The sequence below is a fragment of the Micromonospora chokoriensis genome (assembly GCF_900091505.1).
GTDB lineage: Bacteria > Actinomycetota > Actinomycetes > Mycobacteriales > Micromonosporaceae > Micromonospora > Micromonospora chokoriensis.
On the sequence record NZ_LT607409.1, the window covers coordinates 1,877,923 to 1,934,767 of the forward strand.

At 71.4% G+C, this 56,845-nt stretch carries 50 protein-coding genes (2 of these 50 running past the window's edge); 29 read left to right on the forward strand and 21 right to left on the reverse strand.

The window, feature by feature from the left end:
- The 3 genes from GA0070612_RS08845 to GA0070612_RS08855 form a co-directional block, all read left to right on the forward strand.
- Window positions 1-112, forward strand: partial view of a bifunctional uroporphyrinogen-III C-methyltransferase/uroporphyrinogen-III synthase gene (locus tag GA0070612_RS08845; protein WP_088987472.1) — the final stretch only. The gene continues 1,469 nt to the left of window position 1, outside the view; the window shows 112 of its 1,581 coding nt (coding positions 1,470-1,581); its start codon lies off the left edge, out of view; the stop codon is at window positions 110-112.
- 20 nt (window positions 113-132) lie between these two features.
- Window positions 133-1,116 (forward strand): porphobilinogen synthase, encoded by a 984-nt coding sequence (hemB, locus tag GA0070612_RS08850; RefSeq protein WP_088987473.1) that lies wholly within the window; start codon window positions 133-135, stop codon window positions 1,114-1,116.
- 710 nt (window positions 1,117-1,826) lie between these two features.
- Entirely contained in the window at window positions 1,827-2,336 is a 510-nt protein-coding gene (locus GA0070612_RS08855; protein ID WP_231924512.1) for a helix-turn-helix transcriptional regulator, read from the forward strand.
- A gap of 80 nt (window positions 2,337-2,416) precedes the next feature.
- On the opposite strand, the gene GA0070612_RS08860 is transcribed toward GA0070612_RS08855, so the two are convergent.
- The 3 genes from GA0070612_RS08860 to GA0070612_RS08870 all read right to left on the reverse strand — a co-directional run bounded on the left by GA0070612_RS08860 (window position 2,417) and on the right by GA0070612_RS08870 (window position 8,224).
- Window positions 2,417-5,719, reverse strand: coding sequence for a lamin tail domain-containing protein (locus GA0070612_RS08860; RefSeq protein WP_088987475.1), 3,303 nt, complete (start codon window positions 5,717-5,719; stop codon window positions 2,417-2,419).
- A gap of 93 nt (window positions 5,720-5,812) precedes the next feature.
- Window positions 5,813-6,829, reverse strand: a complete 1,017-nt coding sequence (locus GA0070612_RS08865) for a GNAT family N-acetyltransferase (protein WP_088987476.1) — start codon at window positions 6,827-6,829, stop codon at window positions 5,813-5,815.
- Between the two features lie 75 nt (window positions 6,830-6,904).
- Window positions 6,905-8,224 carry a lytic transglycosylase domain-containing protein gene (locus GA0070612_RS08870; protein WP_088987477.1) on the reverse strand — a complete coding sequence of 440 codons (1,320 nt, stop codon included), beginning with the start codon at window positions 8,222-8,224 and terminating at the stop codon, window positions 6,905-6,907.
- A 54-nt stretch (window positions 8,225-8,278) separates the two neighbouring features.
- Here GA0070612_RS08870 and GA0070612_RS08875 point away from each other — a divergent pair, with 54 nt between their 5' ends.
- Together GA0070612_RS08875 and GA0070612_RS32445 are read left to right on the forward strand one after the other, a co-directional pair.
- Entirely contained in the window at window positions 8,279-8,494 is a 216-nt protein-coding gene (locus GA0070612_RS08875) for an FmdB family zinc ribbon protein (RefSeq protein ID WP_088987478.1), read from the forward strand.
- Between the two features lie 152 nt (window positions 8,495-8,646).
- Entirely contained in the window at window positions 8,647-11,523 is a 2,877-nt protein-coding gene (locus GA0070612_RS32445) for an ATP-binding protein (RefSeq protein WP_231924513.1), read from the forward strand.
- 130 nt (window positions 11,524-11,653) lie between these two features.
- Here the strand turns inward: GA0070612_RS32445 and GA0070612_RS08885 are convergent, their stop codons facing one another.
- Complete coding sequence (locus GA0070612_RS08885; protein WP_088987479.1) at window positions 11,654-12,193, reverse strand: phospholipase; 540 nt, start codon at window positions 12,191-12,193, stop codon at window positions 11,654-11,656.
- 178 nt (window positions 12,194-12,371) lie between these two features.
- Complete coding sequence (locus GA0070612_RS08890; protein ID WP_088987480.1) at window positions 12,372-14,030, reverse strand: glycoside hydrolase family 10 protein; 1,659 nt, start codon at window positions 14,028-14,030, stop codon at window positions 12,372-12,374.
- A 202-nt stretch (window positions 14,031-14,232) separates the two neighbouring features.
- Between GA0070612_RS08890 and GA0070612_RS08895 the strand changes: the two genes are divergently transcribed.
- Together GA0070612_RS08895 and GA0070612_RS08900 are read left to right on the forward strand one after the other, a co-directional pair.
- A complete protein-coding gene (locus GA0070612_RS08895; protein ID WP_088987481.1) occupies window positions 14,233-15,732 on the forward strand; it encodes an amino acid permease in 1,500 nt (499 codons plus the stop codon).
- Between the two features lie 121 nt (window positions 15,733-15,853).
- Window positions 15,854-16,861, forward strand: a complete 1,008-nt coding sequence (locus GA0070612_RS08900) for a LacI family DNA-binding transcriptional regulator (RefSeq protein WP_088987482.1) — start codon at window positions 15,854-15,856, stop codon at window positions 16,859-16,861.
- Here the strand turns inward: GA0070612_RS08900 and GA0070612_RS08905 are convergent.
- The 3 genes from GA0070612_RS08905 to GA0070612_RS08915 form a co-directional block, all read right to left on the reverse strand.
- On the reverse strand, window positions 16,858-17,583 hold the full coding sequence (locus GA0070612_RS08905; protein ID WP_088987483.1) for a methyltransferase domain-containing protein: 726 nt from the start codon (window positions 17,581-17,583) through the stop codon (window positions 16,858-16,860). The genes GA0070612_RS08900 and GA0070612_RS08905 overlap by 4 nt on opposite strands.
- Window positions 17,584-17,999: 416 nt before the next feature.
- On the reverse strand, window positions 18,000-18,308 hold the full coding sequence (locus tag GA0070612_RS08910; protein ID WP_088987484.1) for a hypothetical protein: 309 nt from the start codon (window positions 18,306-18,308) through the stop codon (window positions 18,000-18,002).
- 38 nt (window positions 18,309-18,346) lie between these two features.
- On the reverse strand, window positions 18,347-19,984 hold the full coding sequence (locus GA0070612_RS08915) for an ABC-F family ATP-binding cassette domain-containing protein (protein ID WP_088987485.1): 1,638 nt from the start codon (window positions 19,982-19,984) through the stop codon (window positions 18,347-18,349).
- Between the two features lie 62 nt (window positions 19,985-20,046).
- On the opposite strand from GA0070612_RS08915, the gene GA0070612_RS08920 reads away from it, so the two are divergent.
- The 3 genes from GA0070612_RS08920 to GA0070612_RS08930 all read left to right on the forward strand — a co-directional run bounded on the left by GA0070612_RS08920 (window position 20,047) and on the right by GA0070612_RS08930 (window position 21,654).
- On the forward strand, window positions 20,047-20,817 hold the full coding sequence (locus GA0070612_RS08920) for an ROK family protein (RefSeq protein ID WP_088987486.1): 771 nt from the start codon (window positions 20,047-20,049) through the stop codon (window positions 20,815-20,817).
- A gap of 90 nt (window positions 20,818-20,907) precedes the next feature.
- The gene (locus GA0070612_RS08925) at window positions 20,908-21,276 is read left to right on the forward strand and encodes a tetratricopeptide repeat protein (protein WP_088987487.1); all 369 of its coding nucleotides are present in this window, start codon (window positions 20,908-20,910) and stop codon (window positions 21,274-21,276) included.
- Window positions 21,277-21,399: 123 nt separating this feature from the next.
- Window positions 21,400-21,654 (forward strand): Smr/MutS family protein, encoded by a 255-nt coding sequence (locus GA0070612_RS08930; protein WP_088987488.1) that lies wholly within the window; start codon window positions 21,400-21,402, stop codon window positions 21,652-21,654.
- Window positions 21,655-21,734: 80 nt separating this feature from the next.
- Here the strand turns inward: GA0070612_RS08930 and GA0070612_RS31360 are convergent, their stop codons facing one another.
- The 7 genes from GA0070612_RS31360 to GA0070612_RS08970 form a co-directional block, all read right to left on the reverse strand.
- The gene (locus GA0070612_RS31360) at window positions 21,735-22,148 is read right to left on the reverse strand and encodes a PIN-like domain-containing protein (protein ID WP_157742444.1); all 414 of its coding nucleotides are present in this window, start codon (window positions 22,146-22,148) and stop codon (window positions 21,735-21,737) included.
- The gene (locus tag GA0070612_RS08935) at window positions 22,111-22,758 is read right to left on the reverse strand and encodes a DUF433 domain-containing protein (RefSeq protein WP_088987489.1); all 648 of its coding nucleotides are present in this window, start codon (window positions 22,756-22,758) and stop codon (window positions 22,111-22,113) included. The genes GA0070612_RS31360 and GA0070612_RS08935 overlap by 38 nt, the downstream gene beginning before the upstream one ends.
- Before the next feature lie 216 nt (window positions 22,759-22,974).
- Complete coding sequence (locus GA0070612_RS08940) at window positions 22,975-23,199, reverse strand: winged helix-turn-helix domain-containing protein (protein ID WP_088987490.1); 225 nt, start codon at window positions 23,197-23,199, stop codon at window positions 22,975-22,977.
- Between the two features lie 745 nt (window positions 23,200-23,944).
- Window positions 23,945-24,289 carry a hypothetical protein gene (locus tag GA0070612_RS08955; RefSeq protein ID WP_088987492.1) on the reverse strand — a complete coding sequence of 115 codons (345 nt, stop codon included), beginning with the start codon at window positions 24,287-24,289 and terminating at the stop codon, window positions 23,945-23,947.
- A gap of 31 nt (window positions 24,290-24,320) precedes the next feature.
- Entirely contained in the window at window positions 24,321-24,815 is a 495-nt protein-coding gene (locus tag GA0070612_RS08960; RefSeq protein WP_197699339.1) for a GNAT family N-acetyltransferase, read from the reverse strand.
- Window positions 24,816-24,871: 56 nt separating this feature from the next.
- Complete coding sequence (locus tag GA0070612_RS08965; RefSeq protein WP_088987493.1) at window positions 24,872-25,066, reverse strand: DUF397 domain-containing protein; 195 nt, start codon at window positions 25,064-25,066, stop codon at window positions 24,872-24,874.
- Window positions 25,054-25,800 carry a DUF5753 domain-containing protein gene (locus GA0070612_RS08970; protein WP_088987494.1) on the reverse strand — a complete coding sequence of 249 codons (747 nt, stop codon included), beginning with the start codon at window positions 25,798-25,800 and terminating at the stop codon, window positions 25,054-25,056. Before GA0070612_RS08970 ends, GA0070612_RS08965 begins: the two co-directional genes overlap by 13 nt.
- Before the next feature lie 425 nt (window positions 25,801-26,225).
- On the opposite strand from GA0070612_RS08970, the gene GA0070612_RS08975 reads away from it, so the two are divergent.
- Window positions 26,226-26,447 (forward strand): hypothetical protein, encoded by a 222-nt coding sequence (locus tag GA0070612_RS08975; protein ID WP_088991369.1) that lies wholly within the window; start codon window positions 26,226-26,228, stop codon window positions 26,445-26,447.
- A gap of 422 nt (window positions 26,448-26,869) precedes the next feature.
- On the opposite strand, the gene GA0070612_RS08985 is transcribed toward GA0070612_RS08975, so the two are convergent.
- Window positions 26,870-27,118: a hypothetical protein gene (locus tag GA0070612_RS08985; RefSeq protein WP_088987496.1), complete on the reverse strand. Its 249-nt coding sequence runs from the start codon at window positions 27,116-27,118 to the stop codon at window positions 26,870-26,872.
- 178 nt (window positions 27,119-27,296) lie between these two features.
- Between GA0070612_RS08985 and GA0070612_RS08990 the strand changes: the two genes are divergently transcribed.
- Together GA0070612_RS08990 and GA0070612_RS08995 are read left to right on the forward strand one after the other, a co-directional pair.
- Entirely contained in the window at window positions 27,297-28,097 is an 801-nt protein-coding gene (locus GA0070612_RS08990; protein ID WP_157742445.1) for a 2OG-Fe(II)-dependent halogenase WelO5 family protein, read from the forward strand.
- A gap of 15 nt (window positions 28,098-28,112) precedes the next feature.
- On the forward strand, window positions 28,113-29,054 hold the full coding sequence (locus tag GA0070612_RS08995) for a threonine/serine dehydratase (protein ID WP_088987498.1): 942 nt from the start codon (window positions 28,113-28,115) through the stop codon (window positions 29,052-29,054).
- A gap of 56 nt (window positions 29,055-29,110) precedes the next feature.
- Here GA0070612_RS08995 and GA0070612_RS09000 read toward each other — a convergent pair whose 3' ends face one another.
- Entirely contained in the window at window positions 29,111-31,291 is a 2,181-nt protein-coding gene (locus tag GA0070612_RS09000; RefSeq protein ID WP_088987499.1) for a tetratricopeptide repeat protein, read from the reverse strand.
- Window positions 31,292-31,539: 248 nt separating this feature from the next.
- Between GA0070612_RS09000 and GA0070612_RS09005 the strand changes: the two genes are divergently transcribed.
- A complete protein-coding gene (locus GA0070612_RS09005) occupies window positions 31,540-32,028 on the forward strand; it encodes a hypothetical protein (RefSeq protein WP_088987500.1) in 489 nt (162 codons plus the stop codon).
- A gap of 108 nt (window positions 32,029-32,136) precedes the next feature.
- On the opposite strand, the gene GA0070612_RS09010 is transcribed toward GA0070612_RS09005, so the two are convergent.
- Window positions 32,137-34,557, reverse strand: a complete 2,421-nt coding sequence (locus GA0070612_RS09010; RefSeq protein ID WP_088987501.1) for a M28 family peptidase — start codon at window positions 34,555-34,557, stop codon at window positions 32,137-32,139.
- A 296-nt stretch (window positions 34,558-34,853) separates the two neighbouring features.
- Here GA0070612_RS09010 and GA0070612_RS09015 point away from each other — a divergent pair, with 296 nt between their 5' ends.
- The 7 genes from GA0070612_RS09015 to GA0070612_RS09045 all read left to right on the forward strand — a co-directional run bounded on the left by GA0070612_RS09015 (window position 34,854) and on the right by GA0070612_RS09045 (window position 43,550).
- Window positions 34,854-36,053, forward strand: a complete 1,200-nt coding sequence (locus tag GA0070612_RS09015) for a PP2C family protein-serine/threonine phosphatase (protein WP_088991370.1) — start codon at window positions 34,854-34,856, stop codon at window positions 36,051-36,053.
- The gene (locus GA0070612_RS09020) at window positions 36,050-37,783 is read left to right on the forward strand and encodes a sensor histidine kinase (protein WP_088987502.1); all 1,734 of its coding nucleotides are present in this window, start codon (window positions 36,050-36,052) and stop codon (window positions 37,781-37,783) included. Before GA0070612_RS09015 ends, GA0070612_RS09020 begins: the two co-directional genes overlap by 4 nt.
- Window positions 37,780-38,232, forward strand: coding sequence for a response regulator (locus tag GA0070612_RS09025; protein ID WP_088987503.1), 453 nt, complete (start codon window positions 37,780-37,782; stop codon window positions 38,230-38,232). The genes GA0070612_RS09020 and GA0070612_RS09025 overlap by 4 nt, the downstream gene beginning before the upstream one ends.
- Complete coding sequence (locus tag GA0070612_RS09030) at window positions 38,225-39,034, forward strand: inositol monophosphatase family protein (protein WP_088987504.1); 810 nt, start codon at window positions 38,225-38,227, stop codon at window positions 39,032-39,034. Before GA0070612_RS09025 ends, GA0070612_RS09030 begins: the two co-directional genes overlap by 8 nt.
- Window positions 39,035-39,219: 185 nt before the next feature.
- The gene (locus GA0070612_RS09035) at window positions 39,220-40,236 is read left to right on the forward strand and encodes a coiled-coil domain-containing protein (RefSeq protein WP_408630539.1); all 1,017 of its coding nucleotides are present in this window, start codon (window positions 39,220-39,222) and stop codon (window positions 40,234-40,236) included.
- A 36-nt stretch (window positions 40,237-40,272) separates the two neighbouring features.
- The gene (locus tag GA0070612_RS09040; protein WP_088987505.1) at window positions 40,273-41,835 is read left to right on the forward strand and encodes a fused MFS/spermidine synthase; all 1,563 of its coding nucleotides are present in this window, start codon (window positions 40,273-40,275) and stop codon (window positions 41,833-41,835) included.
- A gap of 71 nt (window positions 41,836-41,906) precedes the next feature.
- Entirely contained in the window at window positions 41,907-43,550 is a 1,644-nt protein-coding gene (locus GA0070612_RS09045; RefSeq protein WP_088987506.1) for a serine/threonine-protein kinase, read from the forward strand.
- A 38-nt stretch (window positions 43,551-43,588) separates the two neighbouring features.
- On the opposite strand, the gene GA0070612_RS09050 is transcribed toward GA0070612_RS09045, so the two are convergent.
- Entirely contained in the window at window positions 43,589-44,257 is a 669-nt protein-coding gene (locus tag GA0070612_RS09050; RefSeq protein WP_088987507.1) for a potassium channel family protein, read from the reverse strand.
- Between the two features lie 17 nt (window positions 44,258-44,274).
- A complete protein-coding gene (locus tag GA0070612_RS09055) occupies window positions 44,275-45,609 on the reverse strand; it encodes a TrkH family potassium uptake protein (protein ID WP_088987508.1) in 1,335 nt (444 codons plus the stop codon).
- Window positions 45,610-46,240: 631 nt separating this feature from the next.
- Between GA0070612_RS09055 and GA0070612_RS09060 the strand changes: the two genes are divergently transcribed.
- From GA0070612_RS09060 to GA0070612_RS09080, 5 genes are read left to right on the forward strand one after another with little or no spacing between them, the layout of a single operon-like run.
- Entirely contained in the window at window positions 46,241-47,440 is a 1,200-nt protein-coding gene (locus GA0070612_RS09060) for a substrate-binding domain-containing protein (RefSeq protein ID WP_088987509.1), read from the forward strand.
- Between the two features lie 3 nt (window positions 47,441-47,443).
- Window positions 47,444-48,187, forward strand: coding sequence for an ABC transporter ATP-binding protein (locus tag GA0070612_RS09065; RefSeq protein ID WP_088987510.1), 744 nt, complete (start codon window positions 47,444-47,446; stop codon window positions 48,185-48,187).
- Window positions 48,187-48,966: an ABC transporter ATP-binding protein gene (locus GA0070612_RS09070; RefSeq protein ID WP_197699340.1), complete on the forward strand. Its 780-nt coding sequence runs from the start codon at window positions 48,187-48,189 to the stop codon at window positions 48,964-48,966. The genes GA0070612_RS09065 and GA0070612_RS09070 overlap by 1 nt, the downstream gene beginning before the upstream one ends.
- Complete coding sequence (locus tag GA0070612_RS09075; RefSeq protein WP_088987511.1) at window positions 48,966-49,856, forward strand: branched-chain amino acid ABC transporter permease; 891 nt, start codon at window positions 48,966-48,968, stop codon at window positions 49,854-49,856. The genes GA0070612_RS09070 and GA0070612_RS09075 overlap by 1 nt, the downstream gene beginning before the upstream one ends.
- Complete coding sequence (locus tag GA0070612_RS09080) at window positions 49,853-50,962, forward strand: branched-chain amino acid ABC transporter permease (protein ID WP_088987512.1); 1,110 nt, start codon at window positions 49,853-49,855, stop codon at window positions 50,960-50,962. Before GA0070612_RS09075 ends, GA0070612_RS09080 begins: the two co-directional genes overlap by 4 nt.
- 121 nt (window positions 50,963-51,083) lie before the next feature.
- Here GA0070612_RS09080 and GA0070612_RS09085 read toward each other — a convergent pair whose 3' ends face one another.
- Window positions 51,084-51,905, reverse strand: a complete 822-nt coding sequence (locus tag GA0070612_RS09085; protein ID WP_088987513.1) for a hypothetical protein — start codon at window positions 51,903-51,905, stop codon at window positions 51,084-51,086.
- 142 nt (window positions 51,906-52,047) lie between these two features.
- On the opposite strand from GA0070612_RS09085, the gene GA0070612_RS09090 reads away from it, so the two are divergent.
- The 3 genes from GA0070612_RS09090 to GA0070612_RS09105 form a co-directional block, all read left to right on the forward strand.
- Entirely contained in the window at window positions 52,048-53,769 is a 1,722-nt protein-coding gene (locus tag GA0070612_RS09090; RefSeq protein WP_088987514.1) for a BTAD domain-containing putative transcriptional regulator, read from the forward strand.
- 59 nt (window positions 53,770-53,828) lie between these two features.
- Window positions 53,829-55,949: a RecQ family ATP-dependent DNA helicase gene (locus tag GA0070612_RS09095; protein ID WP_088987515.1), complete on the forward strand. Its 2,121-nt coding sequence runs from the start codon at window positions 53,829-53,831 to the stop codon at window positions 55,947-55,949.
- A gap of 255 nt (window positions 55,950-56,204) precedes the next feature.
- Window positions 56,205-56,845, forward strand: partial view of a hypothetical protein gene (locus tag GA0070612_RS09105; protein ID WP_231924514.1) — the 5' portion only. Its footprint extends 313 nt past the window's final position; the window shows 641 of its 954 coding nt (coding positions 1-641); its start codon is at window positions 56,205-56,207; the stop codon falls past the right edge of the window.

Consider the following 56,845-nt stretch of genomic DNA (forward strand, 5'->3'; position numbering starts at 1 on the left):
GGAGGCGCTCGCCGCCTACGCCGTCGAGTTGCGCGAGAAGCTGGCCGCCATGCCGGCCAAGCAGCGCCGCGGCTCGAAGGTGCAGGGTCCGACCGCCCTGCGCTTCCGGTAGTCGTTCGAGGAGGCCCTTCCATGTCGTACCCCGAGATCCGGCCCCGCCGGCTGCGCCGCACCCCGGCGATCCGTCGGTTGGTCTCCGAGACCCGGGTCGACCCGGCCGAGCTGATCGTGCCGATGTTCGTCAAGGAAGGGCTGAGCGAGCCCCGGGCGATCGGGTCGCTCCCGGGAGTGCTCCAGCACTCCCGGGACTCGCTGCGCAAGGCCGCGGTCGAGGCCGTCCAGGCCGGTGTCGGCGGGATCATGCTCTTCGGCGTGCCGGAGCAGCGGGACCCGACCGGCTCCGGCGGCATCGACCCGAACGGCATCCTCAACGTGGCGATCCGCGACGTGGTGGCCGAGGTGGGTGACGCCACCGTGGTGATGAGCGACCTGTGCCTGGACGAGTTCACCTCGCACGGGCACTGCGGGCTGCTCACCCCCGACGGCGAGGTCGACAACGACTCGACCCTCGCCGCGTACGCCGAGATGGCGGTGGCCCAGGCCGCCGCCGGGGTCGGCATGGTCGGGCCGTCCGGGATGATGGACGGCCAGGTCGGTGTGGTCCGCCGGGCGCTCGACGCCGCCGGGCACCAGGATGTGGCGGTGCTGGCGTACGCCGCCAAGTACGCTTCCGCGTTCTACGGCCCGTTCCGGGAGGCGGTGGAGTCGGCGCTGGAGGGCGACCGGCGCACCTACCAGCAGGACCCGGCCAACCTGCGGGAGTCGCTGCGCGAGGTCGCGCTCGACGTCGCCGAGGGTGCCGACCTGGTGATGGTCAAGCCGGCGCTGCCGTACCTCGACGTGGTGTCGGCGGTGCGGGCCGCCGTGGACGTCCCGGTCGCCGCCTACCAGGTCTCCGGTGAGTACGCGATGGTCGAGGCTGCCGCCGCGAACGGCTGGATCGACCGGGAGCGGGTGATGCTGGAGACGCTCACCTCGATCAAGCGGGCTGGCGCGCAGGTCATCCTGACCTACTGGGCGGTCGAGGCCGCCAACCTGCTCCGCGACCGCTACTGACCCGGGGCCTACTGACCGGGGCCTGCCGAGCCCTGGGCCTGCCTGCCCCTGCTGGTTACGCCGCCTCGCAGCGCGCAGGACCGCGCGGCCTCGCGCACGTCCTGTCGCGTCCTGACCGCGTCGTGGCCGGGGCTCGCAGGCGGCAGCGGCGGTAGGTCCTGCCGAACCGGGCTCGATCCACTCGGGTTCGCCGATCTGGCGGTATCCCCGCGCTCGGATACCGCGTTTTCGGCGAACCCGAGTGAATCAAGGCGCTATGGCGAAGCAGGCGTAGCCCGAACGGCCAACTGACGGCCGACTGGCCACACCGTCTCGCGGAGCGTAGGTCACGCTTGCTTGCGCACCGTAACCATCCGCCCAGCACCCAACACCCTCCTCCCACCCTTTGCTGTGCACCCATGACGGCGACACCTACCGTCCGTTACTGGTGCATATCGAACTGCAGAGCAAAGGGGGCGGTGAGGGTGTTGGGTGCCGGGTCTCCGGGGTTCGGAGTTTCCCTGGTCGAGCGAGGGGTGGGCGCGTTCAGAGGCGGGCGACCCGGCCGGGCGGCGTGAAATCCCATTACTCGGTGCGACGGCGGCGTATGCCGGCGCTCAAACTACGGACAGTCATCCGGCGGCCGTGGGAGTTATCCACAGGTCGGCGAGTTGTCCACAGCTGAGACGTCCGGGATTGCGGCCAGCCGCACCAGGCGGGACGGTGACGGCGTGAGTGATTCCCCCACCGAGCCGGTCCTGATCACCGAGCCGTCCGATGCGCCGTGGCCGGCCGCCGGCATCGTCCGTGCGGTCCGGCGCCGCGCCGACCTGAGCCAACGTGAGCTGGCCCGCTGGGCGGGCGTGCACCACGCCACCATCGGCAGGATCGAGGCCGGCCGCATGGTGCCGAGCATCGTCCTGCTCCGGCGCATCATCGGAGTCGTGGGCTGCCGGCTGGCCGTGGTGGACGAGTTCGGCCGGGTGCTGAAACCGATGCGCGACTGGCAGGACACGCTCAACGGCGCGGAGCGTCGCTACCCGTCGCACCTGGACACCATCCTCGACCCTGAGCCGGGCGAGTGGTGGGCGGACATCTACGGGCTGGCCCGCCCACCGGAGACGTTCTACCGCAATCGGGAGGTTCGGGACGCGATGCGGCGGCGCAGCCAGTGGGAGGTGCGAGTGGCGCAGAACCGGCACCTGCCCCCGCCGCCCTGGCCGCCCCGCGGAGTGCTCTGACCCGCGACACGTGAGCCCGGCACGCGAGAGGCCCGCCGACCCGGTACGGGTCGACGGGCCTCTCGCCGAACCGCGCGACGTCAGTCGTCGTCGGTGATCGTGCCGACCGCGAGCGGATCAGCCAGCCGGAGACCGGGTACGCCGGCCACCAGCAACGTCAGCTTCTCGTCCGACTCCCGCTTGCGGTCACCGCGCACCGACACCGGGAACACCACAGACGTCTGCCCGGCCGCCAACACCTTGCAACCGGCGTACGCGTCGAAGTCCGCGCCGACCTGCGCGGTGACGCCCACGGTGGCGGCGCAGAACAGCACCGGCTGAGACAGCGGCCGGGACACGGTGGCGGTGAAGGTGAGCTGCCGGGTGCCCTGATTGCCCTCGACCACCGACGTGTCGGCGACGGTCAGCGACGCCCGGGACCGGAACCGGGCCACCTGCGGGTCGTGGTCGCTGGAACCCCGCGACCCGTCGCCGGTGAACTCCGCCGGCCAGTCGGCGTTGACGTGTGCCGCCCGCACCTGCACCAGGTCGTCGTGAAGCGCGTCGTTGACGAAGAGGTGGTCGAGCGTCTGCGCCTGCCCCTCGAAGCTGTACGAGTAGGCCGACGACGGCACCTCCGCGACCAGGGTGTCCCACAGGTTGTGCAGGCCGGCCTCGTACAGCGGGGCGAGCTGGTCCGACGGCGTGGGCTGGTCGGCGGTGGCGCTGAGCTGCTGGTGCCCGAAGGGCAACGGATCGTCCGGTCGGGGGAAGACGTTGAGGTCCCCGCCGTAGACCACCCGGGCCGTCTGGTCGGCCGCCTCGATCGCGGTGACGATCGCCGCGCCGTAGCGGGCCTGCTCCCGCCGCTGCCCGACCCGACTGTCCGGGCCGGAGGAGTAGTGGTTGCTGAGCGCGTACAGGGTGAACCGCTCCGACGAGCCGGGCGAGGCGGCCACGCTGAACCTGCCCAGCTGGGGAGCACGGGTGAAGACGTTGTTCCCGTCCTTGCCGGTCGAGGTGTCCACGTCCGACGGCAGCACCGCGTTGAGGGCCTTCGGGTTCTGCACGTCGGCGTTGGTCGGCAACCCCGCCGAGCGGTACTGCACCGTTGGTGCCGAGCCCAGCAGCGGGTCGGTCGCCGTCGCGGCGGCCAGCGACAACCGGTCCGTGCGGTAGAGGAAGGCGGCGGTGATGCCGCGGGCGTCCGCGCCGGTCCGGTCATAGGCGGCGGCGTACGCCGGCCCGCCGGTGGCCGCGACGGTGAGCGCCAACTCCTGGATGCTGTCCGGCGCACCGTCCGCGTCGTTGGTGTCGCCGCAGCTCAGCGCAGTGCCGGCGACCGTGCAGATGTCCTGGTCCTCGGCTTCCTGCACCAGGATCAGGTCCGGGGCGTGCAGGTCCTTGACGATCTGGTCGGCGAGCGCTGCCAACTGCTGCCGGTAGTCCGCCTCGCTGCTCGGCACGTAGTCGAACGGCGGGCTGACCCCGGCGCAGCCGGTGTTGCCCGCGAAGTCGCAGCCGTCGAACGGGTCGTCGCGGTAGTCGTACAGGTTCTCCACGTTGTAGGTGGCGACCGCCACCTCCTGCGACCGGTCGGCCGGCTTCGGCGGGTTGTTCCTGGACGGGTCGGCGCCGGCGTCGAACTCGGCACTCTCGACCTGGACGCCGTACTTCTCGAACGAGTAGTAGACGCCGCCCACCGCGTCCGCGCGCAGCGTGTCGAAGGTGTGTGCCGGCGGGAGCAGTGCGGTGCTGTCCCCGGTGGTGGCCTTCACACCCATGCTGCCGAGCAACGTCCGCTGGCCGTTGCCGTCGTCGAAGCGGCGGGTCGGGTTGTTGTCCAGCGGGTGCGAATCGCGGAAGACCCGCCTGGCGTACGGGTCGGCGCGGTCCAGCAGCGGGTCGTCCCGGTCGACCACCCACAGTTCGGCGTCGGCGGTGGACGAGAACACGTCCCGTCCGCTGACCGCGCCGCTGCCCGCGCGTACCCGCATCCGGGCGCCCTCGTGCCGCTCCCAGAAACGCTGCGCGTCGGTCGACTCGACCGGCGGCACCGCGTCGGTGATCGCGACCGCGGTGTCCACGGCCAGGCCACCGGCGATGCGGCGGACCAGGGAGGCGCCGGAGAGCTGGGTGAAGTTGTAGTACTCCGACACCCGGGCCCGCAGCACGACCTCGTCGCCGACGGTCGGCACGTAGCCGCCGATCAGCGAGGTGAACGCGCCCATGAACACGAAGATGCCGTCGGAACTGGTCGGATCACCGTCGGTGTCGCCGGTACGGCTCTGCAGGAAGAAGCCGTGCTGGTCCGCCCCGGCCGAGGTACGCGCCAGGGTCAACTGGGTGATCACGCCGCGTACGTCGTACAGCGTGCTGCTCGTGCCGTTGCCGCTCGCCGGCGCGAGCGGCGACCTGTCGGTCGGACCGGCCTCGGCGTCGGTGGTCGGACCCTGCACCTCGCCGACGGTCAGCTCCCGGGTCACCTGCACGGCCAGCGCGCAGGTGGCGGTGCCACCGCCCGCGTCGGTGGCGGTCACTGTGACGGTGTACGCCCCGGCGGGGAGGTCGGCGCTCGCGCTGACGGTGGCGCGGGCGGTGCCGCCCAGACCCTCCGCCTGGGTGAACGCGGTGCGGGTGATCGAACCGGTGGACGGGGTCGGGCTGACCGCGGTCACCGCCAGCTCGACGATCGTGTCGTCGGGGTCGGTGGCGGTCACCTCGCGGGTCGCGGCCGTGCCGGCCGCGGTGACCAGTGCGCCGCCGCAGGTCAGCGTGGCCGGCGCGTCGACCGGGCCCCCGCCGTCGACGGTGTGCGTGCCGAGGCCGTCGAAGGTGTCCACCGGGAAGCCGGCCCACTGCGCGGCCGGGTCGAACGCGTCGGACGGGTCCGTGTCACCGACGGCGACGGTCGGCAGCCGGCGCAGGGTGTTGTCCGCGGTGCTGGTCGTGCCGGTGCCCCATTCGGTGCCCGGGTCGACGCCCACCTGCCCGATCGAGTCGAGCACGGTGGTGCCCCGGCGCAGCACTATCGCGTCGTCACCGTTGAACAGGCTCGCCCCGGTGGTCTGGTCTGCCTGGGCGAGGATGGGGGCCCCGGCCGAGGCGCTGGCGAACACGAACGCGTCGCCGGCTGCCACGGTGCCGGTCAACGCGACAGTGGTGGCAGTGGTGGAGCCGTTGAAGTAGAGCTGCAACTGGTAGCCGCCGGCCGTCAGGTCGACGGCGGCACCCGTGCCGTTGAACAGCTCGATCGCCTTGTTGTTCGACGAACCCTCGACGTACTCCGAGATGAACAGGTCGGTGGGCGCGGCGCTGGCCGCGGTGGGTGCGACGCCGAGCGCCGTGACGGTCACGGCGGCGGTGGCGGTCGCGAGCGCGGCGAATGAGCGGCGCGGGCGCATAGGGCCTCCACGATGGGTGGATGGGGGTCAACGCACGTTAAGGTGCGTGACTGTCCACCGTCCATCCCCTAATGGACAGTTCCGTGAATTCCCTCAGTGCGGCGGGTCGAGGCGGTGCACCAGCTCAGCGACGTCGACGCTGTATTCGCACCAGTCCCGGTCGGACCGGTAACCCAACTCGGCGTTGACCTTCAGCATCGCCTCGTTGGCCTGCGCGTTCCAGGTCTGCACCTCGATCAGTTCCGGCTCGGCGGAGCGCAACTCCAACAGCATCCGAGCCTTGATCGCCCGGTCGATGCCGTAGCCCCGGTGGTCCTGCGCGACGATCGTGTCGTACTGGTCGGCGCGGGTCGGGTGCTGCGCCGGGACGACCACCTCGGTCAGGCCGGCCACCTCGCCGCTCTGCTCGTGTCGGGCGAGCACGATGTACGGCTTCATGCCCCGCCGGTGCAGGGTGTCGAGGCTGTCGCGCAGCCGCTCCGGGTCGTAGGAGCTGGGGCGCAGCTCACCGTCGTCGACGTCGCGCACCTCGGCCTTCGCCCGCGCGTACGCCCCGAGCAGGTCGTCCGGCGGCCCTCCGGGGAAGAACTCCACCTGGTAGCCCGCGCTGATGCCGGTGGCCATCTCGGCCAGCTCCGCCCAGTCGACAGCGGTCAGGTCGAGCACGCTGCGGGTCTCCACGTACTCCCGGGTGAAGCCGAGCGACTCGTAGAAGGCCACCGCCGGCGTGTCGCCGACGACCTCCACCCCGATCGACTGGAAGCCCTCCTGGTAGACCCGGCGGGCGGCGCGCAACACCAGGTCACGGCCGAGGCCGGTGCGCCGCGCGGACGGGTGCACCAGCACCTCGATCACGCCGATGTCGCCGAGCAGCAGCACGTGCACCTGGCCGAGCACCGCCCCCGGCTCGCCGGGATCGCCCGACTCGGCCTGGGCGATCCAGGAGATCCGCCGCTCACCCGGCATCACCTCGGCGAGGTATTCCCGCAGGGAGGTCTCCCGCCACGGCGGGTCCTGCGGCAGATCGGCCGCCAGAACCGCGTTCAGCGTGGCCAGCAGCGACGCGATCTCGGCAGACGACGCGGTCCTGGGGTCCCACTCGCGCACCATCACCCGTCTAGCTTGCCGCTAACAGCTGCCCGGGGGAAGTGTCCAGTTCTCCAACGTATCGAGACGATCACTTCATCAGCGACTGGCCCGTCCGTACCGGTTCGCGGTGTCGTAGACGTCCTGGGCGTACTGCCGGACGTCGTTGTAGGAGAGGATCGCGTTCCACCAGTCGCCGGCGATGCTCAGGTTGCGCCCGCCCTTGCAGAGGTAGTTGCCCGCCGCCAGGGCGGCGTCGTCCAGGTCGTGCGGGTCCTTGATCCCGTCGTTGTCGGCGTCCGCGCCGATCTCTTTCCAGGTGCTCGGGATGAACTGCATCGGCCCGATCGCGCGGTCGAGGACCCGGTCGCCGTCGAGGTCCCCACGGTCGGTGTCGATGATCCGCATCCGGCCACCCTTTCCGTCCAGCGGGAGGCCGATGATCTTAGGCAGGGCTTTGCCGTCCTGGCCCAGCCGGGCACCGTTCGCCGAGCCGTGTCCCGATTCGACCTGGCCGATCGCGGCCAACGTGGTCCAGCTCAGCGCGCAGCTGCGGTTGGTCTGGGCGAGGACCAGTTCGGCGTAGCCGTACGCCTGCATGGCGACAGCCGGGATGCCCACCTTGGCGCCCACCTGCTGAGCCCAGCCGGCCAGTGCGTCGGACGGTCGACCGCCGATGACCGGCCCGACGGTCGGCTGCCCGGTCGGCAGTCCGCCGCCGGGTAGCCCGCCGCCGGGCACCGAACCGGTCGGGAACGGTCCGGTGGGGAGTGGGCCGGTAGGGAGCGGTTCGATGGGGAGGCCGGGCGGCACGGCGGGCGGCGCGCCCTGCGTCGCCGTCGCGGTGGCGTCGACCGCGACCGGGCGGGGTGCGCGGATCGTGGCCGGCACGAGCAGCGCACCCGCCGCGGCGGTGGCGGCCACCAGCACCAGCAGGAACACACCCGGCAGGGTGAGCCGACCGCTGGGGCGGCGGGCCCAGGCACGGGTCGCGTAGGCGGCCGTGGTTGCCGCGCGGCGCGGTTGCAGCCGTACCGCGTGCGCGAAGGGCACCCGGCGTCGCCGGGTCGGGTCGGTCGCCGGTACCACCGGCAGTTCGTCCACCGTGGTCTTCGCCGGGTCCTTGGCGGTGACCACCGGCGTGGGTTGCGCGGTGACGCCCTCAGTCTCTGCGGCGTCGGTGGGCTCGGCGTCGGTGGGCTTGGCTTCGGCGGCCTCGGCTTCGGCGGCCTCGGCGTCGGTCGGCGTGGCCGCTGGTGTGCTCGTCGCGCCCCCGGAACGTCCGCTCAGCCAGGGTCTGCGGGGGCGAGGCACCGCGGACACCGGATCAGGCGCCGCCCCCGAGCCCTCCAGTGGCCCGTCCAGAGGAGCGGCCGGTCGTAACCGTTGCACACGCGTGTCGTCCTCGCCGTCCACCACACGTCGAGTATCACCCATACCCCGCCGAACGTCAGATCCACGTACCCTGGGTGCATGCCCCGGTACGAGTTCCGCTGCCGCGCCTGCGGCGACACCTTCGAGGTCAACCGTTCGATGGCGGAGGCCGGTGACCCGGCGAACTGCCCGCACGGCCACACCGACACGGTCAAGCTGCTGTCCGCGATCGCGGTCACCGGCCGGGGTGGTGCCGCCGGTGGTGCCCCGGCGCCCACCGGCGGGGGTTGCTGCGGCGGCGCCTGCGGCTGCTGACCGGGTCGATTTTCTGCCGCATCGTGGGCGGGCCTTGCCGGGAGCAGGGCCGAGTGGCACTTTGAGGCGGCACCTGCCCGGCCGTTCTCACGATGTGTGACCGCTCGGACTCAGGCAGCATGAATCCGACGTCACGGGCGGAGGTTCCACGCATGTCGCCACGGATCCAGCTCCCGAGCGGTTGGGTGACCTTCGTGTTCACCGATATCGAGGGCTCGACCCGGTTGGCCCAGCTGCTCGGCCCGGACTACCGTCCGGTCCTCGCCGAGCACCGGCGGCTGCTGCGCCGGACGCTGGCCAGCACGGGTGGCGCGGAGCTGCTGACCGAGGGCGACTCGTTCTTCCTGGCCTTCGAGGACGCGACCGCGGCGATGACCGCGTGCCTGACCGCCCAGCGGGCACTGTCCAGCCACGACTGGCCCACCCCCGAAGCCGCGCCCCGGGTACGAATGGGCCTGCACACCGGCTACGCCGAGCCGCGTGACGGTGAGTACGCCAGCCCCGAGGTGCACCGGGCCGCCCGGGTGGCCGCCGCCGCGCACGGCGGGCAGGTGCTCTGCTCGGCGTCCACGGCACGTCGGGCCGAGCCGTTGCCGCCGGGTGCGGCCCTGCTCGACCTGGGCCTGCACCGGTTGCGCGGCTTCGACGACCGGGAACGACTGTTCCAGCTGGTCGCGCCGGGCCTGGAGCGGCAGTTCCCCCGCCCCCGTACGGCCGACACCGTGGCGCACAACCTGCCGACCCAGGTGACCTCGTTCGTCGGCCGGCAGACCGAGCGCATCGAGCTGGGCATCCTGGTGCGGCAGCACCGCCTGGTCACCGTGCTGGGCGCGGGCGGGGCGGGCAAGACCCGGCTCGCGGTGGAGTTGGCCAGCGGAGTTGTCGAGGCGTACCCCGATGGGGTCTGGTTCGTCGACATCGCCGTGGTGACCGACCCGGGGTTGGTGGCGTTCGCGATCGCCGCGGTGCTCGGCCTGCGACCCGAGCCGGGCCGCCCGATGCTGGACACCCTGGTCGAGTACGCGGCCAATCGCCGCATGCTGGTCGTGCTGGACACCTGCGACACCCAACCGGCCGCCTGCGCGGAGGTGATCGCACGGTTGCTGTCCGGCGGGGGTGGCGTGCGGGTGCTGGCCACCAGTCGTGAGTCGTTCAGCCTGCCGGGTGAGGTGGTGTGGCGGATCCCGCCGCTCGCGGTCGACCCGCAGACGGAGGGCGCGGAGAGCGACGCGGTGGCGCTGCTGCTGGACCGGACGGCGGCGGCGCGCGGCGGCCGGCAGCCGGACCCGGCCGAGTCGGCCGACCTGCGCCGGGTGGTGCAGCGGCTGGACGGGCTGCCGCTCGCCATCGAGTTGGCCGCCGCCCGACTGCGGGTGCTCTCCGTCGGCCAGCTCGCCGAACGGCTCGACGATGTGCTCGGCACATTGGACGCCGGGCGGGACGACCCGGAGCCGCCGCCGGTCGAGCGGGGTTGGTCCGGCAACCAGCAGGACACGGTGGACCTGGTCGCCGCGGCTACCGGGGTGTCACCGCCCACGCCGGCGAGTAGGGCCGTGCAACGTTCCGCCACCGAGCGGCATCTGACGATGCAGGCCACCGTCACCTGGTCGTACCGGACGCTGGGGCCGCGCGCCGCCCGTCTGCTGCGGTGGCTGGCGGTCTTCGCCGGGCCGGTGGACCTGGCGACTGTGGAGTGGTTGCTGGGTGACGACCCGTTGGACCCGCTCTCGGTGCTGGTGGACAAGTCGATGGTCCTGGCCGAGCCGCGGGCGTCCGGCAGCACCTACCGCATGCTCGACCCCATCCGGGCGTACGCGGCGCGACGGTTGGTCGAGGCGGGCGAGGAGCAGGCCGCCCGGAACCGGCACGTGGCGTGGTCGGCGCACGCGTTGGACCGGGCGCACCTGGGTCAGGACGGCCGACCGGTCACGCTGTCGTTGTACGCACTGGACCCGCTGGCCGGGGAGTTGCGTGCCGCGTTGCGGTGGTGTGCAACGGGGGGCAGCGCCCGCGCCGGTCTCGGGCTGGCCGGTGGCCTGGACCAGTGGTGGCTTGAGCGCGGCCTGGCCCGGGAGGGGCGGCTGTGGCTGTTCCGGTTGTACGGGCGGATCGCCGAGACGGGGGAACGGATCCCCGAGTCGGAGCTGGCGGCGGCCTACCACATGCACTCGTTGCACGCCGGCGCCGACGGCGAGTTCGCTGAGGAGTTGCGCTACTCGCAGCGGGCCGAGGCGGCCGCCCGGCAGGCCGGTGACGCGGGGTTGCTGGCGCGGGTGCTCGCCGGTCGGGCCGCGCCGCTGGTGGACATGGGGCAGTTCGTCGAGGCCGAGCGGGTGTGCCGGGAGGTCATCGACTGGGCGCACGGGCAGGACGTGGTCGGCGAGGCGTTGTTCGCGGTGTTCAGCCTGGCCGAGCTGCTGTGGCGGCGGGGTGCGCTGGAGGAGGCGGCCGAACTGCTGGCCGCGGTCCGCCCGGTGGAGGCGGCCCGGCCGGTGGAGCGGGGACGGCGATCGGTGGACATGCTGCTCGGCATGGTCGCGTTGGCCCGCGGTGATGTCGTCGCCGCACACGAGCATCTGCTGGTGGCGCTGCGTTCCCGGATGGGCCACGGCTACCACGGCCGCGCGTGCGACACGTTGAACGCGGTCGCGGTGCGCTGTGCGATCGGCGGGGAGCGGTTGACCGCCGCCCGTCTCTTCGGGGCGGCACAGGCCACCCGGGCGAGTATGCGGGCGACTCCGGGCATCTACGGCGGCTACTGGGCGGAGCAGCAGGCGGAGCTGCGTACGGTGCTGGGCGACACGGCCTTCGACGACGCGTACGGCGAGGGTGCCGAGTTGGGGTTGGACGAGGCGGCGGCGCTGGCGCTCGACGTGGAACACCCGGACCTGGCTGCGGATTCGACACGCTTCAGCACGGGCCTGTCCCAGCCGACCCCCCGCCTCCCCGCCGACTCCGATCCCGATGCCGATCCCGACTCCGATCCCGACCCCGACCGCCACCCGGCATCCCGAACCGAACGCGCCTGACCCCACCAACTCCCTGGTGATCAAGAGGTTTGCGTCATCCGGAGCCCGGATTCTGACGCGAACCTCTTGATCACCGCGGGGAGAGCGGGGGTGGGGTGGGGTGGGGGTGGGGGTGGGGGTGGGGTGGGAGTTAGGCGCGGGAGGCGGCGGCGGCTTCGGCTTGGGCCTTCATTCGGGCGGCGCGGTCGATGTCGGCCTGCTGGACGGCGGCTACCGAGCCGAAGATGCTGACTGCCTGGTAGTAGGTCCAGGCCAGGCTGTAGCAGGCCGGACGGACGACGGTGTTGTACGTGGTGCAGACGCGCTTGAGGTCCTCGTAGAAGGCGCTGTCCAGGCGGGACTTGTTGGCCGGGAACTGGCCGACCGCCTTGTAGTTGCGGTAGCCGAAGTCGTGCCGGTAGCAGCCCAGGTTGAAGGTGAACCCGAGCGGGTTGTCCGGGCTGGACGAGCAGTAGTCGGTGGACCAGTTGAAGTTGTACTCGGCCCAGGGGCCCCGGTTGACCCGGGCGCTGTTCCAGGAGTTGTAGCTGGACGCGCTGGTCTGCGTCCAACTGGACAGCACCGACAGCTTCTGGGCGGGGGTGACGGCGGCGGCGGGGGAGGCGGCGACGAGGGTGGCGAGCAGCGCGAGAGCGCCCGAGGCGAACAGTGTGGCGAGACGTCGGGGCACGGGTTACCTCCGCAGGGTGGGCGGGTGGGACGGAAGTTACCGGCGGGTCACCGGATGTCGATCAGTGTCGATCAACTGATCAACTACGTGGTATGCGTGTCGCCAACTATTGGTGACATGCGTTGAAACAGACGAATGCCCCGGACGGTGGGGCGTCCGGGGCATTCGGGAAGGCGCGTCAGCGCAGGCTGAACGCCGGTGGGCTGGCCGGGCTCTCGTTGGCCGACCGGTCCAGCGCGGTCACCTGGTAGGTGTAGCGCCGGCCGGGCACGGCGGTGGTGTCCACCCAGGACCCGGTGCCGGCGCCGGCGGCCCGCACGGTGCCGACCAGGTGCGCCGCGTCCGCCGTGGCACACCGACCGGGCACTGTGGTGCCGTCGAACCGGTAGATCGCGTACGAGGTGGCGGTGCCGAGAGGCCCGACCCCGTCGGCCGGCTGACGCCAGGTCAGCCGGACCCCGTCGGCCTCCCGGGCGGCCTTGGTGACCACCGGGAAGAGCAACGGCCTGGCCGGCAGGTGTGGCATGGCCGGCACGAGCGCCGGGCGGGAGTAGTGCTCGGCAGCGTAGATGTCGGTCGCGCCGAGCCGGTTGGCCCGCACCTGGACGGCCGAGAAGTGCACGTTGCCCTGCACCTCCGGGTATGACCTGTTGAGGGTCAGGTGGTCGGACAGTTCACGCGGGTTCTGCCAGAACGACCCGTACGCCGGGTCGCCGCTCTTGTAGTCGGCCTGGCCGATGTAGAGCTGCACACGGGTGCCCCGCACGGTCTCGGCCCACCACGGCACCAGTCGGGCGTAGTCGGCGGCCGGGTACTGGCCGATGTACCAGTAGAGCTGCGGTACGACGTAGTCGATCCACTCCTGCTTGATCCACGTGCGGGTGTCGGCGGAGATAATGTCGTACGACTGGCTGCCGGTGGTGTCCGAGCCGAGCGGGTCGGCGGCCTTGTTGCGCCAGATGCCGAACGGGCTGACCCCGAACTTCACCCACGGCTTCGCCGCCTTGATCCTGCCGTTCATCTCCTGGATCAGCAGGTTGATGTTGTCCCGCCGCCAGTCCGCCCGATCGGTGAAGCCCCGGTTGTGGGCGGCGAAGGTGGCGTCGTCGGGCACCTGGTGGGTGCCGCTGGGGTACGGGTAGAAGTAGTCGTCGAAGTGCACGCCGTCGACGTCGTACCGCTTGACCGCGTCCATCATCGCGGTCTGCACGAACTCGCGTACCTCGGGAATGCCGGGGTTGTAGTAGAGCCGGCTGCCGGCGACGCCGGCCGGCGGGTAGGCGAAGGTCCAGTCCGGGTGCTGCCGGGCCGGGTGCCCGGGGGCGAGTTGGGTGAGGTCCGCGCCGGCGCCGCCGGGTGCCGGCATCGAGACGCGGTACGGGTTGAACCAGGCGTGGAACTCCAGGTTGCGCTTGTGCGACTCGTCGACCAGGAAGGCCAGCGGGTCCCAGCCCGGGTCCTGCCCACGGGTGCCGGTGAGGTACTCCGACCAGGGCTCGTACGGCGACGGCCAGAGGGCGTCGGCGGTGGGTCGGACCTGCACCACGACGGCGTTGTGGTGCAGTCGCTCGGCGAGGTCGAGCAGCTCGCGGTATTCGGCCTGCTGGGCGGCGATCCGGTCCGGGCTGGCCTGGGACGCCTTGCTGGGCCAGTCGATGTTGACCACCGACGAGATCCACATCGCGCGGAACTGCCGCTTCGGCGTTGCCGGGTCCGTGGTGCAGGTGGTGGTGTCGGTGCTGGTGGTACGGGGTGTCGCGGTCGCCGGGGTGGCGGCGACGAGGGTGCCGAGCAGGGCGGTGACCAGCCCGGCGGCTCCGAGTCGAGTTGCCTTCATGCGGTGTGTCCCTTCGGTGGGGCTCCCGTGTGATCAGCGCGACCGATCGGCAAGATTCGCCGATGACGATCTGTCGCTGGTAGGAAATTTTCACAATCGGGTGAGAACCGCAAGGGTTCGTGGTTGACCATTCGCGCCGCTGGGTAGCAACGCCGGTCACCGGCCGCCACCGAGGTGGTCGCACGGTGGGAGGGGTGACCGCGTGTCCGTGCTACGAACAAAACCGATCAAGGACGTGATAGCCCAGAGTGAGGCGGACGGCTCCGAAGGCGGGCTCGGGCTGAAGAGGCGGCTCGGAGCGCTCGACCTCACCGGCTTCGGCATCGGCATCGTGATCGGCACCGGGATCTTCACGCTCACCGGGATCGAGGCCCGGGACAGCGCCGGGCCGGGCGTGGTGATCTCCTTCGCCATCGCCGGCCTGGTGGCCCTGCTCGCCGCGCTCTGCTACGCCGAGTTGGCGTCCAGCGTGCCGACCGCGGGCAGCGCCTACACCTACGCGTACGCCACGATGGGCGAGATCGTCGCCTGGATCATCGGCTGGGACCTGCTGCTGGAGTTCGCGCTCGGTGCCGCGGTGGTGGCCCGGGGCTGGTCGGGCTACCTCGCCGAACTGCTCGACCTGCCGACCCGCTGGTTCGGCGAGGAGGGCAGCACCGTCAACCTCGGCGCCATCGCCATCGTGCTGATCCTCGGTGTCGTCGCGATCATCGGCATCCGCGAGTCCGCCCGGATCACCAACCTGCTGGTGCTGGTCAAGGTGGCCATCTGCGTCTTCGTGGTGGTAGCCGGCCTGTTCTTCGTCAAGGCCGCCAACCTCACCCCGTTCATCCCACCGGCCGAGCCCGCCGGCAGCGGCGACGACGGCATCAAGCAACCGGTCACCCAGGCGCTCTTCGGGCTGGAACCGTCGGTCTTCGGCTTCGTCGGAGTGCTCAGCGCCGCCGCCGTGGTCTTCTTCGCGTACACCGGCTTCGAGGCCGTGGCCAACCTCGGTGAGGAGACGCGCAAGCCCAAGCGGGACCTCACCCTGGGTCTGCTCGGCACGCTGCTGATCTCCACGGTGCTGTACATCGGCGTCTCGCTGGTCGTGGTGGGCATGGTGCCGTACACCGAGATCGACCGTGGCGCCCCGATCGCCTCGGCCTTCGAGTCGGTCGGCGCGGGCTGGGCCGCCGTGCTGGTCTCCATCGCCGCGGTCGCCGGCCTGACCAGCGTCATCCTGGTCGACCTGGTGGCCATGGGCCGGATCGGCTTCGCCATCGCCCGGGACGGCCTGATCCCGCCCTCGATCGCGACGGTGCACCCGCGCTGGGGCACCCCGTACCGGATCTCGGCGGTCATGACGGTGGCGGTCGCCCTGCTGGCCGGGTTCCTGCCGCTGTCCGCCCTGGCCGACCTGGTCAGCATCGGCGCGCTGTGCGCGTTCGTGCTGGTGTCGGTAGCGGTGCCGATCCTGCGCCGCAGGCGCCCTGACCTGGAGCGGCCGTTCCGGGTGCCGTTCTCCCCGGTGCTGCCGATCATCTCCGCGCTGGCCTGCTTCTACCTGATGCTGAACCTGTCGGTGGAGACATGGCTGCGATTCCTCGCCTGGATGCTGCTCGGAGCGCTCATCTACTTCGGGTACGGCTACCGCCGCAACCGGCTGGCCCGCCACGAGCCCGCCGTCACCGCCCCACAGCCGCGCGAGCCGAGCGCCTGACACCACCCACCCCGACAAGGCCCCCGCCGACGCGGGGGCCTTGTCGCGCATCGTTCACGGGCACCGTGGCGACGGCACCGACGAGGTACGGTGCGCTGGGTCACACCGGGGAGGTGGCGAAGTGCGGCACAGGCTCAAGGACGTGGCCGAACGCGCCGGGGTGTCGGTCAAGACCGTCTCCAACGTCGTCAACGGCTACGTGCACGTCCGACCGAACACCCGGGCCCGCGTCGAAGAGGCACTCGCCGAGCTCAACTACCGGCCCAACCTCTCCGCCCGGCACCTGCGCAAGGGCCGCACCGGCGTGATCGCCTTGGCCGTTCCGGAACTGGACATCCCGTACGTCGCCGAGCTGGCCCGCCACGTGGTCACCGCCGCCGCCGCGTACGGCTGGACGGTGCTGATCGACCAGGCCGGTGGCCGGCGTGAGCAGGAACGGGTGGTCGCCTGCGGCATCACCGACCTGCTCATCGACGGGCTCGTCGTCAGCCCGTCGGCACTGACCGCGGAGGACCTGGCCGGCCTGGACGGCACGCCGGTGGTGCTGCTCGGCGAGCGGGTCGAGCACGGCCCGGCCGACCGCGTGGTGATCGACAACGTGGCCGCGGCGCGGGAGATCACCGATCACCTGATCAAGCTCGGCCGCCGCCGGATCGCGGCCATCGGCCCCCAGCGCACCGACGAGGGCACCAGCGCCCGACTGCGCCTGGCCGGCTACGCCGACGCGCTGCGCGCCGCCGGGCTCGACTACGACGAGACCCTGGTGGCGCCCGCGTCGGCCTGGCACCGCGCCGACGGCGCGGCCGCGATGCGCAGCCTGCTCACCTCCGGGGTACGCCCCGACGCCGTCTTCTGTTTCAACGACACACTGGCCCTCGGTGCTCTGCGCGCCCTGCACGAGGCGGGTCTGCGGGTGCCCGGGGACGTGGCGGTGGTCGGCTTCGACGACATCGAGGACGGCAGGTTCTCCATCCCCACCCTGAGCACCGTCGCGCCGGACAAGGAGCGGATCGCCCACCTGGCGGTCGAGCTTCTGGCCATCCGCCTGGACGGCGACCGGGCCGCCCCGGCGAGGGCGCTCTCCGCTCCCTACCGCCTGGAGTTGCGCGAGTCCACCAGGACTCCCTAGTCGAAGAAGCGGGCCAGGTGCGGCTTGGATGCCAGGTCGGCGTCCGGCGGGAGTGGGGTCAGGTCGGCGAAGATTGAGGCGCCGTCGCAGCCCGCGTGCAGCGGGTACCACCGCGGGGTGCCCGGCGGCCGGCCCTGGCAGATCCCCTTGAACGTCTGCACGTCCATCAGCCGGACGTGGGTCGGGTCGGCCACCGCGTTCACGTGCCCCCACCAGGGGCTCATCACGTGCAGGACGCCACCCGGACGCAACACCCGGTGGCACTCGTCCACCAGCGGCAGAAAATCGATCAGGTGCTCCAGGATGTGCACCGCGAAGAGGACGTCCACCGAGTTGTCCGCCAGCGGCAGGGACCCGGACAGGTCCGCGACCGCGTTCACCCCCGGCGCGGGGTAGATGTCCAGACCCAGGTTGCTCGACCACTGCTTGGTCGGCCCGCAGCCGAGGTCCACCACCACCGGCGCCCGTCCGTCGATGCCGACCCGGCACCAGACGCCGTAGACGCCGGCCAGTCGCCCCACCAGGTCGCGTACCAGCCGTAACTCGGCGGGTTCGGCGACGTCCCCGCTGAGGTGGGCAACCCCCCGGTCGAACCGCACCTCCACCGACAGGCCGCGCAGCCGGTCGTCGTGCCGAACCTGGTCCGCCCAGGCCTCGGCGAGGAATTCGTCGATCGCCCGCAGCCGGTCGGCCGAGGGCGGAGTCTGTGCCAAAGCGACCATTCGGGCCACCTCCCGCCGCGCGATACCCGCAATCGCGCCCGGTATGCCCCGATCTCCGGATCGGTCTATCGCGCAGGTCCGTGCCGGTGTGGGGTGCCGCCGTGCACCAACCGGTCCCGGCGGGCGAGCACCGGTCTGTCGCGCCAGCCCGGGCAGGTCCGTGCCGGTGTGGGGTGCCGCCGCGCACCAACCGGTCCCGGCGGGCGAGCACCGGAACGAGGTTGATTCCGCTGTGGCATCTAGATGCCACAGCGGAATCACGCTCAACAGGCATGCCGGGGTCCGGCGGCGGCGCGTCGGCGGGAGGGCGTGCGGTGGCCCGCGCACAGTGCCTGCCGGGGTCCGGCGGCGGCGCGTCGGCGGGAGGGCGTGCGGTGGCCCGCGCAGAGTGCCTGCCGGGGTCCGGCGGCGGCGGGTCAGCCGGAGAGGGTGCGGCGGCCCCCGCGCATTCGCTGGCGGGGCGGCGGTGCGGCCGGCTTCGGCCGCTTGAGGTGATAGCGGTGCAACTCGTTGTTGCCGGCCAGGGACGGGTCCTCGCTCATCGCGACCAGCTCCCAGCCCTGGTCGCCGGCCCGGTTGAGGTGGGCCAGCGACGTGTCGCCGTAGGGCGTCACGTCGACCATCGAGCCGTCCGGGCCGTACCAGACGAAGACGACCTCCCAGCCCAGGTCGTCGGCAACCGGTTGACGGCGGCGGACCAGCAGGGCGTACTCCCACTTGAGCATGGCGTCATTCTCACCCCGCAGCGGCCCGCGGACGCGGATCAATCCTCGGCGATCCGCCCGCCGTCGACCCGCAGCCGCCGGTTGGTCGCGATGGCGGCCAACATCCGCCGGTCGTGGGTGACCAGCAGCAGCGTTCCGGGGTAGGTCGCCAGCGCCGACTCGAGCTGTTCGATGGCGGGCAGGTCCAGGTGGTTGGTGGGCTCGTCGAGCACCAGCAAGTTGACCCCACGGCCCTGGAGCAGGGCCAACGCCGCCCGGGTCCGCTCACCAGGGGAGAGGGTGGCCGCCGGGCGGGGCACGTGCGCCGCGCGCAGCCCGAACTTCGCCAGCAGGGTCCGCGCGTCGGCGGGCGACATGTGGGGTACGGCGGCGTGAAACGCGTCGATCAGCGGCGCGTCACCGAGGAACAACCCGCGGGCCTGATCGACCTCGCCGACCACGACGCCGGGCCCGAGCGAGGCGGTGCCGGCGTCCAGCGGCAACCGGCCGAGCAGCGCGGCCAGCAGTGTCGACTTGCCGGAGCCGTTCGCCCCGGTGACCGCCACCCGGTCCGCCCAGTCGATCTGAAGGTCGACCGGGCCGAGGGTGAACCCGCCTCGACGTACCACCGCACCTCGCAGCGTGGCCACGACGGCGCCGGCGCGGGGCGCGGCGGCGATCTCCATGCGCAGCTCCCACTCCTTGCGGGGCTCCTCGACCACGTCGAGCCGTTCGATCAGCCGCTCGGTCTGCTTGACCTTGCCGGCCTGCTTCTCGCTCGCCTCGCTCCGGAACTTACGACCGATCTTGTCGTTGTCGGTGGCCTTTCGGCGGGCGTTCTTCACGCCCTTGTCCATCCAGCCCCGCTGGGTGCGCGCCCGCGCCTCCAGACCGGCCTTCGTGTCGGCGTACTCCTCGAAGTCCGCGCGGGCGTGCCGGCGCGCCACCTCGCGCTCCTCCAGGTAGGCCGCGTAGCCACCGCCGTAGTGGTTGACCTGCTGCTGCGGCAGGTCCAGCTCCAACACCCGGGTCACCGTGCGGGTCAGGAACTCCCGGTCGTGGCTGACCAGCACCGTGCCGGCGCGTAGCCCGGTGACGAACTCCTCCAGGCGCTCCAACCCGGCCAGGTCCAGGTCGTTCGTCGGCTCGTCGAGCAGGAAGATGTCGTACCGGCTGAGCAGCAGCGACGCCAGCCCCGCCCGGGCCGCCTGACCGCCGGACAACCCGGTCATGGCGTGGTCCAGGTCCACCGACAGACCCAGGTCGGCGCTCACCTGCTCGGCGCGCTCGTCCAGATCCGCGCCGCCGAGGGCGAGCCAGCGCTCCAACGCGTCGCCGTACGCGTCGTCCGCGCCCGCCGTCCCGGCGGTCAACGCCTCGGTCGCCGCGTCCAGGGCCGCCTGCGCGGCGGTCACCCCGGTCCGGCGGGCCAAGAAGTCCCGCACCGTCTCGCCCGGTCGCCGTTCCGGCTCCTGCGGCAGGTGCCCGACGGTCGCGGTGGGCGGGCTCAGCCGGACGCTGCCGGCCTCGACCGGCAACAACCCGGCGAGGGTACGCAGCAGCGTCGACTTGCCGGCCCCGTTCGGCCCCACCAGGCCGACCACGTCACCAGGGGCGACAACCAGGTCCAACCCGGCGAAGAGTGAGCGGTCGCCGTGCCCGGCGGCCAGGTCCTTGACGATCATCGTGGCGCTCATCAGGACGGCAGCCTATCCGGCTGCCGGCATACGAGCCGACGGCAGCGGGCAGACTCAACGGCGTGGTGACCACACTGGCGATCGACTGCGGCGGCGGAGGTATCAAGGCCTCCGTGCTGGACGAGGCGGGCACGATGCGGGCCCGACCGTTGCGGGTGCCCACCCCGTACCCGTTGCCGCCTGCGCTTTTCGTCTCGACCCTGCTCGATCTGGGCGGACGCCTGCCGACGGCGGACCGGCTGACCGTCGGCGTACCCGGGATGATCCGGCACGGGGTGGTGGTCGCCACGCCGCACTACGTGACCCGCAGCGGCCCGCGCAGTCGCGTCGACCCGGACCTGCTCGCCGAGTGGTCCGGCTGGGACGCCCGGGGCGCCCTCGCGGACGCTTTCGGGGTGCCCGCGCTGGTGCTCAACGACGCCGAGGTGCACGGTGCCGGGGTGGTCGCCGGCACCGGCTGCGAGCTGGTGCTGACCCTCGGCACCGGGCTGGGCAGCGCGCTCTTCGACGGCGGGGTGCTCGCACCGCACCTGGAGCTGTCGCACGCGCCGGTGCGGTGGGGCACCACCTACGACACGTACGTGGGTGAGCCGGAACGTCGGCGGCTCGGCGACGCCTTCTGGTCCCGCCGGATCCGGCAGGTGGTCGACGGGTTGCGCCCGGTGTTCCGGTGGGACCGGCTCTACCTGGGCGGGGGCAACTCCCGACTGATCCGGCCCGAGCAGCTCGCCCGGATGGGCGACGACGTGGTGGTGGTGCCGAACACCGCCGGAATCGTCGGCGGTGTCCGTGCCTGGGAACTTTCCGCCGGACGTCGGGACGCCCGCACCTGACCCCTATTCGACTCCCGGGAACAGTCGCCAAACGTCCGGTGTTGTGCCAGCGTCGGAACAGGTGACGGTGCGACCGAGGGGGTGGGGCAGATGGATCTTCTGGCGGACTACCGGCGGGCGACCATGTTCTTCGAAACCGGTGACCCGAGCGGAGCGGCCCGACTGCTGGAACCGATCGTCGACGCCGAACCCGGCAACGCGGCCGTTCGGCAGCTGCTGGCCCGGGCGTACTTCCAGTCGGCCCAGCTCAACCGGGCCGAGGAGCACCTGCGGGAGCTGATCGACCGGGACCCCAGCGACCACTACGCGCACCACGTGCTCGGTCGGACGCTGGAGCGGCTGAACCGGCACAACGACGCGCTGCGGCACCTGCGGATCGCCGCCGCGATGTACGCGACGAACGACGACTACCGGACCGCGCTGGAGCGGGTGGAGACCCGAGTGGGCGGCACACGCTGAGCGTGGACCGGGTGACGTGGCAGGGGCGGTCCTCCGGGGCCGCCCCTTCGTCGTGCCAGCGAACCTGACGACGGACGTGCCTAGGATGGCGGACATGGGACCTGACCGGCCGGGGGCTGCGGCATGAAGCTCAAGCTGGACCTGCACGACATCTTCAACAAGGGCCAGGACATCGACCGCGCGCTGCGCGGGATCATGGACGAGGCGGTGGCGAAGAAGGCCACCCTCGTCGAGATCATCCCCGGTAAGGGGTCCGGTCAGCTCAAGAAGCGCGTGCTGCGGTTCCTCGACCAGAAGGATGTCAAGCAGCTCTACCACCGCGTGGAGAAGGACTCGAAGAACTTCGGCCGGCTCTTCGTCCACTTCCGCTGGAAGTAGCGACGGCAGGGCCCCTGCTGTGGCTGCTTTCTTGAGAGGCCGCGTCGGCAAGCCGCAGCAACGATTCAATCTCCGCGCGGCTACCGCTTGCGCCGTGGAGCCCCGCGCTCGCGCACAAGGAAGAAGCCCACCCGCCGATCGCGAGCGTTCTGATGAATGGCACCGCGCTGGATCTCGAATCGGGCGACCCGCGCTTGAATCGCGAGATTCGCGCTATCAAGGCAGTGGATGCACCCGCTGTACTCGCGTAGTAGCGCCTTGACCGCCGGCTGGGTGGAGATCCGTTCGTCTTGGGTAAGAAGTGACCACCCGCGCTGCAGCCCATACTCGATCCATTCGGGATCGCTGACCGCCTGCGCATCGTCTGGAAAATAGTCACTAACTACGTGAACGATCCAGCCCAGGTTAACCAGCAGTGCCGGTGCCTGTTTGCCCAGGCAGCGGTCAGCGAAAAACTCAGGCGGCGACTCGGATGAGCGCTTCGACCTGCTCAACGCTCAGTCCGTATTCGCTGGCAACGACATCGGGACTTTCTCCGCCTCTCCACATGCCGAGGATCGTGTCAACGGTGACCTTGGCGGATTCGACAATGGGAGCCCCCCACGCAAACCGTGGGTCGATGACGACCTGGGCGACAGCGGGGTCGTAGCGCCGCAGGGTCAGCCTCCTGGCGAAGCCGTCGTCGTCCCATGCGATGTACTGCAGGTAGTTCTCGACGACCTGCCGAATCGGCATTTGCCCGTCAGGTGCGCGGGCGATCTCGTCGCTGTCGAGATAGTGCACGAATACGTCGATGCCGTCGGTTGCGATCTTGCGGGTTGCCAGGCCGTATTCGGTGCCGAACTGAGTTCTAACGGTTGCTGCCGCTTCAGCGATCCTGTGAGGGGAAAGCCCCAGATCGCGTAGGGCGCGTAGTACGTAAGCCTCGACCAGCGCGATGAAGGGCACTGACGGCCAGCCTCGACGCTCGGGCCTAACGCTGTGCACCAGCGGCGATCCTGCAGCGTCTTGGTGAAGCCAGCGCCGCATGGTCCGCTCGGGGATCTGCAGGTGTGTGGCGGCCTCGAAGGGGGTCAGCAGTGGAACCGTGAACTTGTCGATCATGGCTCACCCCTTGGTCCTCGGCATCCTCGCCTGAGGATCGCACATCAGCGACGACCGCGACGACCGCTGTCCGGCCGGACACGCTTTGAACGTGCCCGGAGCATGCGGGTCCCACGCGCGGCCGACGACCCACGGACGGCATTCCTTTGGCCTGCCGTCTGCGGACCCGTTAAGGGTCGAGAACGTGTGAGGGCGTTCGGCCTGCTGTGCCGTGGTCTATTCGTGAGGCGAGTTGGCGACGTAGACGCCCTTGCCCTGCCGGCCGTCGATCAAGCCCTCGGCTTTGAGTAGCAGCATGGAGGCGCGGATCACCGTGTTGCTGACGTCGTAGTGCTCGCACAGGGCGGCGAAGGACGGCAGCTTGTCGCCCGGCTTCAACTGGCCGGAGCTGATCTGCTCGCGGATATCTCGGGCGACCTGTAGGTACGCAGCTTCAGACATAGGTGGTGCTCCCAGCTTGGCGGCTGGTGCAAGCAGACCACATCTCTGGCTCGACTTACAACGCTATGTGTCGTAGCTGTTGACCCTGCGCACATTGCGTCCTAAGTTGCTTGTGGGGCTACCCAGCTTGGCGGCCGGGTCGGTCCTGCCGTGGGTGCCCTGTCTCCGGACACCGTTGACCGGGTGCCCACGGAACCCCAGGCGTCGGCAGGAGGCATCGTGACCAGACCGAACGGTGCAACTGCCGCAACCGCAGGTGCCGGGCGCGCTACCAGGGATTCCGGTGCTGGGCAGCCGGGCTTTGAGAGCGCCCAGCGGCGCGTGTCATACGACGAGTACGTCATCGCAGTGGCGCTCACCCTGGCGCGCCGCCACCGGCCCATTTGGTCTTGGAGGCACTGGCGACGCATCTGTCGCTGCGGTGCCGACCTGCCGTGCAGAAGTCGCCACCGCATCCCGATCAGTAGCCGTCACTGGCCGAGTCAGGACGGAACACAATGACGAGCCATCTCGCGATCACCCCGGCCTGGATCTGCGTTGGTTGCGGTGCGGACTGGCCATGTGACACCCGCCGCCGAGAGTTGCAAGCGGAGTACGACAGAGCACCGGTGTCACTTGCCCTCTACCTCGCCGCCCAGTTGGTTGACGCTGGGACGAGCAGATTCGCCAGCACAAACACGGTCACCTGCGGAACGAGCGTCCGAAGATCCGCATCCAGCGGCTGATCTGACGCGAGCGGCGGTGGTCAGAGGCTGGCGGCGAGGAAGCCGCACACGACCAGCGGAAGCCCCGCGGAGAGCGTGCCCACCACCGCCGACGAGCGGATCCGGGTACGGGAGACGAGCACCGCGAGCATCGCCAGGCTGACCAGCAACGCGAGGAACAGCGCAGGCGTGGCCACGTAGAGCCCGAAGAGCAGCGCCCGCGACCGTTCGGAGTCGCATGCTTCGCCGCAGCCTGCGGGGACCGACCCGGAGAGCGTGCTGAGGAACAGGCCGAACGCAACGACGACAGCCACGTACCAGCCGGCCAGCACCAGGAAGGATGAGCGCGCGTCAACGAGGTGGGTGCGTGACGGGGCCAGAGTCATGACCGAAGTATCCGCTGCTAAGCGAGCGCAGTCAGCCCCCGATCTCGGCGACCATCGTGTCGGCGTCCTCGAACGACTCGACGGTGCGGAACCCTTCGGCGGCGTACAGCCTCGCGGCGAAGTTCGCCCGCTCCACGCTCAGCGACACCGTGCGAATGCCGCGTGCTCGTGCGGCGTCCAGAACGGCGCGCAGGAGCATCCGGCCCACACCGCGGCCACGCCAGGACTCCACCACGCCGATGGTCAGCTCGGGAACGTCGTCACTCACGTACCCGTAGCCCGGATCCGCGGCGGTCAGGAATCGGAACCAGGCTGCGCCGACCGGCCGATCGGTCGGGTCCACCGCGATCAGGCCGAAGTCGTCCGGCCGCATCCAGCCGCTGACGTAGTGGGCCAGCGCGGGGTTCGCCAGGATCTCTTCACGCGACCAGTTGCGCTCGGGTAGCCAGTTCACGGCCTCCACGAGCATGTCGACCAAGAATTCGGAATCGGCCGAGGTGGCCGCGCGGATGCCGAGGTCAGTCACCGCCGAAGCCTCGCACACAACGCCTGGGGGCAGCAGCACTCACGCGTCAGCGTTGGTTACGACTGCTCGGCGACCTGGCTGACGAACGCCACCCACGCGGCCGGAGGGAAGGTCAGCGTCGGGCCCGATTGATCCTTCGAGTCGCGCACCGCGACGACGCCGGGAATGTTGTCGGCAACCTCGACGCAGTCGCCGCCGTTGGAGCTACTACGGGTGCTCTTGCGCCACAGGGCGCCGGTCAGGTCAGCCATGATCTTGCCTCTAGAAAGTCGATGGTTTGACGGCGAGAGAGAGCCACCGAGCGCAGCGTATCCCAGGTGGCCCAAAGGGTAGCGGTGTCATTCGTCAGCCGTCCTGCAAGCTGATCGTCGAGGTAGGCGACATCGCCGTCTTCAGTTGTGGCGATAACGAACGGCCCTGCTTGTCCGGCGTGGAGGCCCGCGTCCAGCGGCAGCACGTGAAGAAGCACGTTCGGCCGCTGAGCCATCGTTACCAGGTGGTCTAGCTGCGGGTTCATAATCTCCGGGTCGCCACGGCGAAGAGCGAATTCGTCAATTACCGCGACGAAGAGCGGGGGCTTGCGTCGCTCCAGCACCGCCGTTTGCCTGCGTAGTCGGGTCGCGACGTAGTCCGCGACCTCGTCCGGGCCAAGCATCCCGCTTGCTAGTACCGCCGAGGCGTAATCGGGGGTTTGCAACAGGCCAGGGATGACCGCCACCTGAAAGGCGCGCAGGGCGGACGCCTGAAGTTCGGTCTCAACCCACGGCCGTAGCCAGGCCGGCTCCCGCCGCTTCAAAACGTCCGGCCAAATGTCCTCAGTCTCACGGCCGAGCGCGGCTGCTGCGGCTGCGCGGTGGCGTGGGTGTGGCACTCGGCCAGGGTTGACCCAGCGCGCCACCGTCTTCGGATCTACGCCGACCTGCTCCGCGAGACTTTCGACGGTCTCACCCGTGTCGGCCAATGCCGCTCGTAGCGCCTGGTTCACACCCACCTCCGCGTGGACGTCTCCAACGTCTATAGAACGTATAGCTACGTGGTGTAGCCGTCTAGCTCCAGACGGCAAAGTGCTTTGTAGGCGGCGCGTCCGGTAGACCTGTATTCGGCGGACGCGTTCGTAAGCGGGGCCGCCCCTGTCGGGCGAGCGCTCACAGGGGCGGCCCTTCCCAATGACGATCAGGGGAGCACCGTGCCAGACCAGCCACCCGAACCGAAGCCCGATCCCAAGCCCCAACCGGTCCCGCCGTCGTCGCCGGGCATGCCCTGGCCATCAGGGCCCATCGTTCCGCCCTGGCCGGTCAACGGACTCAACCGCACTCCTGACAGCCCCTGGGTTGCCTCGTGAGCAGGTCCGCGCGGAAGCCGCGCACGGGCGACGTCCTACACCTGACCCGCGCCGCGAGCGTTCAGTTCATGCGCCCGATCTTCGTCCGCGTGATTCGGGTCCTCGACTTGCCGACCTATGACGGGTGGATCTGGATTGACGCGTACGAGCTGGCTAGGAGCGGCGATGCAGTCGCGCGCCGGTCCCTGTTCGTCATGTCCGCCGGTCTGATTTGGCAGGACCCGTCCATCCAAGCCGTCCGGAAGACCGTCCGCCGTCCGGTCGCCCGTACGCCCTTGCGGGTCGTCTGATGCGGGGTGAACCAGAGCACAAGCCGCTGCGCCCGTCGTGGCGTTGCCCTAACTGCGGCATTCCCTGGCCCTGCTCGGCGGCGAAGCTGCGCCTCCTCGGCCGGTACCGTCAGGATCGGCCGGGCCTGCTGGTGTACATGGCAGAGGTTCAGGAGGAAGCGGCGGCTGACCTGACGAAGCTCAACCCGGGCGTCACGTTGCCCGACCTGACGACGCGCTTCGTCGGCTGGGCCGAACGCCGGTAGCTCCGCAGCATCCACCCGGGCGACGAAGGTATGCACTATTCGGATTGGTCTCACCGATGGTGCGGTGGACCGGTTGACGAGGCCGGCAGTAAGGCCTGGCAGGCGGCGCTACGGGAGCACTGGAGGCGCACCGGTGCGGTGCAGGCCTGGGGCGGTGAACTGGAACAGAGGCTGGGGTCAGTGAGCCGTTGCGTCGGCGCGGGCGCTGTGGCCGACCGGGCTGCGGGACCAGCACTGCGGGCGCTGCCGGACGGCCAGGTCCAACGCCAGGTGATCGGACTCGATCATCTCCCGGGCTATTCGACGTGCCATTTCCAGGCGGTCGACGTGCACGTCAAGATCCGTCGGACCGGCGCCAGCCATATCGAACTCCTCGTCAGCGTTCGAGCTATTCGCATCATGCGGCACGTCGGGAATCGTCACCATTCTCCGATCGGTGGAAAGCTCCCGCCGTACGGCTCGGTGTCGCGTACCCCGGTTGCGCCGATGGTAGCGGCGGCCTCGCCACCCCGCCGGGAACTGCGGAAAGGCGGTCTTGCCGGCGGTTTGTACATTGCACGGTGCGACTTGTCCGGTGAGGGATCTTCGTTACGGGAGGACCGCCGTGCAGCATTCGAGCAGTACTGATCCGTTGTTCGTCGCCGTCGAATCAGACTCGATCACCCGTGCGGACGTCGCCGGGCTCATCGCGGGGCGGCTGGCCGCCATCCGGGTGCCGGGGCTGTTGTCCGCCGCCCGGTGTCACGCGATCACGGCTGCGCTCGCCGACGCGCCGATGGACCGCTACGACGAGAGTCGGGTCTTTCCGGTCGTCGCCAAGTTCGGCCCGGCCATCAACGACCACCGGGCCGCCGGTGAGCTTCGGGACGACTACTGGGACGCGGCCCGCGCGGCCGACAAGAGCTGGTCCACGTTGGGCCTGCCGGATTCGCCACGGGAGTTGTGCCTGGCGGCGTTCCGGACCGCCTGGCCGGATGTCGCACCCGGCCGTCGGCAGGGTCGGGAGATGCACGTCGGCATCGTCCGCGAGATCAACGCCGGTCTCCAGGTGCACTTCGACGACGCGGTCCGGGAGTACGCGGGCCGGCTGCTCGACGGCGACGTGGTGGCGCAGTTGGCGTTCAACATCTACATCCGGGTGCCGCCCGCAGGTGGGGAGACGGTGCTGTGGCGGCGGCGGTGGCAGCCGGGCGACGAGGAGCAGCGGATCCCCGGCGGGTACGGCTTCGACGAGTCGGTGACCGCCGACACGCAGTCGTTGACGCTGCGGCCCACGCTCGGGGAGGGTTTCCTGTTCGATCCCCGGCACTATCACACGGTGCGTCCCGCGACCGGTGGCCGCCGGATCTCCATAGGATGTTTTGTCGGGCTCACCGACGACGGTCGACTGGCCCTCTGGTCGTAGCGAAGGGCGTTTCCCATGGTGGACAGAAGCGACGTCGAGTCGGCTGCGGCACTGGTCGAGGGGCGGGTCCGGGAAACCCCGGTCATCGCCGTCGACGGCGCCGACCTGGGGGTGCCGGGGCAGCTCAGTCTCAAACTGGAGTTGCACCAGCACACCGGCTCGTTCAAGCCGCGTGGGGCGTTCAACCGGATGCTCCAGGGGGCGTTGCCGGCGGCCGGGGTGATCGCCGCGTCGGGTGGCAACCACGGCCTCGCCGTCGCGTACGCGGCCCGGTCGCTGGGCGTTCCTGCGGAGGTCTTCGTGCCGGTCACCGCCTCGCCGGTCAAGGTGCAGCGGTTGGCCGGGCTGGGCGCGCAGGTGCGCCAGGTCGGCCAGCACTACGCCGAGGCGCTGGCCGCGAGCACCCAGCGGGCCGCGGAGAGCGGGGCGTTGGTGGTGCACGCGTACGACCAGCCGGAGGTGGTGGCCGGGCAGGGCACCGTCGGCCGGGAGTTGGAACGGCAGGTCGACGGCATCGACACGGTGCTGGTGGCGGTCGGCGGCGGCGGGTTGGTGTCCGGCATCGCCAGTTGGTTCGACGGGTCGGTGCGGGTCGTCGCCGTCGAGCCCGAGCAGATCCCCACCCTGCACTCGGCGCTCAAGGCGGGCCGGCCGGTCGACATCGAGGTCGGTGGCATCGCCACGGATTCGCTGGGTGCCCGTCGCATCGGTGAGATCGCCTACGACACCGCCCGCCGGACCGGTGTGGAGTCCGTCCTGGTCCGCGACGAGGACCTGGTGCGGGCGCGCCGGCTGCTCTGGTCGGAGCTGCGGGTCGCCGCCGAGTTGGGTGGCGCTGCCGCGCTGGCCGCGCTGGTCGGCGGGGCGTACGTGCCGCAGCCGGGGGAGCGCGTGGCAGTGGTCATCTGCGGTGGCAACACCGACCCGAGCGACCTGGGCCCGGCCGCGCCGCACTGACGGGGGCAGAGCGGTGCCAGCCGCGGCGCATCCGAGGGTGCAGAGCGGTGACGGGCTCAGTCGCCGTTTCGCAGGCGGCGCAGCGCGTGCTCGATCTGGAGGGTGTCCAGGTGGGTGTCTCCCAGTAGTCGCCGACGGTCGGCCAGGAGCTGCTCGTACTCCTCGATGGCTGGTTCGAGTCGCCCGTCGAGCAGGAGCACCGCGGCCAGGGTGGCCCGGATGGCCAACACCTCACTGCGGTCGGCGTGCCGGGGCTCCACAGTGGCGAGGGTGGCCCGCAGCTCGGCCTCGGCCTCGGCCAGCCGCCCCTGCGCCTGCATGCACCGGGCCAGCGTGTGCCGGGCCTGCCAGGTCTCCGGTTGGTTGAGCGGCCAGGTCCGGTAGCGGACCTCCAGGATGGCGTGCAGCATCTCCTCGGCCTCGGGTGCCCGCTGTTGGGCGAGCACCGCCAGCGCCAGGCTGTGCCGCACGATCATCGTGTCCCAGTGCTCCGGGCCGCGGACCTGGTCCTCCGCGGCGACGATCTGCCGCAGCTCCGTCTCGGCCTCCGGCCACTGGCGCTGCGCCATGATCGCCTTGGTGAGCTTGTGCCGGCTGGCGAGGGTGTCGGCGTCGTCGCTGCCCAGCACCCGGGTGCGGTCCGCGATCACGTCGCGGAGCACCCGGTCGGCCATCTCCGGTTGGTTGCGCTCCAGCCAGGTGCGGCCCAACTCGTGGCGCAGCGCCAGCACCTGCGGCCGGTCCAGGTCGTGGTCGTACGCGGCGCAGCCCCGCACGATCGGGTCGAGGATGTCGAAGGCCGAGCCGGGTAGGCCGATCGCGATGAGGTAGCGGGCGGTGAGTCGGGCCAGCTCCAGTGCGCGGCGTACCGTCTCGGGGTCGTGCTTGTGTTTCTGCGGCACCAGGTATTCCCGCACAGCCTCGACCAGGTGCGGCACCAGGACGTCCCAGTTGGTCCAGGCCGCCGAGTCGTCCGGGCTCAGCCCCTCGGTGGCGGCGAGCAGCAGCTTCATGACCAGCCCGTGGTATTCGGCGATCTGCTCACGGACCTCGTCGCGGTCGCGGAACATCGCGTGCACCAGCGGGTGCAGCGACAGCACGTGCGCGAACGCCGGGTCGGTGACCTCGTCCTGGACGTCGAAGTCGACCAGGGCGAGGTCGGCGATGCCCTCCAGCACCTTCACCCGTTGCTGGCCGGTGAGCCCCTTGAACAGTGGCGACTCGGCCAGGATGGCCGGTTTGAGCACCACCTCGTAGGGCACCGGGGAGACGCTCAGGCAGGCCAGCACGTTGAGCAGCGGCCGGCTCTGCTGGAGCTTGCGGCGGGACAGCAGGTCCAGGGACAGGTCGTCGACCTCGCGGACGATCTCCAGACCGAGTGACTCGTCGAGGTCGACGTCGGGGGCGTCGAGCGGTGCGCGGAACCGGCGTTGCACGGCCGCCCGGTAGTCCGCGAAGGTGGTGATGGTGGACGAGCCGCGCCAGACCGGGCTGGCGTTGACCGACTTCAGGTAGTTGCCGGCGGCGCGCAGGGCGAGGGGCAGACCGCCCAGCTCCCGGGACAGCTCCCGGGCGTCGGCCACGTCACCGGCCTGCGGCCCGGCCCGGTCGATCAGCACCTGCGCGCCGGCGTCGGCGTCCAGGGGGCGCACCTGGTGCAGCGTCGACCAGGTGCCCCAGGTGGCCCGGTTGCCGTCCCGGGTGGTCACGATGACCACGCCGTCCTCGGCCTCCGGGCGGCGCAACCAACCGGTGCCGTCGGCGAGCACCCCGTCGGTGGGGCCCAGGGTGGCGGGCTCGTCCGCGCTGTCGAAGATCAGCAACCAGGGCTGCGCGGCCTGGTTGAGGTAGCGCCACACCAGGTCGGTGGCGCTGATCATCCCGGCCCAGGCCTGGTCGACCTGGGTCTCCGAGGCGCCGAGCTGGCTGACCACCTCCCGCATGCCGGAGTTGAGCCGCCCCGCCTGCACCCACCAGACCGTCCGGCCGTCGGCCCTCGCCCGGCGGGCGATCTCCAGGGCGACGTGGCTCTTGCCGGAGCCGCCCATGCCGCACAGGATGTGCACCGAAGGCTCCCCGGTGCTCTCCTCCGGCTGCATGATCTCGTCGATCAGGCCGTCCCGGCCGTGCAGTGGGCTGTCCAGTCGCCCGAGGGGTGGGTCGACGGAGACGCGACTCGGCCGGTCGTACGCAGGCCGGCGTACTGTGACATCCTCGGGTGGAACGTCCGCAGTCAATGCGGTCCCCCTTCGGTGGCGATATTGCGCGGGGTCGGCGGCGGAAGATCCTGTCCATCTGATGGACAGTCGAGGGGATTGTCGCCCACACCACGTCGACAGCAAGCCTATCCACCGTCGTGCGGGGTTGCACACTCACCGTTTAGGCCACGCGGATGACCGTAATCGGTGCTCCGATTCCCATTTCGCGGTCGAATCCGGCCGATCCGCCGTGTGTGGCACTCGACAGGTACATCCACGATGGACTGATGAACTGGTCGCCTATCCAGGACGTGGTCGACTGGGGTTCCGTACCGGACTGGTTCGGTGCGGTCGGCTCCATCGCCAGTGTGCTGTTCGTCTACCTTGGACTGCGGCGGGAAATCCGCGCCCGGCGCAGCGACGACCTGCGGATCCGGGCCGCCCAGGCCCGGTTGGTGTCGGCGGTGGTGGAGATCCGGGGCACGTCGGTTCTGCGGGTCACGGTGGCCAACGAGAGTGACGCGCCGGTGCTGGACGTGGCGGTGCTGGCCCGGGTCGTCGCGCCGGACGACCCGGACGGCGCGTCCGTCGAGCTGGCCGCCGCGAAACACGTCCGCCGGATTGCCGGCCGCGACACGCAGGACATCTTCGTCACTGTTGCGGCCCAGCACCGGTTACGCCCGGCCGACACCGTTCTGGTGGATCTCACCTTCACCGATCACGATGGAAATCGGTGGCACCGTATCGGCGCCGGTCAGCCCCAGCCAGTGGACTGACCACATTCCGACTGAACGATTCCGGAAAGGGCGAGCGGCGTTTCGGTGGCCCACGAATAGTCGGTGGCCCGGCGGGCGATTCGCCACGCCGGACCACCGCTGTGTCCGTCAGATGGGATAGGTGCGGGCGACCGCCAACATCTCCGAACTGTGCGACCCGACGACGCCGACGGCCGGCGGCCGGGCCCGGAAACCGGGCAGTGCCTCCAACCCGTCACTCGCGTCCATCGCCCGCAACGCGACAGGCGCAGCGGTGGGCCGCACCGTCAGCGTGACCTCGATGCCCTCCGCCGGCGGGGCGTGGAAGACCAACCCGAAGCCCCACTTCCCCTCACGGGGTTCCACCGGCACCGACCGTCCGGCCACCTCGGCCCGCAGCACGGTGGCGGTCGACGTGTCGACGTGCAGGGTCGCGAGCCGGGCCGCCCGCTGCGGGGTCAGCCGCAGCCGCAGCGTGCGTTCGCCGCCGGCGGTGCTGTCGCCCAGCACGTCGAGCTTCGGCGCCGGCAGGTTCGCCGTCTGCGCCGGCCCGGCCCGCAGCTCACCGTCGCCGAGCCCGGGGAAGTCGTCACCGACGTCGGCCATCCCGTCCACGTACCCGTCCGTCCACGGCTGCGGATCACTCTCGTGGCTGAGCCAACGGGCCTGACCGGTGCCGGCGTCCATCGCGTACATCAGGTGGGTGGGCGCGGGGTGCGCGGCGTCGAAGCGGTCGACGGCCAGCCCGACCCCGGCGAGCACCAGCGCCGCCACGGCGGCGGCCCCGGCCGGCAGCACACCGAGCCGGCGGGCCCGCAGCGCCAGCAGCCCGCGCTGGCCGCCGGCCTGCGGGTGCAGGAGGTCGACCACCGGCAGGGCGGCCAGGCCGAGCAGCACCGCGACCAGCGCGGCCACCCCGCCCATGCCCATCCCCAGCGCCGGGAAGAGCAGGACCACCGTGGGCAGCAGGATGAGCACGCCGACGGCCGCGGCGGCCGTCACCGCCACCACCGGCCACGGCCCGGTCTGACGGGTACGCAGCGCGACCAGCCCGCCGAGCGCGCCGGCCAGGGCCGGCAGTGTGGTGAGGTACGCCCCGCCGGGCACCGCCACGGCGAGCAGCACGCCGAGAAGCGCCAGCCAGGCCAGCCCGGCGACGGCGAGCGCTGCCGGGCCGATCCGGCGGCGGGACAGCGCGTACCAGGTGAACAGGATGGCGGCGGCCAGCGCCAGAACGGCCAACCGGTACCAGACAGGTCGGTACGGGTCGAGCAGTTCGGCGTACCCCGGTCGGATCGTGGTGATCGCGAGCCAGAGCAGTTGGGCGGCGACCGGAGCGGCCACGATCGGCACCAGGGCCAGCCCGAAGCCGGCGACCAGCCGGCCGGTGGTGGCCCGGCCCTGCCGACGGGTCAGCCAGCCGAGCGCGACCACAGCGGCCACCGCGAGCAGGGCCAGCGGCAGCGTGAGCCAACCCGGGTAGCGGACCAGAGCACCGGGGACCGGGAAGTAGGTGGCGTCGTGCCCGGAGCGCAGGTCGGTCAGGTCGACGGCGCCGAACTCCCGGGCCACTCCCAGCGCGTTGTCCCCGTGCTGCTGGAGGCTGCCACGGTCCATGGCCGCCGGGGTGTCCAGCGGGGTGTGGTAGATCGCGCCGCCGTCGATGTACGCCGAGTTCAGCCCGACGAACTTCTGGTCGAGGAACGCGGTGAAGTCGGTGTCGTTGGGCAGCGCGCGGTAGATCTCCACGGCGAACGAGGTGCCGACCGGGTGCGGGGCGGCCCGGCCGAAGACGTCCACCAGCTTCGCGTTGTCAGCCGACGTCTCGAACATGATCACGGGACCGGTGGACCCCCGGGCCTCCAGGTTCAGCACCACCCCGCCGTCGGCGGCCAGCGGGTGACCGGCGGCGAACGCCGACGCGCCGCACAGGCACGCCTCCTCGGCGTCGGTCAGCACGAAGACGATGTCGTTGCGCGGCCGGGGGCCGGTGGTGAGCGCGCGGGCCACCTCCAGGATGGCCGAGGTGCCGGCGGCGTCGTCGTTGCCGCCCGGCCCGGTCTGCACCGAGTCGTAGTGGGCGACCAGGAAGATCCGACCCGTCGACGCGGTGCCGGGCAGCCGGGCCACCACGTTGCGGACCCGGGCCATCGTCGCCCCGCCCGCCGCCCCGCTGAGCTGACCGGCCTCCGGCGCCACCGTGTCCTGCACCTCGGTCTCCAGGCCGAGCCCGCGCAACCGCTGCTCGATGTGCGCGCGTACCTGGTCGTTGGCCGGGCTGCCGGCGACGTGCGTCCGGGCCGCGATCACCTGGACGTCCTCGAACGCCCGGCCCGCGCTGAACTCGGCGGCCGGCGCGTCCGTCGGCTTCGGCGCCGGGGTCCGCAGGTCGAGCAGGCTGCCGGCACCGACGGCGGCCAGCGCGACCAGCGCCGCCGCGGCGGCCAGGAGCCGCCGGCGAGGTCGGGTCAGCGCCCGGTCGGCCGGGGGTACGCCCCGAGTCGGGCGGGACGGCGTGCCCGTCGTGGCCGGGGTGGTGGGTGCGCCCACGGAAACTCCTCGGGGGGTGGTGGGGCCTGGGGTGGCACCATCCTGCCCCCCGGTGCCCGCCGACGGGATGGCCGGTAAGCCCTACCTCGACCCGCCGCCCGGTTTGTCATCGGGTACGCAGTGACGCGGTCCATCCCCCTCCCCGCCCGGGCCGGAGCCGTCGTGTTGTGTGCGACCGTTGTCTAATACAGGATCAGCAGGGCACTCGGAAGGAGCCCGACATCACCAGCGAACTCCCGCGCCTCGCGGCGGTGACCCGGCCGACCCGGGGACCCGGTCTGACCGGTTCCCCTGTCGTGTCGTACCCGCACGGCGGCCTGGCGCGGCACGCCAACCTGCCACCGGGAGAGCGGTTGCGGGTGCTGCTGGTGGAGGACGACGAGGGTGACGCCTTCCTGGTCGGTGAGCTGCTCGCCGAGACCAACTCGATGATCGACCTGGTGGTCGCCACCAGTCTCAGCGAGGCGCGGCAGCGGATCACCGACGTGGACTGCGTCCTGCTCGACCTGGGCCTGCCCGACGCACAGGGGCTGGACGGGCTGCGCCAGGTGCTGGAGATGTCCAGCGGTGCCGCCGTCTGTGTGCTGACCGGCCGTTCGGACGAGCACCTGGGTGTCGTCGCGGTCGCCGAGGGCGCGCAGGACTACCTGGTCAAGGGCCAGGTCGACGGGGTGTTGCTGACCCGGGCGCTGCGCTACGCCGTGGAGCGCAAGCGCGCCGACGAGAACGCCCGCCGGCTGCGCGAGGTCGAGCTGCGCCAGGCCGAGTCGGCCCGCCTCGAACGCGGCCTGCTGCCACAGCCGCTGATGACGACCGACCAGGTGGCGGTGCACACCTTCTACCGGCCGGGCCGGCACGCCGCGCTGATCGGTGGGGACTTCTTCGACGTGGTGCAGACCCGCCCGGACCGCATCGACCTGATCGTCGGCGACGTCTGCGGGCACGGGGTGGACGAGGCCGCGCTCGGCGTCGAGCTGCGGGTGGCCTGGCGGGCCCTGGTGCTCGCCGGAGTGCCGGACGACGAGGTGCTGCCCGCGCTGGAGCAGGTGCTGATGAGCGAACGCCGCCTTCAGGAGATCTTCGCGACCGTGGCCACCGCCAGACTGGACCTGGACGCCAACCGGGCCACCGTCCGACTCGCCGGGCACCCGCCGCCGCTGCTGCTCTCCGGTGGCCGGGTCGCCCCGGTGCCCGCGCCCGGTGGCCGCCTGTTGGGCGTACGACCCCGCCGGCCGATCGCCTACGACCTGGAGTTCGACACCGATGACTGGTCCCTGCTGATGTACACCGACGGCCTCATCGAGGGGCGGGTGGGTGAGGGCAACGAACGCCTCGACGTGCCGGGTCTGAGCGGGCTGCTCGACGAGCCGGCCAACCGCGAGGTGTCGCTGCCCGAACTGCCGGCCTGGCTGGTCGGTCGGGCCGAGCGGCTCAACGGTGGCCCGCTCGCCGACGACGTGGCGATGCTGCTGGTCAGCCGGGGCGGTGGCCGGTGAAGCCGGAGGTCGGCGGTTGGAGTCTGCGCCGCCGGGTCGTCACCCTGCTCGCCGTCGTGGGTGTGCTGCTGATCGGCCTGGCCGCCGCGGAGGCGGCGGTGGCGGCGCGCAACCGCACCCAGATCGACGCCGTCCTGAACCAGACCGGCCCGCTGCGGGTGCAGTCGCAGGAACTGCTCAACGCGTTGCTCGACCAGGAGACCGGCATCCGTGGGTACGCGGTCAGCGGTGATCCGGCCGACCTGAGCCCCTATCGGGAGGGGCTGGCCCGGGAGGCGGACGTCGTCACCTCGATGCGGGTGCTCCTCAACGACTATCCGCAGATCGGGCAGGAGTTGCGGGGCGTCGAGGAACGCAGCTCGCAGTGGCGGCAGTCGGTGGCGGAGCCGGTGATCAGCACCACCGAGCAGAGCGGCACGAGCGCCGGGCAGGCGTTGATCACCGAAGGGGCCCGGCAGCAGTTCGACGAGGTCCGCGCCGCGGTGAACGACCTCCAGGAGGAGATCCTGGCCGCCCGGGAGCAGGCCGCCACCGCCGTACGGACCAGCAGCAACGTGCTCGTCGTCCTGCTCATCGTCGCCGCACTGGTGGTGGTCGTGGCCGGCGCGGTGCTGTTGATCTCGCTGGACCGGATGGTGGTCCGGCCGCTGACCGGCCTGGCCAACCAGGTCCGCGAGGTCGCCGAGGGCGACTACCAGCACCGTATCGCCACCGTCGGCCCGCCGGAGTTCATCCGGCTCGGCGACGACGTGGACGCGATGCGTCAGAAGATCGCCGCGGACCTGGCCGAGGTGCGGGGTGCCCGCGAGCGCATCGAGTGGGTCAACAGCCAGCTCCAGAAGCAGGCCGAGGAGCTGACCCGGTCCAACCGTGACCTGGAGCAGTTCGCGTACGTGGCGTCGCACGACCTGCAGGAGCCGCTGCGCAAGGTGGCCAGCTTCTGCCAGCTGCTCCAGCGCCGCTACGCCGGGCAGTTGGACGAGCGGGCCGACCAGTACATCGCGTTCGCTGTGGACGGCGCCCAGCGCATGCAGCGCCTGATCAACGACCTGCTCGCGTTCTCCCGGATCGGCCGGCTCACCACCGGCTTCGTCGAGGTCGACCTGAACAAGGTGATGGGCGACGTGGCCGGGCAGACCGAGGCCGCCCGGCAGTACGCCGACGCCGAGCTGACCTGGACCGACCTGCCGGTGATCTCGGGTGAGGAACCGCTGCTCACCAACCTGTTGGCCAACCTGGTCAGCAACTCGATCAAGTTCCGCCGCGCCGACGTGCCGGCCAAGGTGCACGTCTCGGCCCGCCTGGTGGGCGCCGAGTGGGAGATCAGCTGCGAGGACAACGGCATCGGGATCGAGCCGGAGTTCGCCGACAAGATCTTCGTGATCTTCCAGCGGCTGCACTCGAAGGACGCGTACCCGGGCACCGGCATCGGGCTGGCCATCGTCAAGAAGATCGTCGAGTACCACGGCGGCCGGGTCTGGGTGGACACCGACGTGCCGGAGGGCACCGCGATCCGCTTCACCCTGCCGGCGCTGCCGGCGGACGTGGAGGCGGCGGCCGCCGTCGAGTCGCCGGACCAGCCGCCCGCCCTGCCGGCGGGCGACACGACGCCCCCGAACGAGGCTCCGGCAGCGCCGGCCGAGCAGTCCGACGGATCGGACCGGCCGGACCGGGCCGACGAGCCGTCGGGAAGCGGTAGAACGGGTGACATGAGGGAGACGGTGGGATGACCGCGCCGGCGGACGGCAAGAGCCCGATCGAGGTCCTGCTCGTCGAGGACGACCCGGGTGACGTGCTGATGACCCAGGAGGCGTTCGAGGAGCACAAGCTGCGCAACCGGCTGACCGTCGTCTCCGACGGCGCCGAGGCGCTCGCCTACCTGCGGCGGGAGGGGCAGTACGCCGACGCGGTCGCGCCCGACCTGATCCTGCTCGACCTCAACCTGCCCCGCCGCGACGGCCGGGAGGTGCTCGAAGAGATCAAGAAGGACCAGGAGCTGCGTCGGATCCCGGTCGTGGTGCTCACCACCTCCCAGGCCGACGAGGACATCCTGCGCAGCTACCAGCTGCACGCCAACGCCTACGTGACCAAGCCGGTGGACTTCGAGCGCTTCATCTCGGTGGTCCGCCAGATCGACGAGTTCTTCGTCAGCGTGGTCAAGCTGCCGCCGCGTGGCTGACACCCTGCTCGACGACGTCGGTGACCTCCTCCGGGAGGCCGCCGACCAGGTCGTGCTGCCGCTGTTCCGCAAGCTCGACGACGACGACGTGTCGGAGAAGGCGCCCGGTGAGGTGGTGACCGTCGCCGATCGTCGCGCCGAGGAACTGCTCTCGGCGGGGCTGCGCCGGCTCCGGCCGGGCTCGATGGTCGTCGGCGAGGAGGGTGTCGCCGACGACCCGGGGCTGCTGCGGCACCTGCGCGCCGGCGGGGACGTCTGGTTGGTCGACCCCGTCGACGGCACCGCCAACTTCGCCGCCGGACGTCGGCCGTTCGCCCTGATGGTGTCGCTGCTGACCGACGGGCGACCGACCGCCGGCTGGATCCTCGACCCGCTCGCCGACACTCTCGCCGTCGGCTCGGCGGACGACGGCACCCTGCTCAACGGCCGACCGGTGGACCGCACCACAGCGACCCCACCACCGGGCGAGCTGCGCGGCGCGGCGATGACCCGGTTCCTGCCGCCGGAGACCCGCGACCGGGTCCGCGCCGGCGGTCGGCAGCTCGGTGAGCTGCTGCCCGGCCAACACTGCGCCGGCCGGGAATACCTGGACATCCTCACCGGAGAGCAGCAGTTCGTCCTCTTCTGGCGCACCCTGCCGTGGGACCATGCGCCGGGCACCCTGCTGGTCCGCGCCGCCGGTGGCGTCGCCCGCCGTTTCGACGGCGTCGACTACCACCCGGCCGACGACGACCGCGGCCTGCTCGTCGCCGCCAACGAACAGATCTGGGCCGAGGTCCGCGACGCCCTCCTCGACAGCTGATCCGCGCCCTGCGCGACGACGCCGAAACGCTCTGTCGACATCTGGGCCGACCGGCGGTCGGGGGGCTGGTCAGCAGGCCGTCGTCCGGTATCGTGACCGGCGGTCTCCGCCAGCAGGCCGCCGACCGGCGCCGGCGGGGACGCCGCCGCAGTTGGTTCACCGGCGGTCGACGGAAGGACGCTTTCGTGCCCAGGACCAGGCTTCGCCCGCGGCTCGGCCGCCGCGCCCTGTTCGCTCTGCTCGCCACCGTCGCGTTGGTGCTCGGCGGTGCCGCCGTGCCCGCGTACGCGGAGCCCGGCGAGGGAGGCAGCAAGAAGCTCCAGGATGCTCTGGAGCTGACCGCCAAGGGCCACATCGAGGCGAAGGCCAAACTGGACAACTCCAAGCGTCGCCAGGCGGCGCTGGCCGGCGAGCTGACGACTGTCGAGGGTCGGATGGTCGGGCTGACCGCCCAGGTGGGCGAGGTGGCCGCACAGTCGTACCGGGTCGGCCGGCTCACCCCGGCGACGATGTTGCTCAACACGAGCACGCCGCAGGCGTTCCTGGAACGGGTCAGCGACCTCGACCTGATGGCCCAGCGCGACGCCAAGCGGCTGCGCGACCTCGTCGAGGCCAAGGAGCAGGCGCAGCAGGCCAAGGTCGCCATCGACGCCGAGGTCCGCGAGCAGCAGAAGCAACTCGCCGTGATGGCGAAGAAGAAGAAGGAGGCCGAGGCGGCCCTCGCCGAGGTCAGCTCGGGTGGCAGCAACGGTTTCAGCGGTGGCAGCTCCACCTCGGCCAAGCCCGCGCCGCGCAACTCGGACGGGTCCTGGCCGTCGGAGTCGTGCTCGGTGAAGGACCCGACCACCTCCGGCTGCATCACCCCGCGCACCCTGCACGCCCTGAAGGAGACCCAGGCCGCCGGCTACAAGCGGCACGTCTCCTGCAAGCGCAGCGGCGGCGGCGGTGAGCACCCCAAGGGGCGGGCCTGCGACTTCTCGGCCGCCACCAACGGTTTCGAGGACAAGAACGCGACCGGCGGCGACAAGTCGTACGGGGACAGCCTCGCCGCCTGGCACGTGCGCAACGCCGACCGTCTCGGGGTGCTCTACGTGATCTGGTACCGGCAGATCTGGCACCCCGGCACCGGCTGGCGCGCCTACAGTGGCAGCGGCAGCCCCGCCGCGTCCCACACGAACCATGTTCATCTCTCGATGTACTGACCCGAAGCACCAGCTTCGCTGCGTACCATCGCGACGATGAGCTCCCCACCGTCCGACGTAACGGCCCCGCCGGCATCCCCGGCCTCGCCCGCTCCGGCCACCGGCCGGGCGTTGCCCAACGGCCTGGCCGCCTTCCTGGTCTTCTTCTCCAGCGGCGCCGTGCTGGTGCTGGAGACCGTCGCGCTGCGTCTGGTCGGCCCGTACGTCGGGGTGACCCTCCAGGTGACCAGCTCGGTGATCGGCATCGCGCTGGCCGCCATCGCGTACGGGGCGTGGTCCGGTGGGTGGCTCGCCGACCGGCGCAACCCGCGTGGCCTGCTGGCACCGGCCCTGGTGTTGGCCGGCATCGCCACCGCGATCACCCTGCCGGTGGTCCGCTACGCCGGTGAGGTGCTGCGCGGCGGGGCGGCCAGCGGCATCCTGCTGCTGGTCGCGCTGGCCGTGTTCGTCCCGGCCGCGCTGCTGGCCGCTGTCACCCCGCTGGTCGTGAAGCTCCAACTCGCCGACCTGCGCCGCACCGGCCAGGTGGTCGGTCGACTCTCCGGTATCGGCACCCTCGGCGGCATCACCGCCACCCTGCTCACCGGCTTCGTGCTGGTCGCCGCGCTGCGCAGCACCGTCATCCTGCTGACCCTCGCGCTCGCGCTCGGGCTGGTCGGCATCGGTCTCGGCTGGTACCTACGCCGGCAGGAGCCCACCGACCTGCCCGGCCCGGCCCGGACCAGGGCCGCGTTGGCGGTCCTCGGCCTGGTCGGGGCGGGGCTGAGCACCGTCGCGCCGAACCCGTGCGACATCGAGACGGCGTACCACTGCGCCCGCGTCGCGGCGGACCCGAACCGGTCCACCGGTCGGACGCTCCTGCTCAACTCGGCCCACCACTCGTACGTGGACCTCGCCGACCCGAAACACCTGGAGTACGCGTACACGAAGTGGATCGGCGCGGTCGCCGACGTCGCCGCGCCGACCGGGCAGCGACTGGACGCGCTGCACCTGGGCGGCGGCGGTTTCACCGTCCCGGGCTACCTCACCGCCACCCGGCCGGGCACCGAGAACGTGGTGTTCGAGATCGACGGCGGCCTGGTCGAGCTGGGCAGGCAGGAACTGGGCGTACGCACGGGGCCGGAGCTGCGGGCGGTGGTGGGTGACGCCCGGATGCTGGTGGCCGGCGAGCCGACGGACAGCCGGGACCTGGTCGTCGGTGACGCGTTCGGCCACCTGGTGGTGCCGTGGCACCTGGCCACCCGGGAGATGGCGGCCGAGATCCGGCGGGTGACCCGTCCCGGCGGCGTGTACGTGCAGAACGTCATCGACTACCCGCCGCTGCGGTTCATCCGCGCCGAGCTGGCCACCGTCGGGGCCGAGTTCCGGCACGTCGCGTTGATCGCGCCGCCGGAGGCGCTCGCCGAGCAGCAGGGCTCCAACTTCCTCATCGTCGGCTCGGACGCCCCGCTGCCGGTGGAGGCCGTCCGCGCCCGGCTGAGCCAGGTGGACCCGAAGGTCAGCCTGCTCTCCGGCGCGGAGCTGACGGAGTTCGTCGGCTCGGCGCTGGTGTTGACCGACGACTACGCCCCGGTGGACCAACTGTTGGCGACCGCCTGATCGGGTGACTTTCCTGACCGATTCCGATCCAACAGGTGTAGGTCTGTCCGGCCTGGGCAACAACGGCCACCATGGGCGGTGGGGACCGGAACAACGCGCAACTTCTCGATGAGCGCTACCGGCTCGTCGAGCAACTCGGCGCGGGCGGCATGTCGGTCGTCTGGCGCGGCTACGACGAGGTGTTGGGCCGCCAGGTCGCGGTGAAGGTGCTGGCCTCGCGGCTGGCCAGCGACCGGGCCTTCCGGCACCGGATCCGGGTGGAGGCGCAGGCCGCCGCGCGGCTCTGCCACCCCAACATCACCAACGTGTACGACTACGGCGAGTCCGAGCAGGTCGGCCTGACCGTGCCGTACGTGGTGATGGAGCTGGTCGACGGAGCCTCACTCGCCAACCGGCTCGGTCGGGAGGTCAGCCTGCCGTGGCGGGAGGCGGTGACGATCGGCGCCGAGGTCAGCTCGGCGCTGGCCACCGCGCACGCCCGTGGTGTGGTGCACCGTGACGTCACCCCGGGCAACGTGATGCTCACGCCGACTGGTGTGAAGGTCGTCGACTTCGGCATCTCCGCGCTGGTCGGGGAGAGCGAGAAGGGCCCCGACGGCGCGCTGCTCGGCACCCCCGCCTACCTGGCCCCGGAGCGGTTGGACAACGGCCAGGTCTCCCCGGCCACCGACGTGTACGCCGTCGGTCTGCTGCTCTACCGGATGCTCACCGGCCGGCTGCCCTGGCAGGCCGACACGACCACGCAGATGCTGCGCGCGCACATGTACAACGACCCGGACCCGATGCCACCGGTGCCCGGCCTGCCGGACGAGGTGACCGACCTGGTGCGGCGCTGCCTGGCCAAGCGGCCCGGTGACCGCCCGGCGACCGCCGAACTGGCCCGGACCCTCGCCGAGGCGGCCGGAATGCTCGCCGCGGTGCCGGTCTCCCCGGCCGCCGGGCACCTGGACCCGGCCGCGCTGGCCAACGCGGGCACCACGATTCTGCCGTGGTCCGCGGCGACCGACGCGTTGCCGCTGTCCCGCACCCGCAACCGGGGCCGGCGGATGGACCGACGTCGCCGGCGGGTGGAGGCCGGGGTGGCCGCCGTCGGCCTGATCGCTGTCACCGGCGCGATGTGGGGTTTCACCTCGCGCAGCCCGGCCAGCGGCGACGACCGGCCGACCACCGAGGCGCGGATGGGCCTGCCGCAGGCGCCGACCTGCGACGTGACGTACGCGCTGCGGGCCGACACCGGCAAGGACTTCGCCGCCGAGCTGACCCTGACCAACAGCGGTAAGCAGGAACTCCGGGACTGGACGATGAACTTCACGTTCCCCGGTCAGCAGACCGTGACGAAGGCCGAGCCGACGTCGGTGCAGCAGCAGGGCAGCAAGGTGCTGATCCGACCCGCCGCACAGCGCACCACCCTCGCGCCCGGCGCGGCCGAGAAGCTCACCCTGTCCGGGACGTACACCGGGGCGAACCCGCTGCCGGTGGAGTTCCGGCTGGGCGACGTGACCTGCGGGGTACGCGTCTCCGGGGTCGCCGGCAGCGTGCCGTCCACCGCACCGGCGAGCACGGCCGCCACCACGAAGAAGGCCCCGCCGAAGAAGGCGACGACACCCAGCGGATCCGGCGGTGGAGGCGCACAGAAGGCGAAGCCGCCGAAGGCGGCGAAGGGGCCGGCGAAGCCCGGCGAGGGCAAGGGGCCGGGTGGTCCGGGAAAAGGGTGAAGGGCCCGCAGAAGCACGGCGGGCCGAAGAAGTGAGCGTCAGCGTCGCCCCGCGAATCGCTGGACCTGGTCGATCCCGCCCTCCACGATCAGCACCCCACCCTGGGTGAGGGGCGTGTCGTCCGAGGCGTACCGGAAACGCTCACCGGGCACCTTCGCCCCGATCACGCGTACCCCGGAGCGCTCCTCCGGGCGCAGGTCGAGCAGGGTGCGCCCGACGAACGAACCCGGAACCCGGACGGTGGCGATCGCAAAGTCGTCGTCGAACTCGACGAAGTCCAGCAGCCGGCTGACGATCAGGTGCGCCACCCGGTCGCCGGTCTCCGCCTCCGGGAAGATCACGTGGTGTGCGCCCACCGACGACAGGATCTTGGCGTGTTTCTGCGAGGTGGCCCGCGCCCAGATCTGCGGCACACCCAACTCGACCAACGCCAGCACGGTGAGGACGCTCGCCTCCACCGACGCCCCGATGGCCACCACCGCCCGGGCGAAACTGGCGACGCCGAGCTGACGGAGCGCCCCCTCCTCGGTGGAGTCGGCCTGGACCACCCGGTCGATCTGGTCGGAGAAGCGCTGGACCTGGGCCGGGTTGCGGTCGACGGCCAGCACCTCGCGATCCATCCGGGTGAGCGACGCGGCCAGGTGGCAGCCGAAGCGACCCAACCCGATCACCACGATCCCGCCGCCGTCAGATCGTCTCGCGGACACCTCGACCCTCCTCGCTGTTAGCCGACAATTGGTTGTTCCTGGGGGTAGCGGTAGAGCCGGCGTCTTGTGTTCAGGGCGATCGCCGACCCCAGGGTGAGTGGCCCGACCCGGCCGATGAACATCAGCACGGTGAGCACGAGTTGACCGCTGGCCGGCAGTTCACCGGCGAGACCGACGGTGAGCCCGGTGGTGCTGAACGCGGAGGTGACCTCGAACAGCGCCGCGACGAGTCGCACGCCCTCGGTGAGCAGCAGCAGGAGCATCGTTCCGGCCGTGACCAGCGCGACGCTGAGCAGAGCCACAGTCACCGCATGTCGTTGGCTGGCGGTGGCCACCCGGCGATGCCCGACGGTCACGTCCGGCTCACCGCGCAACTCGGCCCAGATGGTGAACCCGAGCAGGAAGAACGTGGACACCTTGATGCCTCCGGCCGTGCTGGCGCTGCCGCCGCCGATGAACATCAGCACGATCAGCAGCGGATAGCTCTCCTCCTGGAGGTCGGCGATGTTCAGCACGCTGAACCCGCCGGTGCGACTCAACGCGATCTGGGTGAACGACGCGAGCACCTTGCCGGCGGCGTCGTACGAGCCGATGGTGCTGGCGTTGGTCCACTCGGCGGCGAGCAGGCCGACGAAGCCCAGCAGCAGCAGGGCGACGCTGCCCCAGATGGTCAGCTTCGTGGCCACCACCCACCCCGCCGGTCTGCGCCACTCACGGACCGCCTCGAACAGGGCCGGAAACCCGAGCCCGCCGACGATCCCACCGAACGCCAGTGGCAGCGACACCCACGGATCGCGGGCGAAGGCCAGCAGCCCGTCGCTGTAGAGCGCGAAGCCACCGTTGTTGAACGCCTGGACCGCGTGGAACACCCCCGACCAGAGGGCCCGCCCCGGCCCGTAGTCGTACGCCCACCAGAGTCGGCCGGCGACCACGGCGGTCATCACCGCCTCGCAGGCGAAGACGGTCACCGCGATCCGACGCAGCAGCCGGGCCACGTCGCCGATCCCGAACTCCGCCGTCTCGGCCTGCACCAGCAGTCGGTTGCGCAGGCCCAGTTGGCGTGAGACCACCAGGATGACCAGCGCCGCAGCGGTGAGGATGCCGAGACCGCCGAGCTGGGTGAGCAAAGTGATCACCACGAGCCCCGCGGCGGACCAGTAGTTGGGGGTGTCGTTGATCGCCATGCCCGTCACCGACACCGCCGAGGTGGCGGTGAACAACGCGGTGACCAGAGGTGGACGTTGGTGATCGACTGTCGCCCAGCGCGCCATCAGCAGCCCGGTGCCCAGCAGGATCGGCACCAGGAACCCCAGCGGCACCAGCCGCACGGGGTTACGGAAGAACCAGCGCACCAGACAATCTTCCTTTTCCGGACGGGTGGCGGAGTGGGAACGCCCATTCCGGAGATTCACCTGCCGGTCAGTCGTCGACCAACTCCCGGCCAACCACGGGCGGTCTGCTGTCCGCGACACCCTTCGATGACAGGAGACGGCGTTGCGACGTACCCTCTCGACCCTCGGCGTGGCCGGCGCGCTGCTCGCCGACAACTGACCTCGGCCGGAGCTGATCCGCTCCGACCGATCGCTGGGCCGATCACGCCCGGCCCAGACGCTGGCCCGTCGTCCGCCACCCGGACGGCGGGCCAGCGGCACGTCCGAGGCGCGAACCGTCAGGCCACGCGGAGTGATCGACTAGGTCGGCGACGTGGGGGTGTCCGGCGCTCGGGATGGAACGACCTCGCCGATGTGGAGTCGATCATCGGTTGACCGAACCGGGGCGGATGGCGCGAGACGACACACACCACGTGCGGTCCGTGGGGGTTCGGGCCACCGGGACCGACGACGCTCCGGCGGCCGTGCGGGCCGTTGTAACCTCCGGCCACCTCATTCCCGTTACTTGTGTGTTTCTGCCACATAGCTCGTGGGTGACGTCACTTCTAGCGTGAGCCGACAACACAGCATCCTGTCCTCACCTGGAGTCGCGATGACGGTCCGGCACACGCGGCGGGCGTTCCTGTCCGCCGCCACGATGATGGCCGCGGCGCTGGCCGCCACGGCCTGTGGTAGCCCGCAGGACACCGCCACCGGCGGCGGCGACAGCGCCGCGCCGGTCAAGGTCGGCCTGGTGTACTCCCAGTCGGGTGCCCTGGCCAGTTACGGAAAGCAGTACATCGAGGGGTTCAAGGCGGGGCTCGACTTCGCCACGAAGGGCACCGGCAAGGTCGGTGACCGGAAGATCGAAGTGACCGAGGTCGACGACGCGGGTGACCCGGCCAAGGCGGTCTCCGCAGCGAAGGACCTGATCGGCAAGGGCACCAAGATCATTGCCGGTTCCACCGCCTCCGGTGTGGCGTTGCAGGTCGCGCCGATCGCGGCGCAGAACAAGGTCCTGTTCATCAGTGGACCGGCGGCCACCGACGCGGTGACCGGCGCGAACAAGTACACGTTCCGCTCCGGCCGCCAGTCCTACCAGGACGTGGTGACCGCCAAGTCGTTCATCGGCGACCCGACCGGCAAGAAGGTGGTGGTCTTCGCGCAGGACGGCGCGTTCGGCGACGCCAACGAGGCGGCCGTCAAGGCCGTCATCGGTGGGGCGGGCGCCACCGTGAGCAGCGTCCGGGCCCCGGCCAGCGCCACCGAGTTCACCCCGTTCGCCAGCCAGATCAAGACCGCCAAGCCGGACCTGCTCTTCGTGGCGTGGGCCGGCACCACCGCCCCGGCGATGTGGCAGACCCTCGACCAGCAGGGTGTGCTGGCGTCCACCACAGTGGTCACCGGTCTGGACATCCGCGCCTCGTGGCCGACCTTCGGAGCTGCCGGCACCAAGATCTCATTCCTGTCGCACTACTTCGACGGCGCCAGCGACACCGAGGCCAGCAAGGCGCTCAAGGCCAAGGTGAACACCATCGACCTGTTCCACCCGGACGGCTTCGCCGCCGCCCAGATGGTGGTCCGGGCGGCGCAGGAGGGCGGGGACGACGTCGACAAGATGGTCACCGCTCTGGAGGGCTGGAGCTTCGACGGGGTCAAGGGCACGATGACCATCCGGGCAGCCGACCACGCGCTGCTCCAGCCGATGTTCCAGGCCAAGCTGGCCGGCAGCGGCACCGAGTTCACGGCCACCGCGCAGAAGAGCCTCACCGGTGACGAGACCGCGCCACCGGCCGTGGCCATGAAGGGCTGACCGATGCTCGCCACCCGCGGTCTGACCTGGCGGATCGGTGAGGTCGCCATCGTCGACAGCGTCTGCCTCGACCTCGAGCCCGGGGAGTTCCTGGGCGTGATCGGGCCGAACGGCGCCGGCAAGACCTCGCTGTTCAACCTGATCACCGGCCTGCGTCGGGCCACGGAGGGCCGGATCACCCTGGACGGGCAGGACATCGGGGCGCTTCCGCCGCACCGGCGTGCCCGCCTGGGGCTGGGCCGTACCTTCCAGGCGTCCTCGGTCTTCGGCTCGCTCAGCGTGCGGGAGAACGTCCGGCTCGCCGTGCAGGCGCACCGCGGGGGCTCGATGGCACTGTGGCGGCGGGCGGCGGCCGACCGGGAGGTGGCCGCCGCCGCCGACGCGGCGCTGGACCGGGTCGGCCTCGCCCACCGGGGTACGGCACTCGCCGGCACCCTGGCCCACGGCGAGAAGCGCAAGTTGGAGATCGCCCTGCTGCTCGCCGGCGAACCCCGGGTGATGCTGCTGGACGAGCCGATGGCCGGGGTCAGCGCCGAGGACATCCCGGAACTGGTCGCCGTCATCAAGTCGCTGACCGGCGGCAGCGGCCGGGCGGTGCTGATGGTCGAACACCACATGGACGTCATCCTGGATCTGGCCGACCGGATCGCCGTCATGCACCACGGTGCCCTGCTGGCCTGCGACACCCCGGAGACGGTGATGGCCAACCCCACCGTGCAAGAGGCCTACCTGGGGGAGTCGCTCTGATGGAACCCGTTCTCAGTGTGGAGGACCTGTCGGTCCGGATCTCTGGGCTGCACATCCTCCAGGGCGTGTCCTTCACCGTCGCCCCGACCGGCGTGACGGTCCTGCTGGGCCGCAACGGTGTCGGCAAGACCACCACGTTGCGCGCCGTCCTCGGCCTCACCCCGCCCGCCGGGGAGGTCCGCGGCACCATCCGGATGGGCGCGCAGAGCCTGCTGAGCCAGCCCACCCACCGGCTGGTCCGCGGTGGGCTCGGCTACGTGCCGGAGGACCGGGACGTGTTCGCCGGCCTCACCGTCGCCGAGAACCTCCGGCTCGCCGAACGACGCGGCACCAGCCCGGCGTACGACAAGGTCTTCGCGCTCTTCCCGGAGCTGGACCGGCGCGGACGGCAACGGGCCGGCTCGCTCTCCGGCGGCCAACAGCAGATGCTCGCGATCGGTCGGGTGCTGCTCAACGACAACCGGCTGTTGCTCATCGACGAGCCGACCAAGGGGCTGGCGCCGAAGGTGGTGACCGAGGTGGCCGAGGTGCTGGAACGGGTGGCGGAGTCGGTGCCGGTGCTGCTCGTCGAGCAGAACCTGGCTGTCGTACGCCGGCTGGCGCGGGACGCGGTGGTGCTGGCCGCCGGCAAGGTGGCCTGGACCGGCGACGCCCACGAGTTGCTGTTGGAGACGGCGTTGACGAAGTCGTTGCTGGGTGTCGGCTCGGCGGAGGTGTCCGCGCCGAGCGCGAGGAGTGAGCTTGCGGGCCCCGCAGTCGCGAGGAAGGACCAGCTCTGATGGGGACCGTGATCCTGTTGGCGTTGACCGGGCTCGGCCTGGCGGCGCTGTACTTCCTGGTCGCCTCCGGCCTGTCCCTGGTCTTCGGCCTGGCCGACGTGCTCAACTTCGCGCACGGGCTGTTCCTCGGCGTCGGCGCCTACGGGACCTGGTGGGCGGCGGGCAACCTGCCGGGCGCGGGCCCCGACGGGTTCGGCTTCGTGTTGGCTGTCGCGTTCGGGGTGGCCGCCGGCACGCTGGTGGCGATCCTGGTCGAGCTGGTGCTGATCCGCCCGCTCTACTCCCGCACCATCGAGCAGGTGCTGGTCACCGTCGGCCTGTCGCTGGCCGGGGTGGCGCTGTTGCAGGCCACCTGGGGTGCGGACGCCCGTCCGTTCCCACGCCCCGACTGGACGCGGCAGGTGACCGGGATCCTCGGTGCGCAGGTGCCGAACGGCGGCCTGCTGCTGATCATCGCGGCGGTGCTGGTGCTCGGCGCGATCCTGGCGTTCCTGCGCTGGACCCGGTACGGCCTGGTGATCCGCGCCGGGGTGGAGAACCGGGAGATGGTGACCGCGCTCGGCATCGACGTGCGCAAGGCGTTCACGCTGGTCTTCGCGATCGGCGGGGCGGCTGCCGCCCTCGCCGGCGCGCTGGGCGGCGTCTACTTCGGCACCGTCTCGCCCGGTCAGGGCAGCTCACTGCTGATCTTCGCGTTCATCGTGGTGGTGATCGGCGGGATGGGCTCGGTGGTCGGCTCCGCGTACGCGGCGGTCGTGGTCGGGCTGGTGCAGCAGTTCGTCAACTACTACGGCACGTCCGGGCTGGGCGACATCTGCGTGGTCGGGCTGCTGGCCGTGGTGCTGCTGCTGCGCCCGCAGGGCATCGCCGGAAAGGTGGCAACGGCATGACGCTTCTTCAGACAACACCGACGCCGACGCCCACCGTGCCGAAACCCGGCCGTGCCCACCGGGTCCGCCCGTTCCTGCCGCTCGTCGCGCTCGTCGTGCTGGCGATCCTGCCGTACTCGACGATCTCCCTACCGGGGATCTTCGAGGGGCCGCTCAACTCACCCGGCACCCTGCAACTGCTCGCCATCTGCCTGATCTTCGGCGGGTTGGCGGCCGGGTACGACCTGCTCTTCGGCCGGACCGGAATGCTCTCCTTCGGGCACGCGCTGTACTTCGCCGCCGGTGTCTACGGCACCGACATCCTCGTCACCCGGGCCGGTCTGCCGCTGTGGCAGGCGGCGCTGCTGACCGTCACCGGCGGCACCATCCTCGCGGCGCTGCTCGGTGCGGTGGCGCTGCGGACGGTGGGCATCGCGTTCGCCATGGTCACGTTGGCCTTCGCCCAGGTGGGCGCGATCCTGGTGGCCCGGGACTTCGGCGGGCTCACCGGCGGTGAGGAGGGCCTGCCGCTGGACGTGTCCGGGCTGCCCGCCGGGCTGGTCGGGGTGACCAACACGGTCAACCTGTACTGGCTGGCACTGGCGTACCTGACGCTGGTGGTCTTCGTGGTGCACCGCGTCAGCGGGTCGCCGACCGGTCGGGTGCTCGCCGGTCTGCGGGACGACGAACGGCGGATCGGCGTGCTCGGGTTGGACCCGTACCGCTACAAGCTGGTCGCGTTCACCCTGGCCGGTGGGTTGGCGGCGGCGGGCGGGGTCGTCTACGTCCTGATCGTCGGCGGCGCGTCGCCGCACATCACGTCCTCCGAGCTGACCCTGTCGCTGCTGGTCATGGTGGTGCTCGGCGGGCCGGGCACCCGGTGGGGGCCGGTGCTCGGCGGTGTCCTCTACATGTACCTGGACCACCGGCTCACCGCCTTCGGCACGAGCGACGCGGTGGACAACCTGCCGGCCGTCCTCAGCCACCCGCTGAGCCAGCCGCTGTTCGTCCTGGGGACGGTCTTCATCCTGGCCGTCTACTTCTTCCCCGGCGGCCTGGCCGGCCTGGCCCCCCGCGTAGCCCACCTGACCCGAGCCCTCCGCCCCAGCCGATCCCCCACCCCCTGACCCCGACCCTGTTGATCAAGAGGTTTGCGTCAAGATTCGGCCGAACGATGACGCAAACCTCTTGATCAACGGGGCTTGGGCGGCGGCCCCCCGTGTGGCCGCCACCCTCCCGTGGGACGGGTCAGCCGTTGAGCATCTCGTACGCCATCGCTGGAGCCTTGGTGGCGGCGTTGCCCGTGGGGACGGTGATCTTCGGGGTGGTGCCGTAGCCGGTGTAGTTGACGACGTAGTCGTACGCCTTCGTCTTGCCGGCGGCCGGGATCTTCAACGTCAGCGAGGTCAGGCGCTTGTCCCCGTCGACGACCGCGGTGAACGGCACCGTCTTCCCGGCTTCGCCGAGTGCCGCCGCCTCGCCGTCGTCCAGCACCTCGGCCGCGTTGCCAGTGCTCACGTCGACGACACCGACGTACTGGCCGGGGCTCTGCTCCTGAACCGAGGTGGCCGCCTCGATGAGCGGGCCGGTGTTGCCCTGGTCGGCGCTGTCGTAGGCCGGGATGGTGTCGGCGCCGGTCAGCTTCGTGCGGTCCAGCTTCATCCACTTGTCCGGGAACCTCGGCAGGCCCGGCTTGCCGCTGAACTTCGCCTTCAGCCACGCCTCCTCGCCGATGAGCAGGAACGACATCTTCGTGGTGATGCCGTCGGAGCCCGGCGCACCGGTGATGCTGAGTTCGACAGCCTTCGACGCGGGGTCGACCCGACCGGTGTGCGTGTTGGTGGAGTCCTTCCCACTGAACTGGAACGTCCCCTCGGTGCCGTCCGGGACGGCGTCGAGGAGCGCCTGCTTCGGATCGACCGTCGGGCTGGCGCTCGGGCCGCTCTGCGGTGCCGCTGCGGGCTCGTCCTTCGGTCCGCAGCCCCCGAGGAGAGTGGTCGCGGCCAGTACGGCGGCGATCGTGCCGACCGTCCGTCCGAAGGTGCCGGCGGTGCCCGTTGCCTGTGTCATCGCATGTCTCTTTCTCGCTGCGTGGCTTCTGCCGATGACGATGTTGCGGACCATCACGGCGGTCCCGCTGCCGATATGCTGCCGTCCGGCTGCCGGGCACTGCCGTCCGGTGCTCGCGGGGGTGTCAGGAGCGGAAACTCGCATGTCAGGACAGCTGCGTTTCGAGATCCTCGGGCCTCAGCGGGCCTGGTATTCCGACCGGGAGATCGACCTCGGGCCGGGCAAGCAGCGCGCGGTGCTGACCGTGCTGCTGCTTTCCGCGGGCCGTCCGGTGTCCACCGGGCAGATCATCGAGGCGGTCTGGCCGGAGGATCCGCCCGCGAACGGCCCCAACGTCGTGCAGAAGTATGTCGCCGGGCTGCGCCGGGTGCTGGAGCCGGACCGTTCGCCGCGTACCCCCGGGCAGGTGTTGAGCCTGACCGATGCCGGTTATCTGCTGCGCGTGGATCCGGACGCGCTCGACGCGGTCCGGTTCCAACGCGGCGTCCACCGCGCCCGGCAACGGCGGGCCGAGGGCCGTGCCACCGAAGCACTGACCGAGCTGGCCACCGCCCTGGCGCTCTGGCAGGGCGAGCCGTTCAGCGGCTTCACCGGACCACCTCTGGAGGCGGCCCGGCAACGGTTGGTCGAGCTGCGGGCCGTCGGGTTGGAGACCCGGGCCGACCTGATGTTGGACCTGGGCCGGCACCGGGAGATGGTCGGGGAGTTGGTGGAGTTGGTGGCCGAGTTCCCGGTCCGGGAACGACTGCGGCACCAGCTCATGCTGGCGCTCTATCGCAGTGGGCGGCAGGCGGAGGCGCTCGCGGCCTACCGGGAGTTCGGTGACCTGCTCCGGGAGGAGCACGGCATCGGACCGGGCGAGGCGCTCCAGGAACTGCACCGGCGCATCCTCCGCTCCGACCCGACCCTGGTGGCGGCGGAGCCGGCGGGTGAGCCGGAGCCGCCCCGCCCGCTACCGACTCCCAGCCCACCCGCGTCGATCGATCCACCCGCGCCGACGGCACCGACCAGCCCACCGGCCTCGACCAGCCCACCCTCGCCGGCCAGCCCGCCCCTCCCGACTGGCGGGTATGGGCCGACCGGCCCGATGCCCGCCCCGCAGCCTGTCCCTCCTCCGCCCTGGGCGCCCTCGAAACGGCACTCATCCCGGGACGCCCCGGCGCACTCGGTGCCGCCCTGGCTGAGTGTCACCGCGACGGTCGTCGGCATCCTCACCGCCGTGTTCTCCTTCGGTCTGCTCACCTGGCTGGTGGTGCTGGTCTACGCCAGTTGGCGACGGAGCTGGCGCAACGGGCTCACCGCCGTGGGATACCTGGTGCTGTCCGTCGCCTTCATCGGCGTCCTCGGGAGCAGCGACTCGGAGGAGGTGACCGACGCCGAGGGATTCCTTGTCCTGGCCTGGATGCTCGGTTGGTTGCTCGGCGTCCTGCACACGATCCTGCTCAACGGCGCGATCTGGTCGGCCCTCACGAACCGGATCGGGAGGTCGTCCGAGCCGGTGGTCGACGACCGTCGGGTCCGCCGTGAGCAGGCCCGTTACCTGCTGTACCACTACCCGGCAGCGCGGCAGGAGCTGCACATCGGCCGACCCGACCTGGCTCGCACCTTCGACGACGGTGGCCTGGTGGATGTCAACGCGGTCCAGGAACGGACGATCGCCGAGCTGCCCGGGGTCAGCGCCGGGCAGGCACGGCAGGTGGTGATGGACCGTTGGCTTCGTGGGCCGTTCGGCTCGATGGAGGACCTGGCTGCGCGCTGCCTCCTCCCACCGGCGCTCACCGATTCGCTGCGTGAGCTGCTCATCTTCCTTCCCCCGCCAGCCGTGCCCGCTCCACCCACGGCCGCACCCGGCCGGGCCGAGTGAGGCAACCGGCACAGGGCGCGACGGGTCGGACCGTCCGCCACTGCTGGTAGAAATGCCGGATGAGCCACGATCGAGCGGCGGTGCGGGAGCGGGCCGAGGCGGTGCTGCGCCGGCTGGCCGGTGACCACGCCCGGCTGCGCGAGGACCAGTGGCGGGCCATCGAGGCGCTCGTCGTCGACCGGCGGCGGGTGCTCTGCGTGCAGCGCACCGGTTGGGGCAAGTCGGCCGTCTACTTCGTGGCCACCGCCCTGCTGCGGGACGGCGGGGAGCACGGCCCCACGGTGATCGTGTCGCCGTTGCTGGCGTTGATGCGAAACCAGGTCGAGGCGGCGGCCCGGGCCGGCATCCGGGCCCGCACGATCAACTCGGCGAACCTGGACGAGTGGGACGAGATCACCGCCGAGATCCAGTCCGGGGCCGTGGACGTGCTGCTGATCAGCCCGGAACGGCTCAACAACCCGGACTTCCGCGACGGCGTACTGCCCAAGCTGGCCGCGACCACCGGGCTGCTGGTGGTCGACGAGGCGCACTGCGTCTCGGACTGGGGGCACGACTTCCGGCCGGACTACCGGCGGCTGCGCACGTTCCTCGCGGAGTTGCCGGAGCGCACGCCGGTGCTGGCCACCACCGCCACCGCCAACTCCCGGGTCACCGAGGACGTGGCCGAGCAGTTGGGTGACGCGCTGGTCCTGCGTGGCACCCTGGACCGTGAGTCGCTGCGCCTCGGGGTGCTCGACCTGCCCAGCCCGGCGCACCGGCTGGCCTGGCTCGCCGACCACCTGGACCAGCTGCCCGGCTCCGGGATCATCTACACGCTGACCGTGGCGGCGGCGGGGGAGACCGCCGAGTTCCTGCGTTCCCGGGGTTACCCGGTGTCCTCGTACACCGGGCAGGTCGAGGACGCCGACCGGCGCGCAGCCGAGCAGGACCTGCTCGACAACAAGATCAAGGCGCTGGTCGCCACCAGCGCGCTCGGCATGGGCTTCGACAAACCCGACCTGGGCTTCGTCGTCCACCTCGGCGCACCACCGTCGCCGATCGCGTACTACCAGCAGGTCGGCCGCGCCGGTCGCGCCGTGGAGCACGCCGAGGTCCTGCTGCTGCCCGGTGCGGAGGACGCCGCGATCTGGCGATACTTCGCCTCGCTGGCGTTCCCACCGGAGCAGCAGGTCCGGGCCGTGCTGGCCGCCCTGCACACCGACCGCCCGCTCTCCACCCAGGCCCTCGAACCCCTCGTCGACCTCCGCCGGGCCCGGTTGGAGCTGATGCTCAAGGTTCTCGACGTGGACGGCGCGGTCCGCCGGGTGCGCGGTGGTTGGCTCGCCACCGGCGAGCCCTGGACCTATGACGAGGCCCGGTTGCGCCGCGTCGCCGAGGCACGCACCGTCGAGCAACAGGCCATGCGGGAGTACGCGACCACGTCCGACTGCCGGATGCGGTATCTACGGGAACGCCTGGACGACACCGGGGCGGCCGACTGCGGTCGCTGCGACAGGTGCGCCGAACCCCTCTTCGTCGCCGACGTGTCGACGACCGCTCTCGCCGCCGCGCAGACCTTCCTGGGCCGGCCCGGTGTGGAGATCGCCCCCAAGAAGCTCTGGCCGACCGGTTTGGACGCGGTGGGCGTACCCCTCAAGGGCCGGATCGCCCCCGCGGAGCAGGCCCTGCCGGGCCGGGCGGTCGGGCGTCTCTCCGACCTGGGTTGGGGTGGCCGGCTGCGGGATCTCGTCGGCCCGGAGGCGCCCGACGCGCCGGTGCCCGACGACGTGGCCGCGGCCGTGGTGGAGGTGCTGAAGGCATGGGCGCACGGCGACGACCCGTGGCCCCGCCGACCGGTGGCCGTGGTGGCGGTCGGCTCCCGGCGGCGACCCCGGCTGGTCGGGTCACTCGCCGACCGGATCGCCGCCGTGGGCCGGCTGCCGCTCCTTGGCCAGGTCACGCCGGCCGGTGCGGGCGGTTCCGGTGGGCCGCGCGGCAACAGCGCCCAACGGGTACGCGCGCTGCACGACACCTTCACCGTGCCGACCGACCTGGCCGACGCGCTGGCCGGCCTGGACGGCCCGGTGCTCCTGGTCGACGACCTGATCGACTCGGGTTGGACGATGACGCTCGTGACCCGGGCGTTGCGCCGGGTCGGCGCCCCCGACGTGCTCCCGCTCGCCCTCGCCGTCGCCGGGTGACCCGTTCCCGGTCGGCGGCGCGGTGTGGTGCCGGTTGGTCTCGCCGTGGCGGGGTGGCCCGTTTCGGGTCGGCGGCGCGGTCCGGTGCCGGTCGGTGCAGAAGTTCCCGGGCGGCGTCGAATGCGATCGTCACCACGCCGTCCGGGCGTCGGTCCGGGCCGGCCCGGCGCGGCGGTACCGTGGGCGGCATGACCGACCAGCAGCCCGACACCCGCGCCGCCCTCTACCAGGGGGTTCACGTGCTGGGCGTCGGCGGTGCCTGACCAGGTCTCCGCCGTGCCGGTGCCGGACGGGGTCTCCGCCGCGCCGGACCGCGCCACGCTTCGGCTGGCCCTGGTGGTCGGCGGGCTGGTGCTGGCGGTCCTGCTCGGTTTCGGCCTCGGCCGGCTGAACGAGGGCGGCACCACCACCGGCGCCCCTTCGCTGGCCGCCGAACACACCGACCCACCAGGCGTCGGCCCACACAACCACGGCACCGCCACGGGCACCGACCAGGGCACGCCCACCGAACCGGGCGGCCTCGCGGTCAGCTCGGCCGGTCTCACCCTGGTGCCGCTGTCCACCGACTTCACCGCCGGTCGCCCCGGTCAGCTCCGCTTCCAGGTACGCGACGTGCAGCGTCGGCCGGTCACCCGCTTCGCCGTCGTGCACGACAAACCGATGCACCTCATCGTCGTACGTCGGGACCTGACCGGCTACCAGCACCTGCACCCGACCATGGCGGCCGACGGCACCTGGTCGGTGCCGCTGACCCTCGCGCAGCCCGGCGCCTGGCGCGCGTACGCCGACTTCACCGTCGTCGCGGACAACGGCGCGCAGACCGCGGTGACCCTCGGCACGGACCTGGTCGTGCCCGGTGACTACCGGCCTCGCCCGCTGCCCGGACCGGCCACCTC

What these genes read in the sequence shown, in the direction of transcription:
- hemB (WP_088987473.1), top strand. Translation starts at nt 133, where the DNA reads ATGTCGTACCCCGAGATCCGGCCCCGCCGGCTGCGCCGCACCCCGGCG.
- GA0070612_RS08860 (WP_088987475.1), bottom strand. Translation starts at nt 5,719, where the DNA reads ATGCGCCCGCGCCGCTCATTCGCCGCGCTCGCGACCGCCACCGCCGCC.
- GA0070612_RS08865 (WP_088987476.1), bottom strand. Translation starts at nt 6,829, where the DNA reads ATGGTGCGCGAGTGGGACCCCAGGACCGCGTCGTCTGCCGAGATCGCG.
- GA0070612_RS08875 (WP_088987478.1), top strand. Translation starts at nt 8,279, where the DNA reads ATGCCCCGGTACGAGTTCCGCTGCCGCGCCTGCGGCGACACCTTCGAG.
- GA0070612_RS32445 (WP_231924513.1), top strand. Translation starts at nt 8,647, where the DNA reads ATGTCGCCACGGATCCAGCTCCCGAGCGGTTGGGTGACCTTCGTGTTC.
- GA0070612_RS08890 (WP_088987480.1), bottom strand. Translation starts at nt 14,030, where the DNA reads ATGAAGGCAACTCGACTCGGAGCCGCCGGGCTGGTCACCGCCCTGCTC.
- GA0070612_RS08905 (WP_088987483.1), bottom strand. Translation starts at nt 17,583, where the DNA reads ATGGTCGCTTTGGCACAGACTCCGCCCTCGGCCGACCGGCTGCGGGCG.
- GA0070612_RS08910 (WP_088987484.1), bottom strand. Translation starts at nt 18,308, where the DNA reads ATGCTCAAGTGGGAGTACGCCCTGCTGGTCCGCCGCCGTCAACCGGTT.
- GA0070612_RS08915 (WP_088987485.1), bottom strand. Translation starts at nt 19,984, where the DNA reads ATGAGCGCCACGATGATCGTCAAGGACCTGGCCGCCGGGCACGGCGAC.
- GA0070612_RS08925 (WP_088987487.1), top strand. Translation starts at nt 20,908, where the DNA reads ATGGATCTTCTGGCGGACTACCGGCGGGCGACCATGTTCTTCGAAACC.
- GA0070612_RS08930 (WP_088987488.1), top strand. Translation starts at nt 21,400, where the DNA reads ATGAAGCTCAAGCTGGACCTGCACGACATCTTCAACAAGGGCCAGGAC.
- GA0070612_RS08935 (WP_088987489.1), bottom strand. Translation starts at nt 22,758, where the DNA reads ATGATCGACAAGTTCACGGTTCCACTGCTGACCCCCTTCGAGGCCGCC.
- GA0070612_RS08940 (WP_088987490.1), bottom strand. Translation starts at nt 23,199, where the DNA reads ATGTCTGAAGCTGCGTACCTACAGGTCGCCCGAGATATCCGCGAGCAG.
- GA0070612_RS08955 (WP_088987492.1), bottom strand. Translation starts at nt 24,289, where the DNA reads ATGACTCTGGCCCCGTCACGCACCCACCTCGTTGACGCGCGCTCATCC.
- GA0070612_RS08965 (WP_088987493.1), bottom strand. Translation starts at nt 25,066, where the DNA reads ATGGCTGACCTGACCGGCGCCCTGTGGCGCAAGAGCACCCGTAGTAGC.
- GA0070612_RS08975 (WP_088991369.1), top strand. Translation starts at nt 26,226, where the DNA reads ATGCGCCCGATCTTCGTCCGCGTGATTCGGGTCCTCGACTTGCCGACC.
- GA0070612_RS08985 (WP_088987496.1), bottom strand. Translation starts at nt 27,118, where the DNA reads ATGGTGACGATTCCCGACGTGCCGCATGATGCGAATAGCTCGAACGCT.
- GA0070612_RS08995 (WP_088987498.1), top strand. Translation starts at nt 28,113, where the DNA reads ATGGTGGACAGAAGCGACGTCGAGTCGGCTGCGGCACTGGTCGAGGGG.
- GA0070612_RS09005 (WP_088987500.1), top strand. Translation starts at nt 31,540, where the DNA reads ATGAACTGGTCGCCTATCCAGGACGTGGTCGACTGGGGTTCCGTACCG.
- GA0070612_RS09025 (WP_088987503.1), top strand. Translation starts at nt 37,780, where the DNA reads ATGACCGCGCCGGCGGACGGCAAGAGCCCGATCGAGGTCCTGCTCGTC.
- GA0070612_RS09040 (WP_088987505.1), top strand. Translation starts at nt 40,273, where the DNA reads ATGAGCTCCCCACCGTCCGACGTAACGGCCCCGCCGGCATCCCCGGCC.
- GA0070612_RS09045 (WP_088987506.1), top strand. Translation starts at nt 41,907, where the DNA reads ATGGGCGGTGGGGACCGGAACAACGCGCAACTTCTCGATGAGCGCTAC.
- GA0070612_RS09060 (WP_088987509.1), top strand. Translation starts at nt 46,241, where the DNA reads ATGACGGTCCGGCACACGCGGCGGGCGTTCCTGTCCGCCGCCACGATG.
- GA0070612_RS09065 (WP_088987510.1), top strand. Translation starts at nt 47,444, where the DNA reads ATGCTCGCCACCCGCGGTCTGACCTGGCGGATCGGTGAGGTCGCCATC.
- GA0070612_RS09070 (WP_197699340.1), top strand. Translation starts at nt 48,187, where the DNA reads ATGGAACCCGTTCTCAGTGTGGAGGACCTGTCGGTCCGGATCTCTGGG.
- GA0070612_RS09075 (WP_088987511.1), top strand. Translation starts at nt 48,966, where the DNA reads ATGGGGACCGTGATCCTGTTGGCGTTGACCGGGCTCGGCCTGGCGGCG.
- GA0070612_RS09080 (WP_088987512.1), top strand. Translation starts at nt 49,853, where the DNA reads ATGACGCTTCTTCAGACAACACCGACGCCGACGCCCACCGTGCCGAAA.
- GA0070612_RS09085 (WP_088987513.1), bottom strand. Translation starts at nt 51,905, where the DNA reads ATGACACAGGCAACGGGCACCGCCGGCACCTTCGGACGGACGGTCGGC.
- GA0070612_RS09090 (WP_088987514.1), top strand. Translation starts at nt 52,048, where the DNA reads ATGTCAGGACAGCTGCGTTTCGAGATCCTCGGGCCTCAGCGGGCCTGG.
- GA0070612_RS09095 (WP_088987515.1), top strand. Translation starts at nt 53,829, where the DNA reads ATGAGCCACGATCGAGCGGCGGTGCGGGAGCGGGCCGAGGCGGTGCTG.